Here is a 56,731-nt window from a genome sequence, read left to right as displayed (position 1 = left end):
CTTGGAACCTGTTTCGGTGGAAGACTCTGCTGGCCCAGCTGAGCTGGGTGTTGCCGACGCCATTATCCTGCCGGCAGTTGCGGCCGACCCCGCAACCGGGATGCGGTTAGGGCGTGGCGCTGGTTACTACGATCGCAGCTTGGTTTTCGCTCGACGCGACAGTGATACGGATGGGGTGAGAGCTGCGGCCATCGCTGTTGCAGTTTTCAACACCGAATTGCGCACGGAGCTTGCCTACGATGAGCACGACATTCCTGCCGATTATGTGATCACGCCAGCGGGGATTTCACAGATTTAATGGAACCGATTCCGGGATTTTCGCGCCTAACTTAATATGAGCCCAAAATATTCGTCCCGGTTTCCGCGTCCATTCCGAAAGCTCCGCCCCACAACTATTCGGCGGATGGTTGCCCTCACTGTTTTCCTATGCGCAGTCGGCCTGGCGGCGGTGGAGTCATTGACACCCCGCAGCGGCCATATTCGGGTAGTGGTTAGCGCCAAATCCATTGCCGCTGGCGCATCGGTGGCAGAACAAGATGTGGCTTTCAAGGACATTCCCCGGGAGCTCGTTCCCGGTGGAGCCGTAACGGACATCGCCTCTGTGCGGGGACGCACCCTGGCCACCGGCATGTCACCGAGAGAGATAATTACAGAGCAGCGAATGGTCGGCCCGTCACTTGCCAAGTCGCTGACGGGGACGTCGGAAAGCAAAATTATTGCCATCACGTTGACTGATGCGGGCATTGTGTCCGCTCTTCGCACTGGTGACAGCGTGGATATTGTGTCGACAGCGGATGAGCGCGGGGTGGCGGCGCCGCTTGCACACGGGGCAAGGGTGGTCAACATCGTCGACGATGAGGTGGTCTTGGTCGCTCTGCCCACCGGCGCCGCGGAGGTGGTGGCTGCGACATCGCTAGCATCTCCGCTCACACTGTTACTCGCGGGTTAGTGACCAAAATCTCACTGGTTCAAAGATTTTATGGTCCTGAACAGTGTTTTTCGCAGAAAGTTGACTTGTCCCACAACTTAGTGCGGGGATACAATGGCCAGGCAATTCAAAACTACGATTAGAGCGAAGAAGAGTGGCACTGCCTGATATCGCACTGCCCCGTTTCTCAAAATCGTATGGGCCTGCCATGAGCAACACGATGACTCACAGGTCTCGTTTGGTTTGTTCCGTTTCTACAGAAGGAAATTTCCTATGCTTAAGGGCTTTAAAGAGTTCATCATGCGCGGCAACGTCATCGACCTGGCGGTCGGTGTTGTCATCGGTGCTGCGTTCACCGCAATCGTCACTGCTTTCACCGACAGCCTGCTCGAGCCGCTGCTGAACACCATCGGTGGCGCTGAGGTCACTGGCCTCGGCTTCGAAATCATCAAGGGCAACCCGTCGACCTACCTTGACTTCGCAGCTGTCATCACCGCAGTCATCAACTTCCTGCTGGTCGCAGCGGTTGTCTACTTCGTCATCGTTGCTCCGATGAACAAGTTCAACGCGATGCGTGAGGCTCGTCTGGAGACCTCCGCTGAGCCAGAGGTCACCGAGGCTGACCTGCTGACTGAGATTCGTGACCTGCTGGCAGAGCAGAACGGCAAGCCGAAGACGGAGCTGAACTAGCCTCTAGCTGCTAGTTGCAGGCTTCCGATAAGAAGCGAACTAACGCTTTTACACAGCGCTCATCCCCAATGGGGTGGGCGCTGTTTTATCCAATAGTCCACATCAAAATCACGAGCATCCTCCGGGGATTCATCGTGATAGTGCACTGTGCGCGCGGTTTTCGCACTGCGTGACTGGGCAAAGTTTTTCGCCGGTGCACCTGCGCGGCGGCGCTGCCTACGGCTTCCACTGCGCGGCGCAGCTTGCTCGGGCTGATTGGGCTGCTTAGCGTCGCCCATTCCTAAACGCTCCAGCGGCAGAGATCATCAAGCACATGAGAGACCAGCGGGAGAATTGTCGCCATGCCATCGCGCACTGCAGCGCGAGACTCCGCGAGATTGATAATCACTGTCTGACCGGACACACCGGCCAAACCGCGGGACAGACCGGCATCCAATGCGCCAGCTCCCATACCGGAGTTACGAATAGCCTGCTCGATGCCCTGCAGTCGCACATCGAGAACCTTGCGAGTGGCATCCGGGGTCTTCGCACGAGGCCCAACACCAACACCGCCCACCGTAACGACCAAATCTGCGCCACCGACAACAGCGGTATCTAGGGCCTTCCGGATCTCACGCTTCACTGCACCCGTACTGACCACAGCATCGACCGAGTAGCCGTCTTCTTCCAACAGCTCAACCATGAGCGAAGCCGCACCATCCGGGTTCTCAAAATGGTCGCCCACGAGGACAACAAACGCATTTCGAACCTGGCCGTCGTCGTTGATAAGACGCTCCATCTCAGCGAGGTTGACGTCACTTGGCTCAGTACTCACGGTTTCACTCATCTGCTCTATCTCGCTTTCTCCCACAGCTTTTCACTCGAAGTTTCACTCGAAAACTCTTCTACAGATGGTGAGGTACTAACTCCACCACGCTGCCTATCAATCCTGGGCTTCTACCAAGGTGACATCGACCGTTCGCTCGTTGCCGCCTCGCTCATCTGTAACTGTAAGTGTGACAGAATCCCCAATCCGATGCGACCGAATAGCCGCAATTAGTGCAACGCCGTTGTCAAGTGTGCGGTCATCAACCTTGGTAATCAGGTCACCATCTTTCAGTCCCGCCTTATCAGCTGGGCCGTCTGGCGTTACCTCTCGCACCAGTGCACCACGTGCAATCGGACGCGAATCAATCTGGGCACCAATGACAGGCATCCGCGCCTTACCGGAATCAATCAGGTCTTCCGCTATGCGACGAGCCTGATTAACCGGAATTGCGAAACCAAGGCCAATGCTGCCCGCCTGTTCCGATGCCTCACTGTTAGAGGCAATCACGCTGGGCACACCGATGAGGTTGCCTTCCATATCCACTAGCGCTCCGCCGGAGTTACCCGGATTAATCGCCGCGTCGGTCTGGATTGCATCAATGACCGAGGACTGACCGTCTTCACCAGCGGCGGTCACTGGACGGTTTTTAGCGGAGACAATGCCCTGCGTAACAGTGGAGGTCAGTCCCAGTGGCGAACCAACGGCCACCACTTCCTGGCCAACCTGGACCTGCGAGGAGTTACCCAGAGAGATTGGGCGCAGCCCGTTAACACCTTCAATTCGAATAACGGCAATATCAGTCGCTGCATCCCCTGCAACCAGAGTTGCCGGGTGCGTGGTGCCGTCGGAAAGCAGGACTTCCATATGTGCGTCCGGACCTGCGCCTGCGACGACGTGATTATTCGTCAGCACCAGGCCGTCGGACGACAGAATGGAACCTGAGCCCGACGCCGTGCCCCGCTCCGAGACAGTGGTGATGGAGACGACACTGGGAAGGACCTTCTGCGCGACCTTCTCCACGGACCCCTCAGCTGCTGCTACCTGACGGGTTTCCGCAGGCTTATCCAGCGCGTTGTCCGCGGGAGCCGACGACTGCGAGTTGTGAACTACCCATGCGCCGACACCGCCACCAATACCGGCCGAGCACAGCATCAGGGCAGCGACTGCCAGCGCCCCCATGCCCTTAGCCCCCTGGGCACCCTTGGTCTTCTGCTGATTGGCCGCAACATCCCACTCTGAACCGCCTCCGTAAGCGCCGTTCGGCTGAGACGGGATGGTGTTGTAGTGGGAATTCTCCCAGCCGCGCTCGTCGGCAGAAAACTGGTTTGTCTCACCAGCATTCCCCATGGCACGGTTCTCGCTGAAGTTGTGAGACTGCGAGGAGTAGTGTCCCCGCTCATCTCCTCGCGAGGAATCGTTGAAAGAGTTGCTCATACGTAATACCTTGCACTGTCTGTCTAACAATTGGCTGAGAGCAGTCTGCAGTCTCGCCGAAAATTCCCCGAATGAAACACCGAATCCCCGCCACGCACTTCCTTAAAAGGCTGCGCGCAGCGAGGATTACATCAGCTTTGACGTGGGGTTATGCGTTTCTAGCTAGGCTCTTGAGCGGAATCGGAGTCGTCACCTTTTCCGCTGTGCGGACTGCCCGGCAGCGTTACTCTCATCAAGGCACCGCCATCATCGGACTCATCGGCAGTAATCGTACCCCCGTGGCGGACGATGACCGACTTCACAATGGCCAAGCCCAGGCCGGATCCAGGCATCGACCGCGACTGAATGGAACGGTAGAAACGCTCGAAGACCTTGTCTCGATCTTCCTTCGGGATACCTGGCCCCGAGTCCGCCACCGTGAATTCAGCAACAACCTCGCTGAGCGGCGTCAGACGAACCCGCACGGTGCCATTTTCTGGCGACCACTTTGCAGCATTGTCCATCAAGTTCAAAACTGCGCGACCAAGACCCGCCGAATCCCCGTAGACATACCACGGAGCTGTCTGCACATCGAAAGTAATGTCCGGACGACGACGCTCAACACGCGCCAGCGACGTGGAAATGATTTCGTCGACATCGACATGCTCAATAACCTGTTGCGGGCCATCTTCGCGTGCCAGATCAACCAGGTCACCGACCAGCGTCGACAGCTCTTCCAGCTGTGCGATGACGTCAGCTTCCAGATCCGCGCGATCCTCATCCGAGATTGCCGCTCCCGAACGGGAGGCCATCATCAGCAGTTCAATATTTGTGCGTAACGACGTCAGCGGAGTCTTCAACTCATGACCAGCATCTGCAACCAGCTCCGCCTGCTTAATGCGCGACGCTTGAAGTGCAGCCAACATCTCATTGAAGCTGCGGGTGAAGCGCGCAAGCTCATCGTCGCCCTCCACAGGGATTGGGCGCAGCTCGTCGGTTTCCGTCACCCGCTCCGCAGCAATGCGCAGCCGAGTGACCGGGCGCAGACCCGTTGTTGCCACCGTAATACCTGATCCGATTGCGAAGAGGATTCCGATAGCAGAGATACTCAGCAGCACTGCACTGAGCGCTTTCAAGACCGACTGCGTCGAGCTCAGATCCTGCGAAAGGATCAGCGTCGCACCGTCTTCGGAGCGGACGGCGTATACACGACGGCCGTTGTACTCATCGGTGCGAATCGATTCCTGTCGATTCCCCCGCAACACCGCAAGTTCGGGGCCACCAATAGAGATTGAGCCACCGCCTTTGCCCGCCACACTGCCGTGGGCAAAGTACACCGCGTCCAAATCGGGGTTCAGAATCCTGTTCGAGTCCGCTTCAAAGGAGGGGCCAATGGCAAACTCCGAAGCGTACGGTGACATCAGCAGCTTTTCCGCCTGGCTACGGAGGTTACTGTCCACCTCGCGGTATAGCGCTGCCTGCACAGTAAAAAATGCAGCCAGCGTCATCAGCCCCACCGACATCGCCACAATGAGCGCTGTCAGAATAGTCAGCCGCCAACGCAGCGAAGGGATACGCGAGCTCCGCGGCAGGCCGGGAAGCGATTCCCCTGCCATCGTCTCAGTATTCGCGGACTTCTCTTGCTTACCGACGGTACCTTGCCCCGGATTGACCTCCGTGGCAGAACGCTGATTTGATTGCACGCCACCGCCGGTCGAACGACGACGGCGCAACATCACGGTGCGGTCTCCCGCATCACATAACCGACACCACGAACGGTGTGAATCAGACGCGGCTCTCCCTCTGCCTCAGTCTTACGACGCAGGTAACCAATGTAGACCTCCAGCGCATTGCCGGACGTCGGGAAGTCATAGCCCCAGACATCCTCCAAGATGGCGGTACGGGAGAGTACACGCCGCGGGTTGCTCATCAGCAATTCCAGCAGCGCAAATTCTGTACGAGTGAGGCTAATGCGGCGTTCACCGCGGAAGACCTCACGAGTTTCCGGGTCCAAGGAGAGATCCTCAAACTGCAGAGTTGCGGCATCCTCCATCGCAGGCACTTCCAAAGCAGAACGACGAAGTAGCGAACGGACACGAGCGAGCAGCTCTTCCAATGCGAACGGCTTGGGCAGGTAGTCATCTGCGCCGGCATCAAGACCAGCTACGCGCTCGGAGACCGAATCACGTGCAGTCAACATCATGACCGGCAGATCATCGCCTTCGCTGCGCAGCCGACGGCAAACATCCAGGCCGTCCAGCTTCGGCATCATGACATCCAAAATGGCCAAATCCGGACGATCCTTGGCAATCTTTTCCAAGGCCTCTGCGCCATCCTCGGCGAGCTCGACCGTGTAGCCATTAAAAGTCAACGATCGCCGCAACGCTTCGCGTACCGCTTGATCGTCATCAACTACCAAAATCTTCATACTGCCCATTGTGCCTTGAAAATATAAGGTGAGTGTAAATGTGACACAGATTCTTCGTGAGAGTGCTCCCATAAAACCTGGCCATAGAACTGAAAAACCTCACCCCATCGCCGAGTACAAGCGATGGGGTGAGGTTTAAAAAGCTCTTTATCAACTGTTCCTTACACACTGAACGCGCTCTGGGCGCTCGAAGCGCTCTTCGGTTCAGCGAGGAACGTTGTCAGCATCCTAAAAGATGCGCGTTAGAACTTCTCGACGTCAACCAGGCCGAGCTGAACAGCCTTGGCGATGCGACGAGGAACGTTGTAGACGCGACCGTTTACCTTGACTTCCTGGAGAGCGACGTTGTTGCTCTTCCACTGGGAACGGCGAGCGCGGGTGTTAGCACGCGACATGCGACGCTTTGGTACTGCCATTTTCTTATTCCCCTCCTATTCTTAGTTCTTCTTCGCGCGGCGAATGCGGTTACCGTAACGGCGCTGGAACTTCTCGACGCGACCAGCGGTGTCCATGACACGCTGAGCACCGGTCCAGAACGGGTGCGACTCGCTGGTGACGTCAACGACGATCAGCGGGTACTCGTTACCGTCTTCCCACTCGACAGTGCGGTCGGAGGTGGCGGTGGAACGGGTAAGGAAAGAGTGACCCGTGCCTGCGTCCTTGAAAACCACCGGGTGGTAATCAGGATGGATGTCCTTCTTCATTAATTCTCGTTTCCCTCAGGATTGAACTTCAGGTCGCTTTCCCCCAGCTAAGAGTGAGAGAATCGTGCCTGAGTTGGGTACGAACACGACTTACAATGACACGCACCGGGTCAATATTTCTATAAACCGGCATGTGACACTCGATGGAATATTACAGGCTCGAGCCCGAAAATTAAAAAAGGGCCCTGCACTAACGCCCGTCGACAAGCACGAACTCTATGACGACACTCGAGAGTCGCACCGAGAAAACCACAGTGGAACAGCGATTAGGTTATCCCGCAACTCGTGTGTAAACTGTTCTCTCGCTGTTGTCTAGTTATTCGTTTACGCGCTCAGCGTCGAGTGTCAGTGGGCAGCGCCCCGGAAAAGGCCAGGTGGATTCCTCGGTTATTCAATAGTCCGGCGTGGCGCACCAGTGATGTCGGCATTGGGCGGCAAGGAAGCAAAGGAATCCCTATGTCGGCGATTTGCCAGGTTACGGGACGCAAGCCGTCTTTCGGCAAGACCGTGTCCCACTCCCACCGGCGCACGTCGCGCCGTTGGAACCCCAACGTGCAGCGTAAGAAGTTCTACCTCGCCTCTGAGGGGCGTCACATCACTCTGAATGTGTCCCCGAAGGGTCTGAAGACCATCGACAAGTACGGTATCGAGGCTGTTGTTGCTCAGATTCGTGCACGTGGGGAGAAGATCTAAAAAATGGCACGTAATGACATTCGTCCAATCATCAAGCTGAAGTCCACTGCGGGCACCGGTTACACCTACGTGACCCGTAAGAACAAGCGCAATACCCCGGACCGTATCACCATTAAGAAGTACGATCCGGTTGTCCGCAAGCACGTCGAATTCCGCGAGGAGCGCTAATTCATGGCTAAGAAGTCCAAGATTGCCAAGAACGAGCAGCGCAAGGAAATCGTCGCTCGTTATGCAGAACGTCGCGCTGAACTGAAGCGCATCATCAAGTCCCCGCACTCCACTGACGAAGAGCGCATGGACGCACAGTACGAGCTGAACCGTCAGCCGCGTGACGCGTCCCCGATTCGCGTCCGCAACCGTGACGCTGCAGATGGTCGCCCGCGCGGCTACCTCCGCAAGTTCGGTCTGTCCCGTGTCCGCGTTCGTGAGATGGCCCACCGTGGCGAACTCCCGGGCGTCCGTAAGTCCAGCTGGTAAGTCGAGGAGCACCAATGAAGCGCAATCACTCTAACAAGAAGGCGCGGATGGAGCAGTCCCGCCGCCCGAAGAAGAACCCGCTCAAGGCCGCAGGCGTTGAGAAGGTTGATTACAAGGACATTAACCTGCTCCGCCAGTTCATCTCTGACCGTGGCAAGATTCGTTCCCGCCGCGTCACCGGTCTGACTCCGCAGCAGCAGCGCCAGGTCGCTACCGCTGTGAAGAACGCCCGCGAGATGGCACTCCTGCCGTTCACCAGCCGCTAAAGATGGCTGGTCGGCGGGAGCCGATCATTCGAATACCCGCCGAAAGGCCTTATTTACGCGCTGGCCGCATGACGATACATGCGATAACAGCGTAAAACGGACTCAGTCCTTCCCCACCAAGGGGATTGGATTGGGTCCGTTTTTTATTGTCTAAAATATGCACTTATGCCCGCTCTCACCGAAATATTCACCGGCTTTGGTTCCGTCGCAGTACTGATCATTGTTGGCTGGTTGTTTGGGCGCAGTGAGATCGTCGATAAGCGGGCATCTTTTACCCTGAATATGGTCGTGTTCTGGATTGCGATGCCGTGCATGCTCGCGCACACGCTCGCGACGGCGGATTCGGCGAGCATCTTCGGTTCGGCGTTTGGCGTCGCGGCACTGTCGGCGCTTGGCACGGCGGCGTTTTACCGGATCTTTGTGGCACCCATGTTCAAACAGCGCGGCGCCGATGCTGTGGTCGGCGCGATGTCGTCGAGTTACAACAACGTCGCTAATCTCGGCGTGCCCATCGCTGTCGCAGTGCTTCACGACGCTACCGCCGTCGTCCCAGCCCTTATCTTTCAGATTGCCTTCTATGCGCCCGCTTCCATGACCGTGCTGGAAATCCTCACTAACCGCGGCCATTTCCGACCGCGCAATGTCATCATGGCACCGCTGAAGAACCCGATCTTTCTGGCGGCGATGGTGGGACTTGCGGTTAATGCGTTTGCTATCAAACTACCTCAGTTCGTAGCGCATCCAGTGGGGCTATTGGGGCAGGCCGCGGTGCCAATGGCACTTTTGGCCTTCGGTATTAGTTTGCATGGCATGCCGTTTATGGAAGCCGGCCGCTCCCCTCGTCGCGCCGTCGTGGTGGCGTCTACGCTGAAGCTTTTCCTGCACCCCGCGCTGGCTCTCCTGTTCGGCCATTTTGTCTTTGGTCTCAGCGGGCATGCGCTGCTGGCAGCTGTGATTATCGCCGGCCTGCCGACAGCCCAGAACGTCTACACCTTCGCCTCCCGTTTCGGCCGGAACCTTGAACAGGCGCGCGATTGTGGCGTGATTACGACAATCGCCTGCTTGCCGACGGTCCTTTTGTTCACCCTGCTGTTGAGTTAGGGGACTCTTCCCGACGGCCTGGAGAGAATCTCGTTACCCTTGGAGGCGTGGAGATTCTGAAGACACTTCTCGAGGCCGACCCGTCCGTGCCTCGTTTGACCTGTTATGACGAAACTACCGGCGGTCGTACTGATCTATCGGCCCAAACTCTGGACAACTGGGCCAGCAAGATCGCCAACATGCTGCACGATGAGTTCGACCTCGTCGCCGGAGACCAAGTATGGATTGACTTGCCGTTGATTTGGCAGTCCGCCTGCATCATCCTGGGCTGCGAGCGTGCTGGCGTCACCGTTAGCGATGAGGAGCCGCTGGTCGTATTCACCACTGTCAGCAACGTCAGCACGTGGGAAGAGAAGTTCCCAGATGCCTACCTCGCAGTGCTTACCGACGATCCCTTTGGCCGCGGTGTCGTGGAATGCGGTGATGATATTCCACCGGGAGTCATTGACTTTGGTCCGGAAGTTCGTTTCCACCCAGACGCATATCTAGGCGCAGGCCCGGACTCCGACCAAACCCCCGTTATTGGGGAAAAGTCGGCTGCAGAACTGCTTTCATCTGCTGGCGATTATGCGGACGAGATGCAGCTCACGCCCGGTTCCCGCGTCGTTTCCGACGGCTGGCTGGTGCCTGATTCTTCACAGGTCACCGCAGATAAATGGGCATGTAATGTGCTGTCGGCTTGGGTTCGTGGAGGTGCTGCCGTCGTCGTGCGCGGTGGCGATAGCGAGCGTGTCACTGCTATTTCTACGGCCGAAAAAGCCCGTGTGATTTAGTCGCAGCTGTCCCGTCGAGAAGCGCTCTAAGTAGTCGCGATAACCTGGAAACCGTGATTACCCGACCATATATTCTTGCGATTCTCGCCCTCATCAACGTCTTGGGCGCACTGGCTGTATGGGATCTGAGCCCATGGTGGTGGATTCTGATGGCCTTCATCCTCTTCCTGGATGTTGTGGCTATCTATGACATGCTTCAGAGGAAGCACTCCATCTTGCGGAACTTCCCGGTCATCGGCCATCTGCGCTACATGGGTGAGACCATTCGCCCTGAGATGCAGCAGTACTTCATCGAACGCAACTTCGACGGCGCTCCATTCGACCGCGATACCCGTACCGTGGTCTACGAGCGTGCGAAGGGGCTGTCCTCGAAGAAGTCATTCGGTACTGAGCGAAAGATTAATGCGCCCGGCTACGAGTACGTCCGCCACTCGATGGCGCCGAGCCAGCACGTCATCGAGGATCCGCGCGTAGATATTGGCGGTCCGGACTGCGCCCAGCCGTACTCAGCGTCTATCTTCAACATCTCAGCCATGAGTTTCGGCTCTCTGTCCCCTAACGCTGTCATGGCAATGAATAAGGGCGCGAAGCTGGGCAACTTCGTACAGGACACCGGCGAGGGCGCTATCAGCCCTTACCATTTGAAGTATGGTGCCGACCTCTATTGGCAGCTGGGTTCCGGTTACTTCGGTGCGCGTACCGAGGATGGCGACTTCGATCCGGAGCTCTTCCGCGAAAAGGCTAAGATTCCGCAGGTCAAGGCAACCTATCTGAAGGTTAGCCAGGGCGCAAAGCCTGGACTCGGCGGCATGCTGCCAGGTCACAAGGTCAATGAGGAAATCGCGGCTACTCGCCACGTACCAGTTGGCAAGGGTGTGATGAGCCCGCCGTACCACCGCGTCTACTCCACCCCGCGTGAACTTGTTCGGTTTATGGGCACCATGCGCGAGCTCAACGGTGGCAAGCCGGTCGGTTTCAAGCTGTGTGTTGGCTCCCAGCTTGAGTTCCTCGCCGTGTGCAAGGCCATGCTGGAAGAGAACATCACCCCGGACTTCATCATCGTCGACGGCGCTGAAGGCGGCACCGGTGCTGCACCGCTGGAATACTCCGACCGCGTTGGCCTGCCGCTTACCGACGGCCTGATTCTCGTCCATAACGCGCTCGTAGGTGCCGGTCTGCGAGATCGCATTAAGCTCGGTGCGTCCGGCAAGGTCATTACTGGCTTCGATATTGTGAAGCGCATGTGCATCGGTGCTGACTTTGTGAACTCGGCTCGCGGCATGATGATGGCCACCGGCTGTATCCAATCTCAGCTATGTCATACAAACACCTGCCCGGTGGGTGTGGCTACCCAGGATCCGAGCCTGTGGAAGGCCCTGGATGTCGACGACAAGGGTCAGCGTGTGGCCAACTATCACAATGCCACGGTCGCGGAAGCAGCTAGCCTGTTGGCATCGATGGGCCTGAATAGCTTCTCTGAGCTGGGGCCGTCCCACCTGCTGCGGCGCACCAATGAGCAGGTCGGTGAGACCTACGCGGAGCTCTACAACTGGCTGCAGCCAGGCGAGCTGCTGAGCGGAACTCGCTTCCACAACTGGGCCGAAGCCTGGGAGACCGCCGACCCGGACACGTTCCACTACCCCGCAGTTCATATGCGCGGGTAGTTCGGGGCTGGTTGCGCGCCCTACTCACCCATCAGCTTCTTGCGCAGACGCTCGTCCTTTTCCAGGACCTGATCGCGCATGTTGGCCTGGTAGTTCTCCATCGCCACAATGAGCTCCGGGTAACCGGCCGAGAGAATACGCACAGCCAGCAGGCCAGCGTTCTTAGCGCCGCCCACACCGACGGTTGCCACCGGAACGCCGCCCGGCATCTGAACGATTGACAGCAGGGAATCGACGCCCTCCAGGTTCTCCAACGCGCGTGGCACGCCGATAACCGGCAGCGGAGTGGCCGACGCAACCATGCCCGGCAGGTGTGCTGCACCACCGGCGCCAGCGATAATGCAGCGCAGCCCCTTGTCAGCGGCGGACTTTGCGTAGTCAATCATGCGTTCCGGAGTGCGGTGTGCAGAGACCACACCTACCTCAAAGGGAATTCCGAACTCAGCCAAGACCTCCGCTGCGGGCTCCATGGTCGGCCAATCCGAGTCCGACCCCATAATCAGACCGACCAGCGGACCGGTTACGTTGGCCAACTTCGGGCTTGCCACCTGGTTTGCTTCAGCCAATGTTGTCTCCTTGAGATAGCAATCTAATTCTTATACAGCGCCAGCCACCTATGCGGTGTAGCCGTCTGCCCACACGCCATCGACGATGTAGCCAGCAGCGAGGTTGGCAACCCGCCGGGTCTCCGCGATGCCTTCCGGGCTTGCGTCGTAGCCGCACAGGTTGACGTGCCCCAGCTTACGTCCAGGGCGCCAATCCTTCCCGTACCAGTGAATCTTCGCTGATGGGAAACGACGCCATACCTCAGCAAAACGCTGTGAAATAGGTACATCCGAGGCCTCATCGCCACCGAGCGTATTGACCATTACCGTCACCGGCGCAGTCGGGCGAGTGGAACCCAGTGGCATGTCAGCAACTGCACGCAGGTGCTGCTCAAACTGGCTGGTCTCACAGCCGTCCTGCGACCAGTGACCAGTGTTGTGTGGCCGCATGGCCAACTCGTTGACAAAAATCTCCGGATTGCCGTCAGCATCGACGGTTTCGAACAGCTCAACTGCCAGCGCGCCGGTTACTCCCAGCTCGGAAGCGATGGTCACACTGAGCTTTTCGGCCGCTCTCGCAAGGTCGTCGGCAAGCCCTGGCGCCGGGCAGATTGCCTCAACACAGATGCCGTCACGCTGCACGGACTCGAGGACCGGCCAGGCCTTGACCTCGCCCGACGGCGTGCGCGCACACATGGCCGACAACTCACGAACCAGCGCGACCTTCCGCTCGGCCATCAGCGGCACATCTTTGCCCAACAGCTCGTCGACAAGCGTGCGCAGATTCTCGCGGTCCTTCGGGAACCACACGCCGTGACCGTCGTAACCGCCGCGGCGAGCCTTCAGGCAGACGGCACCGTCAACGCGGTCGAAGAATGCTTCGGCATCCTCGGCGGACTCAATTGCAGCGTAGGCAGGTACTGGAGCGCCCAGTTCCTCCAGGCGCTGGCGCATCAGCAGCTTATCCTGCGCGTACAGCAACGCCGACGGCTGAGGCTGAACCGAGTAGCCCATCTCGGTCAGCTTGTTGAGGAATTCGGTGGGAACGTGCTCATGGTCGAAAGTCACGGCCTGCGCACCGGCGACAGCGCGCTCAACATCTTCCCAGACGTGGTAGTCGCCGATGATAACGTCCGCACACACCTGCGCTGCGGAAGCATCCGGCGAACCGGCGAGCAAACGGATGGACTGTCCCAGCTCAATGGCCTCAGTCTGCATCATACGAGCCAGCTGACCGTCACCAATCACCGCCACAACCGGCACGCCATCAGCATGCGCGGGATGCTGCGCAGCAGTTAGCGCTGCAGCGGAATTAGAAGTGGAATTAGTGGAGTTTTCAGGGGTATCCGAAGCAATCACACCCCTGATTGTAGGTTATGACCCAAAATTCTAAGTCAACCGGGAGACCAACTTAGCCACCTTACGAGAGCTGGGAATATCTTCCACAGCCAGCGGCGGGCCGAAACTGCGGGTGTGCAGATACAGCACGCCGCCCTTGCGATTGACCGCACGTACCGAACGCAGATCAATCGAGACCACCTGCGGGCGCAGAATGCCACGGCGCAGAATAATTCGCCTATCAGTTAGTACGAACCGCTCCCCCAACCAACTTAGTACCGGACGAACGACGCGCCAGAGAATAAGCCCCAGCCACGCGAAGAGCAGCAGCTGACGCACACCTTGCAGATCTCCCGGAGCAATCGCAGGGCCGTCGATAAAACCAATCAGCAACCAGCAGACGCCCGTGATAACCATGAGTTCCAAGAGCGGCCACACCAGCCGACCAAAAGTTGGATTGGTGTCCAGCAGAATTGCCTCGCGCGTGTCCAACTCATCATCGGGAAAGGTCATACAGCACTACCCCCGCTCCGAATCAGCCTGCGGGGACGCATAGCCGCCGTCAGTGGCACGAACATGGAACACGTCACCGGCCGCAACAAAGTGACTTGTGCCAGCTTCATCGGTGACGATCAATTCGCCGTCGGCACGCACGCCAACCGCCTTGCCCACCAGCACGCGATCCCCCGGCAACTCCACGCGCACGTTCGAACCGATGGTCGCGCACACCGCCTCGTAGTCCCGCAGCAGCTCCGCATCGCCCTTTCGCCACTGCGCTTGACGACGTCCCAGCGCACGCAGCACACCAGCGGAGATGTCGTCGCGGTCGAGGTTTTCCGCTCCCGCCAGGTATAGCGAAATGGCGTGTGGCACCGGCAGCTCATCTTCCTGCAGGGAAACGTTGACGCCGATTCCCGGAATGAGAATTGGCGGTGTCAGCGACGCGGCCTCCACCAGAATTCCGCAGAGCTTACGACCGTCAACCAGGACATCGTTCGGCCACTTCAGGGAAACGCGTTCAGGCGCAAGACCCGCAACTTCCACAACAGCATCGACAACTGCGAGGCCCGCGACTAACGGCAACAGACCCAGTTGCTCGGGTGCGAGCCCTTCCGGGCGCAGCAGCGCGCTGAGTGCAATGGACGCACCCTTCGGGGCCGTCCAACTACGACTCAGTCGACCGCGACCTGCGGTCTGCTCCGAGGCGATAAGCGCACTGAGATCTGCCACCTGCCCCAGTGCCGCCTGTTTCCGAAGATCAGCGTTGGTCGAACCAGTGGTTTCGACAACCTCAATGGAATTCCAGCCCGGCGCGGCTGCGCGCACACGCGTGGCGTCAAGAGGCTTGCGGGAAGCAACAATCCTGGGGTTGGTCATGCACAGCAGTCTAGCGCCATGGCCGGATTCACTGAGTCGTGACCTTTCTCAAGAGCTCTACAGCGTGAGAATCATCACAGCTCGCCTGCTTTACTATTTTCCTTCCCAAACACTACATTCCATAACATGACTATTTCCTCACGTTTGGCGGCGGAGCAACACACCACCGCTTTCCTCAATGAAGACCTTCTACGCCGACGCACTGCTGCACTGACTCCGATGGGGTCGCGGGGCTACGACAAGCTCAAACTGACTGAGCGCATGAATGCCCGCGAGCGCATTGACTACCTGCTGGACGAAGGATCTTTTGTCGAATTTGATGCGCTAGCCCGCCACCGCACTACCGCATTTGGGATGGAAGCCAAACGCCCCGCGACCGACGGAATCATCACCGGCTGGGGAACCATAGACGGCCGTGAGGTCTGCATCTTCTCTCAGGACGGCACAATCTTCGGTGGTGCACTCGGAGAGGTCTACGGCGAAAAGATGGTCAAGATTCAGGAACTTGCCATCACTACCGGCCGCCCCCTTATTGGCATGTACGAAGGTGCCGGCGCCCGCATCCAAGATGGCGCAGTCTCACTGGACTTTATTGCCCAGACGTTCCACCACAACGTTCGCGCCAGCGGCGTCATTCCGCAGATTTCAGTCATTTTTGGCGCCTGCGCGGGCGGAAATGCCTACTCCCCAGCACTGACGGACTTCGTTGTCATGGTGGAGGAAAACTCCCGTATGTTCGTCACCGGCCCTGACGTAATCGAAACAGTCACAGGCGAAAAAATCAGCCAGCACGAGCTCGGCGGCGCCGACACCCATATGGAGATCGCCGGAAACTCCCACTACACCGCCGCTAGCGAGCAGGATGGACTCGACTGGGTCTGCGATTTGCTCGACTACCTCCCCAACAACACAACCTCCCCCGCGCCCAGCTGGGATTCCGATGCCAGTGACGAAATCACCGACACCGATCGCACCCTCGACAGTCTCATTCCCGACAGCCCATCCACGCCGTACGACGTGCACGAAGTCATCTACGCGCTTTGCGACGATGCGGAGTTCCTGGAAATCCAGGAAAACCGAGCAGCCAATGTCGTGATTGGCCTTGGCCGTCTCAACGGTCAATCTGTTGGGTTTGTCGCTAATCAGCCCATGGAATTCGCGGGCTGCCTAGATATCGATGCAGCGGAGAAGGCCGCGCGATTCGTCCGAACCTGCGATTGTTTCAACATTCCACTCGTCTTTCTCGTAGACGTACCCGGCTTTCTCCCCGGTTCAAATCAAGAACACCAGGGAATTCTGCGCCGTGGCGCTAAATTGCTCTATGCGTATGCAGAAGCAACCGTTCCTAAAATCACCGTCACCATGCGCAAAGCCTATGGCGGCGCGTATTGCGTGATGGGATCAAAGGGGCTCGGCGCGGATGTAAATCTGGCTTGGCCGACGGCACAGATCGCCGTGATGGGCGCCTCAGGCGCAGTACGCTTCCTCCATCGTGCCGAGATTCGAACCGCCACCGAAGCAGCTCTCGCAGCAGACCCAGCGGCCGATAGATTTGGCACTCCCGAGAGTGTGAAAGAACTCATTGCTGAACTGGAAATGGGATACGAGCAACACATGCTCACGCCTTATCGTGCCGCCGAACGGGGGTTAATTGATGAAGTCATCCTCCCCTCCGAGACACGAACTCGAGTGATAAAAAATCTGCGCCTTCTAACTTCAAAGAAAGTACCGTGGCCTGCGCGCAAGCACGGCAATATTCCACTGTAAGAGCAGGCTTTTTGCTGTACAACGAGCTAGTCATTACCCCTACTTTTGTTAACAGCGATTGCCCCCAACTACCTCCCCCCGTTTTCGAAACGTAAACTAGTTGGTATGACGACTGCCGCAAATACATCAACCGGTGAAACCCCGGATTTGACCACTACTGCTGGAAAGCTGGCCGATCTGCGAGCCCGTCTCGCAGAGACCCAGGCTCCAATGGGCCAGGCCAGCATTGACCGCGTCCACGACAAGGGCAAGATGACCGCTCGTGAGCGCATCGAGTTCCTCTTGGACGAGGGCTCGTTCGTGGAGGTTGACGCTCTCGCACGTCACCGCTCCAAGAACTTCGGCCTCGACGCCAAGCGCCCTGTCACTGACGGTGTTGTGACAGGCTACGGCACCATCGATGGCCGCCAGGTCTGTGTCTTCTCGCAGGACGGCGCCATCTTCGGTGGCGCGCTCGGTGAAGTCTACGGTGAAAAGATTGTCAAGATCATGGATTTGGCCATCAAGACCGGTGTCCCAATTATCGGCATCAACGAGGGTGCTGGTGCCCGCATCCAAGAGGGCGTTGTTTCCCTCGGCCTCTACTCCCAGATTTTCTTCCGAAACACCCAGGCTTCTGGTGTTATCCCACAGATCTCCCTGATCATGGGCGCCTGCGCTGGTGGCCACGTCTACTCCCCGGCTCTGACCGACTTCATTGTCATGGTCGATGGCACTTCCAAGATGTTCATCACCGGCCCGGACGTTATTAAGACCGTCACTGGCGAAGAGGTCACACAGGAAGAGCTGGGTGGCGCTGGTACTCACATGAGCACCTCCGGTACTTCGCACTACACCGCCGCTGATGACGAAGACGCTCTGACTTTCGTTCAGGAATTAGTCAGCTACCTGCCGTCCAACAACCGCGCTGAGGCTCCTCGCATGGAGGCTGAGCCGTTCGAGGGCTCCATCGCTGACAACATCACTGAGACTGACCTCGAGCTCGACACGCTGATTCCGGACTCCCCAAACCAGCCGTACGACATCAAGGACGTCATCACCCGTCTGGTCGACGACGAGGACTTCCTGGAAATTCAGGAGGACTACGCACAGAACGTGGTCATCGGCTTCGGTCGCGTGGAGGGTCGCTCGGTCGGTTTCGTCGCCAACCAGCCGATTCAGTTCGCTGGCTGCCTCGACATCAAGGCATCCGAGAAGGCGGCTCGCTTCGTCCGCACCTGTGACGCCTTCAACATTCCGATCATCATGCTGGTTGACGTTCCAGGCTTCCTGCCGGGCACCAACCAAGAGTTCGACGGCATCATCCGCCGTGGCGCCAAGCTGCTGTACGCATATGCTGAGGCCACCGTCCCGAAGATTACCGTCATCACCCGTAAGGCCTACGGCGGAGCTTACTGTGTGATGGGCTCCAAGGACATGGGCGCTGACATCAACCTGGCATGGCCGACCGCTCAGATTGCGGTCATGGGTGCTTCCGGCGCTGTCGGCTTCATCTACCGCAAGGAGCTCAAGGCTGCTGCGGCCGAGGGCAAGGATGTCGTCGCACTGCAGAAGGAGTACGAGGCAGAGTACGAGGCCACCCTGGTCAACCCGTACATGGCTGCTGAGCGCGGCTTCATCGACGCCGTTATCCCGCCGAGCGAGACCCGCGGCCAGATCATCGAGGGTCTGCGTCTGCTGGATCGCAAGGTTGTTAACGTACCCGCCAAGAAGCATGGGAACATTCCGCTGTGACCGATTCCAAAAACACCCCAGCAACCGAAGACAAGGACGCCGCTACAGCCCCGGCTGCACCGTTCATGTCCGTCCTCAAGGGCAACCCGTCAGACGCTGAAACCGCCACGCTCGCGCTTTTGTTCGCAGGTATGGCAGCAGCCGGCGGTGCCCCAGAGGACCGCGGCCCGCGCAACAACTGGGGTCGGCTGGAAGAGGGTTTCCACCAGCCGCACCAGCACGTACCGGGCACGTTCCGCAACGTCCATTTCTACTAGTACAGCTACCGCTTACCGCGTAGTCGTTACCGCACGCTAGCTGCGTCGATTCGCTAGCACAAAGCGCCACCATCGGGTTTTCCGATGGTGGCGCTTTGGTTTTTGTTACTGCCTTAGCCTTGACCACTGCTTATTACTAGCGCTGTTCACCCAGCGACTCGCCATCAAACTCGTCATCGAGCTCCCGGTCCAGCCGACGCTGATCACGGTTGCGAGCTACCGGCCACACCACCTTGAACAGGAAATACACAAACGCCAGACCGATGGCAGCACCCACCACAGCGCCGGCAATGAATCCCCACGATTCCGATAGTGCCCCACCAGCGCTTGCCTCAGAGAGCATTTGCACTCTGATAAAACCAATCAGCCACAGCCCAATGACGGCTACGAGTGCTGCAATCTCGCCTTTTGTAAGACCATTAATCTTCGGCATTGGCACTTGACGTCGCAACCACCGCTGCGAAAACAGGAGTCCAACCAGCGGCATCAAGATGATTGCCACTGTCACGCCCACCATCTTTGGCTCTGGAATGAGCCAAATCAGTACCGTTGCAAGCACGTAATTAGCCCACATCATCATTGTGAACCCGTACGTGTAGGACTTATGCAGCAACATCTGCTGATACTCATCGTCCACCGTGGCGCTGTTGCGTTCAATTACGACATCCGCATAGGACATTGTCAGTATCCTTCCTCACCAAAAATTTCTTCGACTGTTTTTCCCAGTACCTTGCAGATACGCAACGCCAAATACACCGAAGGCGAGTAATTTCCCCGCTCGATATTTGCAATGGTTTGCCGCGAGACCTCCACCTTCGCGGCTAAATCCGCTTGGCTCAGCTCCAACCAGCGTCGGTATCTCCTGACCTGGTTCGAACGTTCTTCCCCACTCATCTGTGTACTTTCTTTAACTTGATGTCCACTTTACTTTACATCACTAGAAGGCAGCTGCCATCTAAAAAAATCTGCCTGTTCTTACAATCGGGCCAACCCCACGCATGTTTGCCACAAAAATTAGGCTTTACGATTCCGCCCTCACTAAAATCACTAACTATGAGCAGCCCCCGAATCGTCTTGGCTTCCACTTCCCCTTCGCGACTGCACATTCTGCGCTCTGCAGGCATCGAGCCCATCACAGTAGCGCCCAACGTCGACGAGGATGCCGTGATTACAGCCCTTCCGGACGCATCGCCGGTACGCATCGTCGAGGAACTCGCACAGGCCAAGGCACACGCTGTCTCTCCGGCCTACCCCAATGACATTGTCATTGGCGGGGATTCAATGCTGCTTCTCGACGGAAAGTTGCAGGGCAAGCCCCACACGGAAGAAAAGACCATTGAGCGCTGGCACCAACAGAGCGGCCGGACGGCTGAGCTGATTACTGGTCACTGTGTCGTGACACCAAAGGGCGAGCACCTTGAGGTGGCGATTACTTCCCTCGATTTCGCTGAAGTCCCAGAAGAGGACATCCACGCCTACGCTGCGACGGGCGAGCCACTGAAGTGCGCTGGCGCGTTTACATTGGAGGCTCTAGGCGGCTGGTTTGTCGATGGCATCAATGGCGACTCATCCAGTGTGATCGGACTGTCGCTACCTGTCGTGCGCCGAGCTCTGTATCGCTACGGCTATTCGGTCTCCCAGTTCTGGAATAGGTAGGCATCGCAAGGACGTCGTAAAGCAAAAACCGCACCAAATTGGTGCGGCTTTCTTAGCTGTGGAGACTACTTGTTAGCAGCCTCAACGCGCTTGATGGCCTCCTGAGCAACGAGCTCCTGGATACCCATATCCAGCTCGGAGGTGAAGCCAACACAGGAACAGTTGATCTCGCCGAGAACGTAAGTGTCCTCGCCGTCCTCGCCGTCTGCCAGCATGAAATCAGCTGTCCAGATCAACGGGATATTGTCACCACCGAGGTTCTCAGCAATGACGGGGCGAGCCTCAGCAAACATATCGATGAGGTCCTGCCATTCTTCCGGCTTGTTGTAGGTGTACTTCGCGCCAGAGAACAAGGTTGCGGAGAAAGCGTCGCCGCCCTCGGCCGGCTTCTTGTGAACCACGAAGACCGGGTGCGGACCGACCAGCAGAATGCGAATTTCGCCTTCGGTGATGCGCGGCATGAAGCGCATGTCCACGAGCATGCCGTTATCGCCGATGATGTACTGGTCACAGAAATCCATGAACTCGCCAAGCTCGCGAGTCTCGGTGTGGTTGTCCACGGCCTCGGTGCACTTCAGCTTGGTGCCCAGCGGCAGCGGGGTGCCCGGCTCAACGTTCTTAGCAACCTCTTCGTCAGCGATGCGCACACGCCAGATGCCGGACCCGGTGGAGCCACGGTTCTGCTTGAGGACGCGCTCGCCGTAGGACAGGGAGGTCGGGAAAGTGCTGTGGAATGCCTCGACGTCGTAGTAAGCAGCGGTGTCAGACGGAACCAGGTCAGTATCCTTGAGCTTGACCAGTGCGTCCTTTGCGCCGTAAGCCATCATCTCGCCCGGGGTGGACATACCGACCAAACCAGCGACCGAGAGGCTGGTCAGAAGCTCGAAGTAGCCCCTCTCACCACCCGGGATGTTGCCCGGGTTAACGCGGGAGATGTAGCCGTCGAAGTTCTGAGAGACGTAGTCGTACAGGTCGTCCTTCCACTCTGGTCGGTAGTAGACGACCTCAGCGGACCAACCGGCTTCGCGGATAGCGTTGACGATTGGCATGGTGTCCTTGCGGTGTCCGTCGAAATACTTGTCCGAGCCGCCCTCGATCTCGAATACAACAATGTTCTTGTGCACAGGCACTCCTTTTAAGAAAAGACATGGACTTCCGGCACTCAATTGTCTCCGTAACGCAGCGAATACCCAGGCAGATAGCCCATTTCAGCCCATTTTCCAGTGATACGAATCAACACAGTTTTTGCGCTAACTCTCAGCTAAATTTTAGGGCACTACCTGGACTCCAAGCGCGCTGAAAACACTCCTTTTACCCCCAACTGTGAGGCGTATCCCAGGGGGTGGCCGCGGACGCAATTGTTGCCGTTGGAAAGCGCTCACACCGGGGACTATTCCGCCGTTCGCCACGCGACCCGTAAACTAGATATGCAATTGACGATAAACGTCAGAAAGTCCCACCCACCCAACTTGCGCCAAGGGAGTATCCGATGGCTGTTCCGCACGACCCGCACCCCCAGTTCCAGCAGTACGCCCACCCTGAGCGCCTCGTCTCTAGCTCCTGGCTTGCTGCCCGACTGGGCTCTCCCGGTCTGCGCGTTGTTGAATCCGACGAGGACTCACTGCTCTACGACATTGGACACATTCCGGGCGCGGTTCGCATTGACTGGCATCACGACCTCAACGACCCCGTGCGCCGCGACTATATCGACGCCGAAGGCTTTGCCGAGCTCATGCGCGAGAAGGGTATCTCGCGCGACGACACCGTCGTAATCTACGGTGACAAGTCCAACTGGTGGGCCGCCTACACACTCTGGGTCTTCGAGCTTTTTGGACATCCCGACGTGCGCCTTCTCAACGGTGGCCGCGACGCCTGGATGACTGAAGAACGAGACACCAGCTTCGAGGTCCCTAACTACCCACGCACTGACTACCCTGTCGTCGAGCGCGACGACAGGACACTGCGCGCCTACTTCAGCGATACACGTGAGCTCATTGAAAAGGCTCCGATTATCGACGTACGCACTCCGGAGGAATATGCCGGTGCGCGAACCCATATGGTCGATTACCCACAGGAAGGCGTCCTGCGAGGTGGCCACATTCCAACCGCGGTAAACATTCCATGGAATCAGTCCGTTCACCCGAACTCGCGTTTCCTCGACCGCGAAGAGCTTGAGCAGATTTACGCGCACGTCCAATTCGAAGATGAGGCGATTGTCTACTGCCGCATCGGCGAGCGCTCCGCGCACACCTGGTTTGTACTGCACCACCTGCTCGGCCACGAGAATGTTCGCAACTACGACGGCTCGTGGGTTGAGTGGGGAAACATGATTGGCATGCCCATCGCCCACGGTTCGGAGCCGGGAAGCCTGTAGACGATTGACGCAACCGGTGGGCACTTCTCCCCACCGTTTTCCCGGCGTCAGCGACTGGCACTACAGCGGAGAATTAATTCCCCCTGCCGCCCCCAATCAAGGGGGCGGCAGTTGCACTCTTAGGTGGTAATTTTAGCCGCAAACTTAGATTTTTGGGCGGAAAATAGCCACTTCAGCTGCCCCCACACCCACTTGAACGCTGCTCAAGGTCACAATCCCTACCCCCTTATGTAGCGAGCAAAAAGAGGTTGCTTACCGCACCTGTGACACAATGGAGGCATTGGGTCACACGCTGTTAGCTACCGCGTGGTTAACCGCATTGCGGTTCACCGCTCAGTTAATTGCAGTGCTGCTTGTGATTCCTACAAATGACTGTCGCAACCTTGCCCCGAGGGCCAATTCTCGGGGTGCCCACGAAAAATGGAGGATTTCGTGTCCGAGCAGACCACTGAAAAAATCACGAAGGTTCTCGTCGCCAACCGTGGCGAGATTGCCGTTCGCGTTATTCGCGCTGCGAAAGACGCAGGCATTCCTTCCGTCGCCGTTTACGCTGAGCCGGATGCGGACGCTCCATTCGTGACTATGGCGGATGAGGCTTTTGCTCTCGGTGGCACCACTTCCGCTGAGTCTTACCTAGTCTTCGATAAGATTCTGGATGCCGCAAAGAAGTCCGGCGCTAATGCCATCCACCCGGGCTACGGCTTCCTGTCGGAGAACGGCGACTTCGCAGAGGCCGTTGAGAACGCTGGCCTGATCTGGATCGGCCCGTCGCCAGAGTCCATCCGCGCCCTGGGCGACAAGGTCACCGCTCGCCACATTGCGCTGAAGGCTGACGCTCCGATGGCTCCAGGCACCAAGGAACCGGTTAAGGATGCAGACGAGGTCGTCGCGTTCGCTAAGGAGCACGGTCTGCCAATCGCCATTAAGGCTGCTTTCGGTGGCGGTGGCCGCGGCATGAAGGTCGCACACGAGATGGAAGAGGTCGCTGACCTCTACGAGTCCGCTACTCGCGAGGCCGTTGCCGCCTTCGGTCGCGGTGAGTGCTTCGTAGAGCGCTACCTGGACAAGGCACGCCACGTCGAGTGCCAGGTTCTCGCTGATAAGCACGGCAACGTCGTTGTCGCCTCCACCCGTGACTGCTCTCTACAGCGTCGTTTCCAGAAGCTCGTCGAGGAAGCACCTGCTCCGTTCCTGACCCCGGAGCAGGATGAGCGCCTGCGCCAGTCCGCTAAGGACATCTGCCGCGAGGCTGGCTACTACGGTGCTGGCACCGTTGAGTACCTGGTCGGCGCTGACGGCCTGATCAACTTCCTCGAGGTCAACACCCGCCTGCAGGTGGAGCACCCGGTCACCGAGGAAATTACCGGCCTCGATCTGGTCCGTGAGCAGTTCCGCATTGCCGAAGGCAAGGAACTGTCCATCAAGGAAGACCCGGAGATGCACGGTCACGCTTTCGAGTTCCGCATCAATGGCGAGGACGCCGGCAGCAACTTCATGCCGGCTCCGGGCACCATCACCAAGTACATCGAACCGTCCGGCCCGGGTGTCCGCATGGACACCGGCATCAAGCAGGGCGATGTCATCGGCGGCCAGTTCGACTCCATGCTGGCCAAGCTGATCGTCTGGGGCGAGAACCGTGAAGAGGCTCTGCGCCGCTCCGCTCGCGCCCTGTCCGAGTACCAGGTTGAGGGTCTGGCAACGGTCATTCCGTTCCACCGCCACATTGTTGAAAACCCAGCCTTCGTCGGCGACGGCGAGAAGTTCGACGTCTACACCAAGTGGATTGAAGAGGAATGGGACAACCCAATCGCTCCGTACGACGGTGACTCTGACGCTGACACCGACACCGTCCCGGCTCAGAAGGTTGTTGTCGAGATTGACGGCCGCCGCGTCGAGGTAGCCCTGCCAGGCGACCTGGCCCTGGGTGGCGGCAACGCTGGTGCCAAGAAGAAGAGCAAGAAGAAGCGCGCTGGCGGTTCCAAGAAGGCTGCTTCCGGTGACGCTGTGGTTGCTCCGATGCAGGGCACCGTCATTAAGGTCAACGTCGAAGAGGGCCAGGAAGTCTCCGAGGGTGACACCGTGGTTGTCCTTGAGGCCATGAAGATGGAAAACCCAGTCAAGGCTCACAAGGACGGCGTTGTCACTGGTCTGGCTACCGAGGCTGGCTCGGGTGTCGGCAAGGGCGATGTCCTGATGGAACTGAAGTAGTTCTAAAGCTCTAAGCGGGGCTGGTTGCGATGGGATTCGCAGCCAGCCCCGCTCGATTCTTTTCAGCCCCTCCCCCGACGCCCTTAAACACTGTTCAGGACGTCTAGAGTGGACGGTATGGAACCCATGGAAGTAAATGCCGGCCGCTTCTACTGCCGCCCCCTGCGCCACGATTCCCGCGTCGATGACGCCCCGGTCGCAACCCAATTACTTACAGAATTAGCCCCTGACTCCGTCGCCGAGTTCCTTCGCAACTCCACCACCGAGTGGGAAAACGACACCGCCTACCGCTTTGCAGTTGCCGAGCAGACGAACGTCGAGATGCTCGCATTAGCGACGGTCGAGGTCATCGACGCCGACCATGTCAGCATCACCGTTCGCCCTGCAGGCGACCCCACACGCGTGTTGCCTAACGACGATCAGGTCCTCACCAAGGTAACCGTCGCCGACGGCGTCGAAGCCGCCGAAAAAGCCCTCCACCGATGGGCAGAGGGCTTCTTGGGTAAGAAAGTCAGCTAGCCGAACTAGCGCGGCTGCGACTGCTCAGTCCTAGGCGCCGGAGCGCAGCAGGTAGATATCCATAATCCAACCGTGCTCCGCACGTAGCTCCTTTTTCAGCTCCGCAATCTCTTCGCCGACATCGCCAACACGACCACGGCGGAGCGTCTCCAGCTCCGTTCCCAGGAATGCACCCCAGAGAATCTCTTCCTCCGGGTCCGCGTGCTCGAGCCAGGCTGCCCCACCATCGAGCATTACCACCGCATCCGTACCAGGCGCGCGCTCCCCCAGGCGCCGACCAGTGGTAATCAACACCGGCTTACCAATCTGGTTCAGGCACTCTCCATGCGCTGCGGTCAGCGCGGAAATCGCTGTCACACTGGGGATAACTCGCGAGCGCACGTCCACCCCAAGGTCGCGGACGCGCTGCAAAATCCGCAACGTTGAGTCGTACAAGGAGGGGTCCCCCCAGACCAAGAACGCACCGCGGCGCTTGCCCTCTCGTCCGAGGTGAGCGACGAAGGCGTCGGCAAGCAGCTCTGCGCGGCGTTGGTGCCAGTCACGGACGACTGCGCCATAGTTGTCGGGCGTGCGGTCACGTGGCGGGTCGGGAACGGCGACGAGTTCGACGTGCGGCGCATGCTTATCGACGATTGCCTGTCGCGCGGCCAACAAGTCCGCTTTGGCATCGCCCTTGTCGAGAGCAAAAACTACGTCAACATCGGCAAGAGCGCCGATAGCCTCGAGCGTAATGTGGCTCGGACTACCGGCGCCGATTCCGATGACGTCTACATCGACATACCCGCTGTATACAGGGCTCTCAGCCTGAGTGCGGGCGGCGTCGTTTCGACTAGTGATTGGTCGGATCTCCCTCGTAACCGAACTGTTCAGCCATCTCATCCGGAGACAGGCCAGCCATCGAACCCTGAAGGTTAGCCGAAGCGGCCTGCTTCAGGTAGATCTCGCAAGCGTTGGCCATGTACTTGGAGTCGTACACGTTCATCTCCAGAATCGGAGTCAAAGAGCCATCATCTTCCATGCGCGAAACCAGAAGGTGCGGCTTGTCTGAGTCCGTGGTCATGGAGCACTTAATCTTGACACCGTTGACATCCGTGAAAGTTGGCTTAATCATTTTGTCATCCTCCTCCAAAACAGCGACCGGAAAATAAGTAGCGCTGTTGCGACCGCAAGCGCAAGAAAGTCGCTCGTTATAAACCATGTTAGCCGGATTTTCGACGGCACCGCCGGGCGCAAAAACACTTGGGGGTAATGGCAAACTTCCTGCATGTTTGCGCGTCTGGCCGAGGACCCAATTGCCACTAGAGCTCGCAGATGCGTTAAGGTTATGAGGTAATTTTTCCGGGAGCTGTTGATAGGATTTTGCCGCTACTTCCCCGGAAGATGACTGCCCTAGTAGCTCAGTGGATAGAGCACGGCTCTCCTAAAGCCGGTGTCGGAGGTTCGATTCCTCTCTGGGGCACAAATACCCTCGTGACCTTTTACTTATAGGGCGCGAGGGGTCTTTGTTTTTCTGACGCCCGGCCACTACGCCCCCTCTCCTGAGAACGCATCACCCAACAGTTTCCAGCAACACTTGTGTTAGGCTTACCTAATCGTATGGCGTGTAGACTTCCGGCAGTACATAACAGCCCAAAAACTTGTTGAAGGACAGTGACAACTATGGCTGACCTAGCTAAAGCAGCACCGAAGCGTAAGCCCCGTAAGGCACACGAGGCAACAGTTATTGGACGTCGCCAGATCTCTCCAGACCTTGTTCGTTTGAGCATGAACTCGCCTGCATTTGTGGGCAAGGAGCTGGAGTTTACCGACCATTACATCAAGTTACTGTTTGTGCCAAAGGAAGCTGATTACTCCTGGCCGTTCGATATTGCGCAAATTCGCGCCGAAAAGGCGTGAAAATCCATTGGGTTCTCCGCAACGGCGCAACCCACGGCACAGAGCTATCCCGCACGGTGCGCGAGGCGGGTATTCCAGAGGGTAAGAAAACTAGCTGGTTCATCCACGGTGTCGCCGAGATGATTAAGGAACTGCGTCGCTTCCTCTTCGTTGAATCTGAGGTCCCGAAGAAGGACGTTTCAATCTCTGGCTATTGGCGTATCGGCATGACTGAAGACCAGTGGCAGTCCTCTAAACGAGAATTCAACGCTGAGGTTGAGGCCGAAGAGGAACAAGCCAGGGCCTGACGCTTGCTCGAACGCTAGCGCTCGCTACGCCCTTTTTTCAACAACGACGCGTTTTCCTGCCAACCAGTCGAATGGGTGCCAGCGGCAAACAGCAACCCAAATCATCAGGACACCAAAAAACAGTCTAACGATTGGCTCCAAATCCGTAAGCAAGAAAATCATCAACAATAGGTAGCAATTACGTATCGCCGCCTGCCAACCTCCGCGCCAAGAATCGTCTCCTGACTCGAGCTCCGATGTTCCCTCTGGCTGAGCGGCTTCGAACGGAGTCGCCCCAGAGTCTACTTTCCACGCTGGCTCAACGTGTAGCAAAAATGAGCTTTTCCCAAACGTCTGTTCACCGCGTGCCTCTGCAACCACGCGCACAATGAAAAAGACAACTGGGAAAATGGCACCATACAAAATTCTGAACTCTGGCGGGCTCGGCAGCGCCCAGCTCGCCGTGGCTGCTTCCCACGCAAGTTTGCCAAGTGCCACAATGATGGCAACAAAGATTCCTACAAGGAACGAATCCAGCATCCACGCACCACTGCGCCGAGCGAACAGATCCGCATTACTCTTTACGGAGAATCGATTCGAGATGCGCTGTTTCATCGGGCACATGCTATCAAAAATCACTTATAGCTTCGCAGACGAATTCTCGATTCTGGCCGCACCCAATCTGCCACGGTTAGAAGCATCTAGTATGCAAATCGAAAAGTCGACTGTATAGTTGCCGGTTGAATCAACCTATCTATTGGATGCCAGCTCCTTCCATGCCAGTAACTCGGCAAGTAAACCTACAGCTGGCGCCCCCAGTGGTTTTTCAGGAGACGCCGCCCCAGAAAGCCGAGAATTAAACCACGCAACGCAGGCCCGAGAAGCCCAGAAAGTGAGATGGATGTGAATACGCGAACTCAGCTGTCAGCCGTACAGCACCCTCAACTCACTACTAGCCGGCGCAATCACCGCCGGCACCTGGCGCTGGCCTGCTGCTTCCTCACCTTCGCAGCCGCGGCCACCAGCTGCGCCAACAACGAAGGCGAGGAGGTTGCCGCTACGCAAACCTCGTCGTCAAGCTCGCTTACCACGGCGTCGTCGTCAAGCTCGCCGACGACGACGGGACCAAAGGTTCGAGAAGGCGGTACGCCGCGCATCGGGCAGCTGTGCCCGAACCAGACCGGCGAAATACGAATGAGCGCCAACGGCCAGAATCTTGAATGCGCACAAGTCGGCGAGCAGGAGGTGTGGACGGTGCTGCAGCAAACCCCCGCGAACCCGACATCGCAGCAAATGTGGATCTCCACTACTTCGACGACCTCTGAGCCACAGCCTCAGGAACCTGAGCCGACGACTCCGAGCGAGAGCACAACGGAGACTAGTGAGACGGAGAGCTCGACGACCTCTGATTCTTCCACGCCGCCCGATACTTCAACGACTCCGACTACCTCCGGCGAGCCGACGGAATCGGAATCGGAGCAAGACGAGCAGCCAAGCGAAGATAATCAAGGGCTCACCGGCCTGTTCCGCTAGGTTCGTCTCGGACGGCGAGGTTCGTCGGCTCGGGACTTAGTTAGGTGAGGTGCGCTAGCTCGCCCTAAAACACCAAAATCCGCTGCAAAAATTCTGCAGCGGATTTTTTTATTTACCCAACAGATACGAAGAGACGAGCCTGAACAGATCTGAGCCCGCCACAATGCGGCGGAGCACCCGGGCGAAGCACCCGGGCTCCCCTACTTGCGGTGACGGCGGTTGTAGAACGGCGTCGGCACGACGGTGGCGGTAATGTCGGTGCCTTCGACGGTCAGCTCAGTGCCAGTGGAGGACTGCCAACGCTGAACATATGCAAAACCGATGGGGTGGCCCAAAGTCGGCGACACCTTGGCGGAAGTCAGCACACCAACCTCGTTACCTTCCGCATCAATGAGCTTGGTGCCACGCTTCGGAGCTTCATCACCGGAGAAACGCAGACCAACGAGCAGCTCCTTCGACTGCGGACGATTAATAAGTGCATTGCGACCAATAAACTGCCCCTTGGTCGGCCCCATAATGGACTTCAGGCCGGCCTCCAGCGGAGTACGGTCTCGAGTCAGCTCGTAACCATAGAGCGGCATACCGGCCTCAAGACGCAGGGTGTCGCGGCAAGCCAGACCACACGGCAGCAGGCCGAGGTCAGCGCCGTTGTCAGCCGGATCCTCCGGATTTTCCACCTTGCCACCTGCTGCAATGATTGCACGCCAGACCTCGACGGCGCGGTCAGCCGGCGGGAAGATCTCGAAGCCGTCCTCACCAGTGTAGCCGGTTCGGGCAACAATCATTTCCACACCTGCGACCTCGAGCAGAGTGCAAGAGTAGTAGTTCATGCCATCGAGAGTCGCGTGCAGATCCTGCGGCAGCAGACGGCGCAGAAGCTTCGCAGCCTTCGGCCCCTGAATGGCCAGGAGCACATTCTTATCATTCATGCGCTCAACCTCGACGTTGTAGCCACCAACGCGCTCGCGCAGCGTCGAGTACACATCTTCAGCGGCTGCGGCATTCTGCACCAGCATGAATTCGTGACTACCGAGACGGTAAATGATGAGGTCATCAATAATGCCGCCGTCTTCCTGCACAATCATGGTGTACTTGGCACGGCCCAACGCCAGCGGCTTGATTGCCGAGATCAGGGAGTGTGCAAGAAACGCCGCCGCATCCTCACCAGTGACGCGGATAATACCCATCAGCGACAGGTCGAAAACACCAACGGCCTCACGCACTGCGTTGTGCTCTGCAATTTCCGAAGAGTAGCGGAACGGCACTTCGTAGCCACCAACATTGCGCATTTCTGCGCCAAGGCTTACGTGCTCATCATGCAGGGCGCTACGGAAAGAATTGTTGTTCTCAGAAGCGCCAGAATTGTCAGTCATACACACTCCAATTATTGCGGTGGGGCAAACCAGATTGTTACTTTCCCACCTTATATCTAAGACTCCGCGCCCGCTTCCGCGAGCCCCTGCGGAGCTAGGGCAACAGCCCCCGTCCATTAACTATCATGCACTGATTCGCACACGCTTGACGACGACCCCGCGCCCACTACAAAGGCCCCGCTACCAGTGACGATAGCGGGGCCTTTGCATTTGTCAATTCAGTTAATTGAGATTGGCTGAGCTGTTCGGGCAGCGTTGCCAGCCAAGGACTCAGTAGTTATTAGTGATCAACCGCAGCCTCGGTACCGACACCGGTCAGGGAGCGAACTTCCATCTCAGCTGCCAGGTCATCGAAGTTATCCGGCTTACCCATGAAGGTGGCGATGATGCCCGCCAAGAACGCCAGCGGGATTGCGAGCAGACCCGGCGAGGTCAGCGGGAACCAGGAGAAGTCAACAGACGGAATCATCGAGGACTCGCTGCCAGAAACTGCCGGGGAGAAGATAATCAGAACCAGCGAGGCGATGACACCGGTGTACATGGAGGCAACTGCGCCTGCGGTGTTGAAGCGCTTCCAGAACAGGGACATCAGGATGGTCGGAACGTTTGCGGATGCGGCCACTGCGAAGGCCAGTGACACCAGGAAGGCGACGTTCTGCCCCATGGCCAGGATGCCGAGGATAATGGCGACAACACCCAGCACGATAACGGTGATGCGGGAGACGCGAACCTGCTCGGCTTCCGTTGCCTGTCCCTTGCGGATCACGGCCTGGTAGAGGTCCTGACCAACAGAAGCGGAAGCGGTAATTGCCAGACCAGCGACCACTGCTAGCACGGTAGCGAACGCCACTGCGGAGACCACTGCCATGAAGATGGAGCCACCGATTTCGAAGGCCAGCAGCGGAGCGGCAGCGTTGGCTCCGCCCGGCGCGGCCATGATGCGGTCCGGACCGACGAGTGCAGCTGCACCGTAGCCGAGCACCAGGGTCAGCAGGTAGAAACCACCGATGAGGATGATTGCCCAAGTCACGGACTTACGAGCTTCCTTTGCGGTCGGCACCGTGTAGAAGCGCATGAGCACGTGTGGCAGACCAGCGACACCGAGCACCAGCGCCAGGCCCAGAGAGATGAAGTCGAGCTGCTGAACGAAGGAGCCACCGTACTTCAGACCCGGTTCAAGAATGGCGGAGGCTTCGTAGCCCTTTTCGGCGATGGAGTCGGAGCTCGCGTGCATGTCCACTGCGTCCTGCAGTAGCTGGGAGAAGTTGCCCTTAACACCCACCAGAATGATCAGGGTCATGATGATGACAGCACCGACCAGCAGGACGGCCTTAATCATCTGCACGTAAGTGGTGCCCTTCATGCCACCGATGAGAACGTAGGCAACCATGATGATGCCGACGACTGCGACAACGATGGACTGCTGAGTGGAGTCGTGAATGTTGAGCAGCACGGCGACCAGGGAACCTGCACCGGCCATCTGCGCGATGAGGTAGAACAGGGTCACTGCGAGAGTGGAGATAGCAGCTGCGGTACGGACCGGACGCTGCTTAAGACGGAAGGACAGCACGTCGGCCATGGTGAACTTACCGACGTTACGCAGTGGCTCTGCAACCAACAGCAGCGCAACCAGCCAGGCTACGAAGAAGCCGATGGAGTAAAGGAATCCGTCGTAACCAGTCAGCGCAATGGCGCCGACGATACCGAGGAAGGAAGCCGCCGAGAGGTAGTCACCTGCGATGGCAAGACCGTTTTGGGTACCGGAGAACTGTGCACCACCGGTGTAGAAGTCCGATGCTCCCTTGTTTCCGCCCTTGCCCACGCGAGTAACGATGAACATGGTCGCAACAATGAAGGCGACGAAGACCGCGATGTTGAGAATCGGGTTACCTGCTGCTGCAGTGTCATCTGCAGCAAAGAAACTGGTCAGCATGTCTATGCCTCCTTCTTTGCGACGATTTCAGCGATTTCTCCGCTTTCCAGTGCCTCGCGCAGCTCTGCCTGCATCGGCTCAAGCTTCTTGTTGGCGAAGTTGATGTACACCCAAGTGATGGCGAAGGTGGTCACGAACTGGAGCAGACCAAGGACAATGCCCAGGTTGATGTTGCCCAGTACGGGAGTTGCCATGAGGTCCGGCGCAAACGTCGCAAACAGAACGAATGCGATGTACCACACCAGACCTGCAACGGTCATCGGGATGGCGAATGAACGGAATGTAGAGCGGAGCTCTTGGAACTGCGCTGAGTTTTGCACGTAGCGGTACTCAGCCGCCTGTGGCTTATGCCGGCCTGCCGGCATGGGAGTTGCGGACACGGGCTAATCCTTTCCAGGAAGTTATGCAGGTGTTCGTAATGAGGTTCAGCACAGCCACCCTACTGGTGTGCCATGCACCACACTTTTCATTAGGTGTTGAAACAAAGTTACCTGGAACACAGTTAGCAAAGAAGTTAAATGCGACTAACTACTTCTCAGCGAGCCTTAAGGCACCCCCAAAAACGCCATTACCTGCATACTTGAGGAGACCTTTTACTACCCCCATTTACGCTGTTGTGCTCGTATTCTCCACTTCTTCCGGCAATGGCCTACTCTGACGCCACCACCACAGCGCCTCGATAATGGCCGCACCGATGGCGCCTACAATCAGCGCGGGAATCAACAGCTCCTGCCCCACCCAGTACAGATTAAGCACCGAAGCCACTGATCGAACCGAGAAGATGAACAGGTACGCACCTGCCGACACCGCCAGCAACAACACCTTCCACCAGGTGTATGGCCTAGCCACGACCACCAAAACCCAAAATGCTGAAACAATCAGCACGATGAGTGTCGCAGTCGATGCCTCCCCTCGTGCCACATCGCTGGCGTCGACTCCCGGGTTTACCCACAGCCAAAACATAAAGGTCAACAGGCCTACCGTAATGCCGGCCGGTATCGCTAGACGCAATACGCGCCGCACAAAACCATCGCGCGCACGCTCCCAGTTAGGAGCCAACGACAGAACGAAGGCCGGGATTCCAATCGTGAACCAGCCCGTAATAGTTACGTGGATTGGCTCGAAGGGGTAATCCATCCCCCACAGCCCCACAGCCAGCGCCAATACCACCGAGTAGATGGTCTTCGTCAAAAAGAGGTTGGCCACGCGCTCGATATTGCCAATGACGCGACGGCCCTCGGCCACAATCATCGGCATCACGGCGAAGCGATTATCCAACAGCACCAACTGCGCAACCGAACGTGTTGCCGGCGCCCCATCACCCATGGCCACGCCCAGATTTGCCGCTTTCAGTGCCAGCACATCATTGACGCCATCACCGGTCATCGCCACATGATGTCCGCGCGACTGCAGCGCATGGACCATATCGCGCTTGTTCTCCGCCGTGACACGGCCGAAGATCTGCCGCGACTCCACAATGTCTGCAAACTCGTTGCGGATCTCGGTGGGCTTGGCTTCGCTATTCTCATCGCGGCTCGCCGGAAGCTCAGAGGCATCGACAGGATTGTCAGCGCCCTCCATTTTCAGCTCACGTGCAACAGCCCCCACAGAGCGGTCATTGTCACCAGAAATGACCTTGACCTCAACACCTTCTTCATAGAAGTAGGCCACCGTGTCCGCCGCATCTGAACGCACCTTCTGCCCTAGCACGACAAGTGCGACCGGCTCCAACTCCACCTCGCCACTCTTCCGCAGCGCACCGCCGGGCAGGCCATCTGCCCCAACTGAGGTCCGCGCGAGCAGGAGCACACGAAGTCCTTCCTCCATAAGCTGCCGAGCTTTCTGCATGCCGACCGCGGAGTCGTCGACAAGCACATCGGGCGCGCCGAAAACCCACGTCGCACCGCCGTGATACGTCAGCGCCGACCACTTATTCGCTGAAGTGAAGGGGCGGGTTTCGGTCTGCTCATGCTTTACGACGTCCCCTGCGTCCGCAAGCCCATTGAGCAGTGCGCGAGCCGTTGCGTTGGGGCGATCGTCGAGCTTGCAAAGATTGATGAGCACAGAGTCGAGCTCATCGCGGGAAGTACCGTCACCCGATACGATATCGACTTCCACCAGCTGCATCGCGTTTTCGGTGAGTGTGCCGGTTTTGTCGACGCACACGGTGTCAACGCGCGCGAGACCTTCGATGGCGGGCAACTCATTAACCAGCACTCGATGTCGCCCCAAGCGCACCACGCCGAGGGCAAATGCGATGGTGGTCATGAGAACAAGCCCCTCAGGAACCATGGGCACCAGCGTGGCGACCATCCCCAGTAGCGCATCATTGAGATCATCGCCGGCGACAAAGAGCTGCGTATAGATTGCCAGAGCGCCGACGGGAATGAGAATCCAGGAAATGTAGGTCAGAATCTTGTTGATGCCGCGGAAGAGCTGGGAATCAGCAAGCGTGAACTTGTTGGCCTCAGCTGCGAGCTTGGCGGCGTAAGCCTCCTTGCCCACTTTGGTGGCCTGATATCGCGCTGACCCCACCACGACCGAGGAACCCGAGTAGACCATGTCCCCAACGCTCTTATCGACGGCATCGGATTCACCGGTGAGAGAGGATTCATCGACGGCCACGTCAGAGGCGTAGCGGAGAATACCGTCAACGACGATTTGGTCGCCGGGGCCGACCTCGATGAGATCGTCGAGGACGACGGACTCGCGGTCGATCTCGCGAGCCGGCTCTCCGTCGCGAATGACCATGGGCTTTGCACGTCCGACAATGGAGAGCTTGTCCAGTGTGCGCTTAGCACGCAGTTCTTGGATGATGCCGACGATAGAATTGGCGATAATCAGCAGACCAAAGGCACCGTTGACGATTGAGCCGGTATAGAGCACGACTGCAAATAACACAGCGAGAATACCGTTAATCCGGGTAAACACATTGGCACGGATGATGTCCCACACACTGCGCCCGGATGTTGGTGGCAGCTCGTTGACGTGCCCCAACTCGATGCGTTGCTGGACCTGCTGTTGAGTAAGACCGCTGTCGGGAGTTTTCCACGAGCCCATGACTGCCTACCCTATTCGCCTAGTTGCTGAACCTATTCGACCTATTTGCCAACGAAATTCGGTTCGCGCTTTTCAGCTCGCGCCTTCGATGCCTCCGCAGCATCCTCGGAAGCCCAAACTGTGTCGTAGAGCTCCTGCTGGTAGTCCTTCAACGGGCTATGTGTCTCATCGTCGTTGAGCACTGCCTTGTGGTAGGCCAGTGACAGTGGCGCGTAGGTGGCGATACGGAGCGCTACCTCCTCCGCCGTGTCCGGACCACCGAGGTAGGAAGCCAGACCGCAACCGCGGGCGGCTTCCTGATCCATGCGCTCGGCCGCCAACAAAATAGTGCGGGCACGGGCACCGCCGACGAGTACACGTACGCGGCGAATAGTCCAGGCATCGACAGCGATACCGAGCTTGACCGGCGGAATCATAAACCAACCGCGCTCGCCAACGACGCGTAAATCAGCTGCCATCGCCAGCTGCATGCCAGCGCCGACGGCCGGTCCCTGCACATCCGCAATAACCACCAGACGGCTGGCCTCAATTGTGCGCAGCATCCGACGTAGCTGCTCATGGAAGGAATTTTCGTGGTGCTGACCGCTCAAATCGGCACCAGCGCAGAAAGCGCGGCCTTCGCCGCGCAGCAGGATAACGCGCTGCTCTGGAACCTCAGCGGCAGCTTCCACCGCATCGGCAATCTCACGGCACACGTCGGCAGTCAGGGAGTTGCGCTTATGATCTCGATCAATGGTGATAGTGACAATCGCGCCGTCAGCTTCGACGCGGATTTCAGATGCTGGGTTCGTCATAGCATTTAGGCTACCCGCGAAACACCAATAGCGATGGAGCTATAAGCAAATCTAAATTCGCTCATTCGTTGCCGAATACCCGCGGATCACCACTCAGGCGCCCGTCGGCACGCGCCATCGACGCAATCGTTTCCATATCCTCGTCGGTGAGCTCAAAGTCGGTGACCTGAAAGTTCTCCTTGATGCGCGACGGCGTGCCCGACTTCGGGATAGCAACGATGCCACGCTGGAGGTGCCAGCGGATAGCAACTTGGGCGGGAGTTTTACCCAGGCGGTCTGCGATTTCAGCAATCGGCGAGCCCTCAAAGTACTTCGCGCGCCCCAGTGGCGACCACGCCTGCGTAACGATGCCGCGACGGCGATCGTCTGCAATCTGCTCGTCCTGCGGGAACTGCGGATGCAGCTCAATTTGGTTAACCACCGGAGTCTCCGAGAGCTGGTCGAGCACCTCTGGATAGAAGTTCGCCACACCAACCGAGCGAATCAGCCCCTCACGCTTGAGCTCTAGCAGCGCGTCGAAGCACTGCCCAAACGTCCCCTGCTTCTCCACCGGCCAGTGCACAAGCACCAGATCAACATAGTCAAGGCCGAGCCGATCCAAAGATGCCTGCACGGATTCGCGCGTCGCCGCCGTCTCCTGCGCATCGTTCCAGACCTTCGTGGTCACGAAGATATCTTCACGCTTTACGACGTTCGCAGCGACCACATCAGCAATACCCTGCCCCACCCCTCGCTCATTGCCATAGAGCGATGCGGTGTCGATGTGGCGGTAGCCGAGCTCCAGGGCGTAGCGCACGGATTCGCGCGCTTGCTCATCGTCGAGCTTGTAGGTACCAAACCCCAGAATCGGGATGGCGTTGCCATCAACCATTTCCACGTTGGCAATTCCGGTTGTCGCTGCATCGTACTTCAGATCGAGTGTGGTCATGCCAACCGAGTGTACGGACTGAAAATTTTTTAGATTTTTTCTGCCCCGCTGACCTGCGATTTAAAAAAGTGATTGCCATTCATTTTATTGCAAACAGTTGACGGAGTGTTGTGTTTATACAACACTTTGAGGTGTGTCCCCAAAGATTAAACCCAAAGAACCGATATTCAACAGAATCTCAGTGCTGCGGGCAGAACACGGACTCAGCCGAGCAGAACTAGCCAAACAAGTAGAGGTCAATCCTCAAACGATTGGCGCGTTGGAGCGAGGTGACCACTACCCCAGCCTGGATCTGGCATTTCGTATCTGCGCGGTGTTCGATCTCCCCGTTGAGGCGGTGTTCTCTCGCGAGGAATTCAAGCCCATGTCCTCTGCCCTATACCGAAAGGAAAGCTAACGATGCCAACTATTCGGACTGAAAACGCAACACCGAACTTTTTCGAGAAGCTAGAAGCCCGGCGCGAGGCGAAGTACACAAAGCGTGTCGAGCAGATGTCGGGCTGGCTGACTAAGTGGCGCAACCAGGCGGCGCGGCGGAAGCTGGTCATCGCATTCGAGGTATGCCTTGTGCTGATGCTGCTGAGCGGCATCGCGCTTCTCGGCACTCTGACCGATATTTTCCCGGGCTGGCTTTCTCTGCTCTGGCCAGTGATTTCCCTCATTACGATTGCCGTCTGGACCAGCCTCAACATCACAGTCGACATGGTTGACAGTGCGCCCATCTCACTGCTGGACGAGTACCAGCAAGAACAAATTTTGAACCTGCGCGGACTCACTTACCGCTGCTTCCTCTACTTCGGCCTAGTGTCCTTCCTCGCTCTAGTTCTGGTGGGCACCTATGTTCTGAACGCACAACCTGACTGGGGACACTACATTCCGTACAGCTTTGGGATCTTCGGAATTATCGCTTTCCTTTACATTTCCTCGCTTCCCACCGTCGTCTATGCCTGGAACCTACGGGACGACTAGTACGGGTTCAAAAACTCACATCCCTCCCCTGCCCTTTACTCCTCAATCTAAGGATCACTATGAACAGCCTCATTATTGACGGGCTTGAGAAGTCCTACGGAGACCTGCAGGTTCTCCGTGGCATGAGCTTCCAAGTTCACCCTGGAGAAATCTACGGCTTCGTCGGCTCCAACGGTGCCGGCAAGACCACCACCATGCGCATTGCCCTCGGCGTGCTGGCCACCGATAAAGGCGAAGTGCGCATCGGCGATACCCCGATGAATGACTCGCTACGCCGCACGATTGGCTACATGCCAGAAGAACGCGGTCTATACCCCAAGACTGAGGTCCGCAAGCAGCTGATTTACTTTGCTCGCTTACACGGTGTGCCCACCAAGCGCGCGGAGTCCAACGCCGATAACTTGTTGGCGCGCCTCGGTCTCACCGAACGCGCCAACGACAAGGTCGACACGCTCTCGCTCGGCAATCAGCAGCGCGTGCAGCTGGCAGCCTCCCTCGTCCACGACCCAGAGATACTCGTCCTCGACGAGCCCTTCTCCGGCCTCGACCCAGTGGCGGTCAAGGTGATGAGCTCCGTGCTCAAGGAGTACGCCGACCGCGGCACTCCGATTGTGTTCTCTTCCCACCAGCTCGACCTCGTCGAGCGCATGTGTGACCGCGTCGGCATCATCCGCGACGGCCGCATGCTCGTGGAAGGCACCGTTGATGAGCTGCGAGCACGTGGCCCACGGGCTTTCGTCGTCAAGCTCGATGGTGCGTCCCAGGATTGGGCTACCACCGTCGAGGGCGTGACAAGCGTGGAACGCGATGCCCACGGCTCCACCGTCGTTCACCTCGATTCCAACGCCCCAGTCGACACCGACCAGAAGCTACTGCACAGCGCAATGGCAGCGGGAACGGTCCGTTCGTTTGGGCCTCTGCAAATTCCACTTACCGAGCTCTACCAGGAGGCCGTACAGCAATGAGCACCAACACCTACAACGCCTCAACAGCCATCAAGACTGTTTTCGCCCGCGAACTCCGCGAGCATCTGCTGAAGAAGAGCTCGCTAATCACGCTCATCATCATGGCGGTGGCGGCTGTCGGCGGCATCTTCGTTGCCGACTACATGACTTCCAAGTCCGATAATGACGCTGTCAAGATCGCGGTCGTCGGAGAAGCGCCGTTCGCGGACTCTCTCGCCGACGCCACCGCCGAAATGAAGGGCGCTGAAGGTGCGGATGCCGCAGCCGGCGCATTTGCCACGGCATCGCTGTCACCGTTGGAGATTACGTCCGCGGCAGACGACAAGGCTGCTCGCGCTGCCGTCACCGACGGCGATGCCGACGCCGCTCTCGTCCCCGACACCGCAGAAGGCAAGGAGGGCTCGTGGAAGCTGCTTGCCGACGACGCCCCATCCTGGCTGGCCCCAATGCTGCAGGAGTCGCTGCAGAAACAGAACGAAGCCATGCTGCTCAGCGAAAACGGAATCAACCCCGGCGAGTTTTTCTCCAAGACTCAAAGCGCGGCCGTGTCGGTGGAATCCCTGGATGAAGCAAAAGACGAGAAGATGCCTGCGATGCTCATCACTCTAATCGGTGTGATGGTAATGATGACCGCCATCCTCGTCTTCGGTGGCGCAGTGGCCACCAGCGTCATCGAGGAGAAGTCCTCCCGCGTCATCGAGATCATTCTCTCGACAGTCCGCCCGGCGCATCTGCTGGCCGGCAAGATCCTCGGAGCCGGCCTGGCCGGCATCATCATGATGAGCGTGCTGACCGCCAGCGCCGCAGTTGCCCTCATGATTACCGGATTGGCGGAGAGCTTCGATGTCCCGTGGTCCGCAGTCTGGCTGCTGGTCCCGTGCTTCATCCTCGGTTACTTCTTCTTCGCCGCGCTGTATGCAGCCTCCGCATCACTGGTCAGCCGTATGGAAGATTTCCAGGGCGCACAGATGCCAGTACTGGTGTTCTCGCTGATTACGATGTATGTTCCGCTGTTTGGCTGGAGCAAGCTAGACTCCACCGTCATGCAGATTGCCTCGTGGATTCCGCCAGTTTCCATCACCACCGCTCCGTTGCAGTATGCCGTTGGCAACTTCTCCGCACTCCAGTTGGTTGCCTCACTGCTAATCATGGTTGTGGCGGTAGCCGCAGTCATCGCACTCGCAGCCTGGATCTACCCGCGCAATGTCCTGCGCACCGGTGCCGCGGTCAGCTGGAAGAAAGCCCTAACGGCCAAGAGCTAGCCCCAGCCCTGCCAAAAAAGGAGCGTGGCCCCTTCGGCCACAGTCACCTAAAACCGAATATTCGTCAATCGCGTAGTTTGCTCAGCGCACCTTATAGCCCATGGTCCGCCGCAAACTGCGCGATTTTTCCTGTCTCGCCATAGGAGGTCTGCGCCCCCACGCCTGTCGCCGCATGAGCCGAGACCACCCCCGCAAGACGAGCTGCCGTCACCACATCATCGCCCGCGGCCAACGCGGTGAGGACCGTGCCCATGTACGCGTCACCGCAGCCCGTGGTATCCACGACCTCGATGGGCAGCGCCGGAATGCGTGTGACTGACACCTCGCTTTCCGACGTCCTCAGGACCGCAGACCCCTCCCCACCAAGTGTGACAATGGCCGTGGAAATCCCGTGTTCGTCGGCAAGCGCGCGACCAACCGCGTCCCACTGACCGTGCTCGCAACCGGCGACCGCGCGCTCGCAGCCGATTATGGCTGCGAGTTCGTGCTCATTGACAATGAGGACATCGACCAGCGCGAGCAGATCCTCACTGACCGCCCGAATCGGCGACAGGTTGAACACCACCGGCACGCCCGCATCGTGGGCAATCTGCGCGGCGGCCAGGACCGCCTCATCACAAATCTCCAGACACAGACCGAGGCACCCCGCCCGCTGAATCTTGTCCGCATGACTGCGCACCGTCTCAGCATCGACTTCACCATTGGCGCCAGCGGAGATGACAATGAAATTCTCCGCCGCATCATCAACAACAATCATGGCTGTGCCAGTGGCAGAGTCGACGGTCTCAACTGCGGAGATGTCCACGTGAGCGTCGGTAAGCGCGTCGCGCAGCAACTGTGCGTTGGGATCCGAACCGACCGCGCCGACCAGTTCCACGGCCGCGCCCAGCCTGCCAGCCGTCGCCGCCTGATTCGCCGACTTACCGCCCGGCAGAATACGCAAGGGACTCCCCTCGATAGTCTCACCACCATGCGGCAGGCGCTTCACAGTGACAGTCAGGTCTGCGTTGATGGAACCGACGACACATACGTTTGGCCGCTGATTAGCCAGCTCGGTGAGGCGCTCAGTAATCGGCATTGGTTCGACTCCTCGGTAGTGCGGACATGTTTTTTCCGACAATAGCGCTACCCCTTTCCGCCCACCATCAACTAAGCCGGTTTACCCCTTGTTTACTACCGTGGAGGTATGGCTAGAATCAGCGCCCAACAAGTAATAGATACCGTCCTCGACCACGGAAGTTTCACATCCTGGGACGGCGCGCCCGAGCACGGTGACATCGACGAGGCCTACCGCGGCACACTGTCCCGCGCCTCTGATAAAACAGGTCTCGATGAGGCCGTTATCACCGGCGAAGGCACCGTCGGCGGCAAGCGCGTCGCCGTCATCTGTTCTGAGTTCGGCTTCCTCGGCGGTTCTATCGGCACCGCTACCGCTCGCCGGATTATCCGCAGCATCGAGCGCGCGACCGCGGAGCAGCTGCCGCTGTTGCTCTCACCAACCTCGGGCGGCACTCGCATGCAGGAGGGCACCGCGGCGTTCGCGCTCATGATCTCTATTACCACCGCAGTGGCGCGCCACAAGGATTCTCACTTGCCCTTCCTGGTGTACCTGCGCAATCCCACCACCGGCGGTGTCATGGCGTCGTGGGGGTCGGCAGGTCACTTCACTTTCGCAGAGCCCGGCGCGCTTCTCGGCTTCCTCGGCCCGCGCGTCGTCGAGCTCGCTACCGGCGAACCCATGCCCGAAGGCGTTCAGACCTCCGAGAACCTGTTCAAGCAGGGCATTATCGACGGCATCATTCCGCTCGAAGGTCTGCGCGGCGCTGTCCGCCGCACCATCGACGTGCTTGCCGACGGAGACCCCAGCGAACCCACCCCACCGCCAGCAGCAGACATTGATGGTCGCGATACCTGGGAAGCTATCCTGCGCACCCGCGATACTTCTCGTCCAGGTGGCGGCGATATTATCGATGCCCTTGTCGACTGCTCCGTGCCAATCTCCGGCACTGGCGATGGCCACAAATCGCTGTCGGTCCGGGCTCGCCTAGCGCGGATTGGTGAGCGGCCGGTGATTTTGGTCGCCCAGGACCGGCATAACCAGCCGCCGCTGGGCACACACCCAATGGGGCCGGGTTCGCTGCGTTTTGCCCGCCGCGCGATGCGCATTGCGGAGAGCCTGAACATTCCGCTGGTCACGGTCATTGATACCCCCGGCGCTGAGTTGACCAAAGATGCCGAGGAAAATGCCATGGCCGGCGAGATTGCCCGCACCTTGACCACGCTGGTGAACTTGAAGGTCCCGACCGTGTCTCTCATTCTCGGCCAGGGCTGCGGTGGTGGCGCGCTGGCCATGCTGCCCTCTGACCGCGTGCTGGCAATGCACGATGCCTGGATGTCTCCGTTGCCTCCGGAGGGTGCTTCGGCGATTATCTACCGAGACACCGAGCATGCTCCAGAAATGATGGAGGAACAGGGCGTTGGCGCCGAGGCCATGCTGAAGACCGGGGTCATCGACGAGATCGTGGCCGAACCTGCGGATCCGGCCGAACTGCCCCGCCGTGCCCTGAGCGCTATCGAGCACGCCCTCTGGGAACTGGAGAAGAACCCGGCTCGCGTTGGCCGTGAGCAACGTTTCGACCACTACCGTCGCTTCGCACTGGGTGAGTAGGGGGCCGGGGGCTGGTTTGGGCCTGGTTCAGGCCTTCAGCCCCACCCCAATCTCAGAAAGCAAGAAAGTGACTGGGTTTATGGCACTTTTGGGCAAATTTTCACGCCTGAAGCGTCATAAACGCAGTCACTTTCTCCGCTGGAGATCCGGGGCCTTACTATCGGGGAGAAGTTTTACTTAACGTCCAACAGATCGATGACAAAGACCAGGGTCTTACCAGACAGGAAGTGTCCTGCACCAGCCGGGCCGTAAGCCTTCTCCGGCGGGCAAATCAGCTCGCGGCGACCGCCGACCTTCATGCCCGGAATGCCTTCCTGCCAACCGGCAATCAGACCGTTCAGCGGGAACTCGATGGACTGGCCGCGGTTCCAGGAAGAGTCGAACTCTTCACCGGTCTCGTAGTCAACACCCACGTAGTGGACCTCGACGCGAGCACCCGGGGTGGCCTCCTTGCCGTCACCGACAGTGAGGTCGTTGATGACGAGTTCCGTCGGAGCCGGACCGGACTTAGCAGTGAGTTCTGGCTTGGACAAGACAATCTCCTATCACAGTTGGCATTTATCAAAGCTGGCAATTATTCCAACTTAAATGGACCCAACTCAAATGGGGTTTCTTAAAATTCTAGGAAAAATAAAAGGCGCGTACCAACCTTTCGAAGGCTAGTACGCGCCTTTTCGCGTTTTCAACGCTGGACTTTCTATGCTGAGCTACCCGCGAGGAACCCCTACGCGGTAATCGCTAAAACCTTAGCGCTGGTCGCGCGGAACGAAGTCACGCTCGGTCTCGCCGGTGTAAATCTGGCGAGGACGGTTGATCTTCGATGCCGGGTCAGTGACCTGCTCGTTGAACTGAGCAATCCAGCCCGGGAGGCGGCCGATGGCAAACAGGACGGTGAAGAAGTCCGTCGGGAAGCCCATGGCGCGGTAAATCAGGCCGGTGTAGAAGTCAACGTTCGGGTAGAGCTTGCGGGAGACGAAGTAGTCATCAGCCAGTGCAATCTCTTCCAGCTTCATGGCCAGATCCAGCAGCTCGTCGCCACCGAGGTGCTCGAGCACGTCGTGAGCGGTCTTCTTAGCGATAGCTGCACGCGGGTCGTAGGACTTGTAGACGCGGTGACCGAAGCCCATCAGGCGGACGCCCGGCTCCTTGTTCTTTACGCGGTTCATGAACTCGGTAGCGTCGCCACCGTGGTTCTGCTGGATGTCCTCGAGCATCTCCAGAACAGCCTGGTTAGCACCACCGTGCAGCGGGCCAGACAGAGCGTTGATACCAGCAGCGATGGAGACGAACATGGAAGCGCCGGAGGAAGCGACCATGCGGACGGTGGAGGTGGAGCAGTTCTGCTCGTGGTCAGCGTGCAGGATGAGCAGCTTGTCCAGAGCGTCAACCACAACCGGGTCAACCTCGTAGTCAGCGGTCGGGTAACCGAACATCATGCGCAGGAAGTTCTCGCGAGCGTTCAGGTTGTTGTCCGGGTACATGTACGGCTCACCCTTGGATGCGCGGTAAGCGTATGCAGCCAGCATCGGAACCTTAGCCATCAGGCGAACTGCAGCCAGGTTACGCTGCTCTTCGTTCAGCGGATCCAGCTCGTCCTGGTAGTAGGAAGCCAGAATGTTGACCGAAGAAGCCAGGGTCTGCATCGGGTGTGCGCCACGCGGGAAGATGCTGAATGCGCGACGGAAGTCCTCGTCCAGCAGGGTGTGGTGACGAATGTCGTGGTTGAACTGTGCGATCTCTTCCTCAGATGGGAGGTGACCGTGAATCAACAGGTAGGAAACCTCGTTGAAGGTGGCCTTCTCAGCCAGCTGCTCAATCGGGTAACCGCGGTAGCGCAGGATGCCGTTACCGCCGTCGATGTAAGTGATCTTGGACTCGGTAGAACCGGTGGCGGTGTAGCCCGGGTCGAAGGTGGTCAGTCCAGTTTCCTGGAGCATCTTGCCCAGAGCAATACCGTCGTTACCCTCGGTTGCCTTGACGATGTCCATCTCGAACTCGCCGCCCGGGTAGTGGAGTACAGCCTTGCCGTCTTTAGTAGCCACAACTTCCCTTTCACAGAAAAATTCTTCTTAACGACTCCAGAGTGCGGGGGAAGCAGGCACAGCGGAAAACAGCATGCTGCCTCCCAACTCCACGCCACCCCTTCGGGGTCGCATTGTTTCCAATGATTCAATTATGCGCGACATTTGCGTTCCATTGCATCTTGTCCAGTGAAAAAGTTTGCTTAGTTCACATCGACCGTGTCGTAACCATAAAGAACCGACACCTGCAGTGGATTAGAACACACAATATCAAAGAGTGTGAGCAGCGCAACACCCTCTACCCCATTCGGGCAGCCTGGGCTTACCCAATCTTGACCCCTCTTCACCCTGAAATGCAAATGAAAAAACGGGTTTATTACGTTGTCACTGCTCATTTACTAACCAGGAGCCCATTCAACAGCCGATGTCTTTAAAAGTTCAAAAGTCATCGAACCAACGCCCGAAAACACATCGACTAAATCCACAATAATCCACCCCTCCCTGCCCACCAGAGGCCCCACATCGCTAAGTTTTCAACGCCAACAAAACTGGAAAAAATTCTTCGCAAACTTTGCAAATACGTCAATCCACCCTGTTTTGTTATGCAAAGTACGGAAGCGGGGGCAATTGAACCCCACCCTTTTGCGATAAGTACCCCCGATTACCGCTAGAGTTTGAAGACAACGGCTGTATATCAAGCTTCACTTTGAATACACTTTGAAAGGTTGCGCCTCATATGAGCGATCAATTCCCAGTCCTCCCTGAAGAGTTCCAGCCCGGCGACGGCCGCTTTGGCTGCGGTCCGTCGAAGGTTCGCCCGGCGCAGATTCAGGCAATCGTTGACGGCGGTACCTCTATCATGGGTACTTCCCACCGTCAGCCGGCAGTGAAGAACGTTGTTGGTGACGTTCGCGAGGGTCTGGCTGAGCTCTTCCAGCTTCCGGAAGGCTACGAGATTGTCCTGTCCCTCGGCGGCGCAACCGCTTTCTGGGATGCTGCCACCTTTGGGCTCATCGAGAAGAAGTCCGCTCACCTGACTTACGGTGAGTTCTCCTCCAAGTTCGCCAAGGCCTCCAAGATGGCTCCGTGGCTCGACGCTCCGCAGATTATCGAAGCAGAGCCGGGTTCCGCACCTGAGGTTGTCGCTGGTGAAGAGGGCGTTGACCTTATTGGTTGGGCTCACAACGAGACCTCCACCGGCACCATGGTTCCGGTCACCCGCCCGGCAGGCTCCGAGGGCCAGCTCGTGGCTATCGACGCCACCTCCGGCGCCGGCGGCCTCCCGGTCGACATGTCCCAGGCTGACGTCTACTACTTCTCCCCGCAGAAGTGCTTCGCTTCTGACGGCGGTATCTGGTTGGCTGCAATGTCTCCGGCTGCCATCGAGCGTATTGAGAAGATCAATTCTTCCGACCGTTTCATCCCGGCTTTCCTGAACCTGCAAACTGCCGTTGATAACTCCCGCAAGAACCAGACCTACAACACCCCGGCCGTCGGTACTTTGCTGATGCTGGCTGATCAGGTCAAGTGGATGAACGCCAACGGCGGCCTCGACGGCATGGTCGCTCGCACCACCGAGTCCTCCTCCCACCTCTACAACTGGGCTGAGAACCGCGCGGAGGCAACTCCGTTCGTCACCGATGCTGCGAAGCGCTCGCTGGTCGTCGGCACCATCGACTTCGAGGACAACATCGACGCCGCACAGATCGCCAAGGTTCTGCGCGCCAACGGCATCCTCGATATCGAGCCGTACCGCAAGCTGGGCCGCAACCAGCTACGCATCGGTATGTTCCCGGCCATCGACCCGGAGGACATCCGTCGTCTGACTGGCGCTATCGACTGGGTTCTGGACAACGGCTACGCTGCCAAGTAATAGCAGAGCAGCTAGCAGCATGGCAGCTGCCAAGTAGCGGCATGGCCACTGCAAAGTAACGCCAAATTAGTCGCAAAGCAGCCGCCTTTTACCGGCCTCAGCCGCTTAACTCCCGCGCCACGCGCAAGGGCATTGCCCCAATTGTCCGTGACGCGGGAGTTTTGTCGTTTACCATGATTAGTGAGCATTACTTATGACGTCGACCAACAAGGAGGTTCTCGCATGAGGGAGCTGAAGCCAGTTCTGGACGGCGATGTGACCGATTCACTGATTCTCGTTCCCGCTGATATCACCGAGCAGGAACGGCAGGAGGGACTTCGCTTCACGCTGCCTCTCGACGAGAACCTGCGCACTTTCCTGGTCGAGCACTTCGAGCTCGCCGATGCCACCGGTTCCCCTGCTGCAGCTGATTCCGCATCGCTTGCCGACGGATCAAGCACCACCACCGCCACTGCCAGCGGTAGCTCTGGGGAGAGTGCTACCGCAGAGAGCGGTTCCACCGACGAAAGTTCCACTGGTGGCAGCACAGCGGACGCCACCACTGCAAGCGGCGGCTCGGCCGAAGGCAGCGAGGTGGCTGACAACTCCGGTGCGTCAGGCGGGGCACCGAAAAAGACTCCAACGGCGCCGAAGCCAGTTCTGGAAGAGCCTCGTGTCGTTTTGTCGCCGCGCGAGATTCAGGATCGCATTCGCAGCGGCCAGACGGTCGAGGAGCTCATTGAGTACAGCGGCATGCAGCCGCGCAAGATTGAGTCCTTCGCCTACCCGGTGCTTGCGGAGCGCGCACGTATTGCGGAGCTCGGCAAGCAGTCAAAGCCACGTCGCATTGATGGCCCGGCCAAGTTGTCCTTGTGGGAGATTCTCGCCACCGCTTTCGCCGCCCGTGGTCAGGAACTCGCCGATGCCTCGTGGGATGCCTACCGCGACCCGAGCGGACAGTGGATTGTGACGGTTACTTGGAATGTCGGCCACACCACCAACGTGGCCGAGTGGAGTTACCAGGCGGAGGGACTTTCCGCGCTCACCATTGCTCGCAATGAGCTGGCAGCAGAGCTGATTGACCCCGACTTTGCCCGCCGCAACCGAGACTTGGCTCCGCAGGCCAATCGAGCTGCTGATACCGCGGATACCTCTGAGATGCCAGCCGCATGGCAGTCTTCGGCGGAGCCGCAGCGAGGCCACGGGGAGCAGGACGTTCCGTCGCAAAGCGACGCCGACGACGATGTTGACGAGGCGGAGTTCTTGCAGCACCCGGACGCGGAGCAGCCGAAGCGCAAGAAGAAGACTGTCATGCCGTCGTGGGAGGATGTGCTTCTCGGCGTACGTCCGAACGGCCCGAAGAAGTAGGAGTTTTCCTCGACAATGAGCTCCATGACCAGTGGCAACGCTTCTGATTTCGAATTCTCCGCGATTCGCCGCGGTGTAGTCACGATTTGGTTTATCAGCACCAATGACCCTGCTGCAACCCTGGAGACAGGTGTTCAGCATGACCGCGGTTTCGGGCGTCGTTTCCTAGCTCTCTATGATTCGACGCTGCCGGTAACACCGATTGGTGATTTCCCGCTCAACCGCTCGGCGGAAACCGGTGACGGCGAATACTACATCGGCGGCTTTGAAGGCGTTGCCGTACTGCAGACGGTTCTCGACGATGTCTCGCAGCTGTCCAAGCTGTCGCCTCGTCTGCGCCAGGAGATTGCCGCCACGGACGTCTACGCGAGTGTGTCGAATAAATCCACGGGCTTCGGTGCCTTTGCGCATTGGCACGATGGTGAGCTCAAGCGCGCTTTCTCCGCTACTCGCTACCGCACACTGGAAGACATCGGTCTTCCCTGCCCCGCAGAGGGCAGCTTCTGGGCGGGCAAGCACCGCCCAATACCCGACGCTTCCGAAGGTACGGCTTCACGTCCACGCGAAGGGGTCGGTTTGCCGTTCATTCCGACAGAGCTTGCCGACGCCGTCATCACCGACTGGCTTGGATTCGACCCGCATTCGCCCGCTACAGATATCCCTGTTAGTGGTTTTGCGGTCGATGGCCGTCGTGCGGCTCCCGGAACTTCGTATTCGACATCTCGTAGTCCGCGCGGGCTAATGAGTGAGCCGGGTTCCTCCGAGTCTGGCGCAGAGCTTGACCGCGCCTACGACGACTACGAAGTTCACAACGCAGAGCCGAACCGAGACTTTCTGGAGGAGCTCAGTCGCTTTGGTGCTAAGGCCAAGAACTTCGCTGGCCGCACCTGGCAGCGGGCGCGAGGCAAGTTCGGGAAATAGTTTCTACTGCCCTGCGCGCTGCGACTGAACGCGTAGTCGCTCGTAGAACGCAATCGCTGCGGAGGTAGCCACATTCAGGCTGTCAGTTCCCGGTGACATGGGAATGCGGGCACGCACATCGGTGGCTGCCATCGCGTGCTCGGTAAGTCCCTGCCCCTCAGCACCAACGAGAATCGCGACCTTGTCCGTGTCCATGGCATCCCACAGGTCCACCGTGCCCGCAGGGGTCATCGACACCACGCGGAAGCCCTGCTCTTTGAGCTGGTCCAGGCTTCGCTGCCAGGTGGTCGTAGTACCGGGCAGAGTCGCAAATGGGACTGTCAGCACATGCCCCATGGAAACACGCACGCTGCGGCGATACAGCGGATCGGCGCAGGCCGCGCCGAAGACAACCCCATCCACGCCCATGCCCGCCGCGTTACGGAACAGAGCCCCGATGTTCTCGTGGTCCCCAACACCCTCCATCACAGCCAAGGTGGTTGCTCCACTCAGAACTTGGTCCACCGAAAGCTCCGGCGCGCGGTCAGCGGTGGCCAGCAGGCCACGGTGAAGATCAAATCCGGCCGCTGCGGCCAGAACCTCGCGGTCGAGTTCAAACCAGGGCACAGCTTCCGCAATATCGGCCTCGCTCGCGGTCAGTCCGTCGGCAAGCAATGCGAGCTTCTGGCGAGTACCAAAGACTGCGCGGAGCGGAAAGCGTGAGCGCACTAACCGCGGCACAATGAGCGTGCCTTCGGCGATGACCAGGCCCTTCCCACCGGGCAAATCGGGGCGGGAATCGGACTTGTTGAGGTTGCGGATGTCATCGAGACGGCTGTCGGCGGGATCGTCGACGACGATGGGCGCAAAGCGTTCGAGGGATGTGGTGGTACTCATGGAAACTCTTTAGCCGCCCAGCAGAGCGGTGAACGGATCGGCAGCGAAGTAGATGACGAACAGGCCGGAGACAATCCACATCAGCGGGTGCACGGACTTGGCACGACCCGAGAAGATAGCCATCGCAGCAAAGGTGATGAAACCGATGCCGATACCATTTGCAATCGAGTAGGTAAATGGCATGGTGACAATAGTCAAAAATGCCGGCAGTGCGATGTCAAAACGGGTGAAATCAATCTCGGTGATCTGCCCAATCATCATGGCACCGACGATGACCAGCACAGGCGCGGCAGCCTCGATGGGCACGATTTCATAAAGCGGGGTGAAGAACATCGCCGCTAGAAAGAGGATGCCGGTGACAATGTTGGCAAGGCCAGTGCGTGCACCATCGGCGATGCCCGCTGCGGAGTCCACAAAGACAGTGTTCGACGAGGAGCTGACTGCACCGCCGACGATGGCACCGGTGCCTTCGACAACCAGTGCGCGCTTCATGTCCGGCAGCACACCGTCTTCATCGACAAGTGCGGCCTGCTTGCCCAGACCAGTCATCGTGCCCATGGCATCGAAGAAGTTAGCCAGGACCAAAGTGAACAGCAGCATGGTGGCGCTGAGGGCACCGACGCGGGCAAAGGAGCCGAAAAAATCCACAGCGCCAACGAGGGACAAGTCCGGCATACCACCTACACGGTCCGGCAGAGTCGGCACCGCGAGATTCCAACCGGTCGGCACTGGCTTGCCATCAGCGAAGGAGGGGCCCGCATCCGTCAAGGCCTCGACTGCGAGCGCAATGATGGTATTCAGCACGATGCCGATAAACAGGCCGCCTGGAATATTGCGGACAACCATGATGCCGCAGATAATCAGCCCGAGGACGAACACGGCGGTCGGCCACGAGGCAATCTGGCCATTGATGCCGAGCTGCACCGGAACAGTCGTGCCCGCGGCATCGGGAATACGGCGAACCAGGCCACCGTCGACCAGACCAATCATGGCGATGAATAGGCCGATGCCCACACTCATCGCGGCCTTCATATCGGACGGAATCGCGTGGAAGACAGCTGTTCGGAATCCGGTCAGCGCCAGCAGCACGATAATCACGCCGTCCAGCACGACCAGGCCCATCGCTTCTTCCCAGGCCAGCCCCTCGTTAGCAACGAATGTCACGGCAACCAGGGTGTTGATGCCCAGGCCCGTCGCAATGCCGAAGGGGTACTTGGCAAAGAGACCAAAAGTAATGGTCATGACGCCCGCGGCGAGCGCGGTGACAGCGGCGACCTGCGGTATCCCCAGGCTATTGCCGTTGACATCCTCGATATTGCCGAGGATCAGCGGGTTGAGCAGAATGATGTAGGCCATCGCGAAGAAGGTCACTACGCCACCGCGAATCTCGGTTACGGTCGTCGAACCGCGCTCCGTGATGTGAAAATAGCGGTCCACTGCTGAAAGATGGCTCCCCGACCGTGCAGGCTTGGAGTCCTTCGCCTCATCTGAGGATATTGCAGAGGTGGACGTACCTTTGTCCATTTTTTATGCCTCTCTAGAGTCTCTTTACTATCCGTGTCACGTGTTGATCCGTGTCAAAGCGGAATTTTTGTGCCGAAAGCCGTAACGGTGCAGTCTCTGGGGCCACGGTGGCGTCGAAGCTGCACCGTCTTCGTCATCGCGTTTGCCTAGGCGGGAAGCTACAGGTGCGAATCCTGGTAGGGTTCCGCCACCGGTGCGCCCTGCCCCGTTACTTCCGGGATAGCTGAGTGAGCACCGCAGCCGTGGTCAAAGCTTACGGCCGTGGCATCGAATGTCCATTCGTTGACACACACTCCCCAGTTCTTACCGAGCGGCCCGGTCAGCGGGACCATAAAGGCGCAGGTTCGGCAACGGTGCAATGCTTCCCGAGCAAAGTCACTCTCGGGGCCGGTATCGCCCTCTACCCAGCGCTGATCGGTATCTTCCACACCATGCGCCGACAACGTGCGGGTCTGCAAGTCATCGCCGTCGAGTCGCTCATCTCCCACTGCAGCCGGCAACAGATCGCGCGGACCGAGGTCACCGGGGCGCAACCGCTCCTCGTAAGGAACCCATTCGGGCGCCTGCAGCGCGGTTTCGCCAGGGACAAGAGCCACTTCACTGACCGTCGCCTGTTGAGTGCCTGGCGCGCACGCGACCACCACATGCCACTCCCAGCCCCTATATCCGGGCAGGTCAGCCGCAAAACGATGCACCGCAACGCCCTCGCCTACGACACTTACACCGGTGTGCGCGCCGGCAGGCCCCTCCCCGAGCTCTTCAATCGCGGTACGGGCGGTGTCGACCGCCTGGTGATTCATCACCTTCCCCCGTCGGCGGCTGTTTCGGGAACGTCGTCGATTTTCAGTCACGTTTCCTATCCTAGAGTGAAGCTATGGACAGATTCCCGTCGGGCGATGCAAAACCCGCCCGCTCTTTTCACGCATCACGCTTTACGACGGCCCGAGCTGCCATCCTCTCAGTAGCAACCGCCGCCCTGTTGGCCGGTTGTGCGGCTGAAACTGGTTCAGGTGGCAATCCCTCAGGCGAGGCCCCTTCTAGTGGAGCTAGTGCGGACTCGAACTCCGGCACCGCCCCGAGATCGACTTCGGCATCGGTTAATCCCTCCGAGCTGGTCGGTGCCGATAAGGTGCCGGGGCTCGGTGACGTTCCGACACTGAAACTGACCATCGAGCAGTCCCATCCTGTCTTGGCTCCGCCACTTCCCACGGAGAAGAATGTCGCTGCGCCTTTTGTCCAGGGACTTGAGTTCGAACCCGATGGTTCTTTGTTGATGGGCACCGGCCTCTACGGTGAGTCCCAGATTTACCGATTGCCGCAGTGGCTCGACAACTCTGCGGCCGAGCCGACCAACGTGGAAGATTTGCAGCCTGACCTCTTCGGCGAGGGCATCACCCGCCATGGAGATACTGTGTGGCAGCTGACGTGGAAGGAAGGACGCGCCATAGAACGTGACGCGGCTACTCTCAAGCAGCGTCGCGAGGTTCCCTTCGACACCGAGGGCTGGGGCGCGTGCTCCTTCGATGACACCATCGTGACCTCCGATGGCAGTGGCACCCTCACTTTCCGCTCCCCTGATGACCTCTCGCCCCTGCGTCAACTGCCCGTCACTGCGGCAGGCACGGAGACAACGTGGCTCAACGAACTCGAGTGCGTCGCTGTCGACACCGACGTAGATCCGGAGGGCTCGAGCGATTCACACGGAACGAACACCCCGCAATCGCACCGCGAGATTTGGGCCAACGTCTGGCAGAGTCCATTCATCTACCGCATCAACCCAGAAGACGGAAAGGTCACAGGCATCGTCGATGCCACCGAACTCTTCCGCGACCTGTACGCGCAGCTCTCTCCGGCAGAGCAACAGAGTGTTGATGTGCTCAACGGCATTGCGCTGATGCCGGATTCTTCGTCTACCTCGCCCAATGGAACCCGTCAGTTCCTGCTTACAGGGAAGAAATGGCCCACAGCCTACCGTGTTACCGTGAGTGAATAGCAGTATCTGGCCCGAGAACGGCTAGTGTGACTGAACGTAGCTTCAATTCCGTTACGAATGTCGGGAAGTGAGAGTTGATGGGATCGAGTAGGCGCCGCTGGCAACAGAATAGTAAGGCGTTCGTGGTTGTCGGCGCTATTGTCGTGGTGGGTCTTGTCGTCACCGGCATCGTCCTTGCTGTCAATAAGTGGACCAACCAGGCAATCGACGACCCACACGCGCTGTCCATCGAGGTCAACCAGGACGGCGAAACCACAGAGGTTCTTCCCTACCGCGTCTGCGACCTCTTTGAGAAGAATGCCTGCACCACGACTGAGGCCAACGCCGCCAAGATCTCCCTGGGCGAGCAGGAGACGGCTGAGGTTAACGTCGGCTCCACTGTTGGCTCTAACTCCTGGACTCTGCAGCGCTTCTTCTCCGACGATGCGGTCAACTCCACCTCTCGCAAGGATCCGGGCGAAGCCACGACCGAGACCATCGCCGGCTCCGCAGCTGTTGCCGGCAAACGCACCCCACTCGGGGTCGTGGAGGTTTCCACCGCGCTCATCGGAAAGAACTCCGAGGGCGAAGAGACCACCTACGGTATTACTTGGTCGATCGTCAACGAACCGTCGTAAAGCACAGCAAAACGCCCGCTCACTGAGGTTATCCACCTTCGTGAGCGGGCGTTTTTCACATCTTCTACCGACTTACGAGTCCAGCTCGCGCGCGACCGCACGCAGGACTTCAGCCATCTGGTGGCCGTCCTTACGCTCCGGGTAACGCCCGGCGCGCAGGTCACGCTGCACCGTCGACTCCAGCATGGAAATCATGTCCGAAATCATGCCGTTGAGATCGCTGGGGCTGTGCTTCTTTGCTTGACGACGGGCTCCTGCGCCCCCACCTGCCCCGCCACGGCGGTGACGGGCACCGCGCGGTCCCTCGTCGAGCACCTTGATCCGGAGAGCCTGCGGGCCTGGGCGGCCGTCAGCGTAGTCGTACTCCAGGCGCTGACCAGTTACGAGTTCTTCCACACCTTTCGGCAGCACGTTCTTGCCGATGTAGACATCTTCACCGTCCGGATTCGAAACGAAGCCAAAACCGCGATCCTTGTCGTACCACCTGACCTTACCGATGGGCACTTTCCACCTAACCTTCCCGTGCCCTGTGACTGGGGGCACTCAACCTCGTTCCCCCTTGTGCAGCGGTGACTGCCCTTCGGGGTCTTCGGATCGGAGATGCAATTCTTCCGCATTTGCCACCGTCCTCGCACGCACAAACGGCCAGAGTTAGAGGCTCGCTCGCGGCGAGCCTGGCCAGACAGGATCGCGAGGATATGCCGGGCCGGGCGCTGTCTTAATGGTGTTCCTTTAATTAAGGTGCGACCAAAACAGGACGCACTCCAACGGGGAACACATTATTTATTACTGCTTACTAGTGCGAAGTGGCGGCAGCGGTAGCGGCGTGCATGTGCACGTCACCTCCGATTACCTAAAGAACTCAATTATACCCATAGATGGAGACATAAAGGGAAGACGGATTTGAGTGAAGCGAGCACGCTCGCGGATTGACGCACCGAGACGGCAACTAACTGCCAGCGTTGGTTCTTTATGACTATCTCTTATGGCCTCTTTTCAAGTACCGGAGACGCGCCAAAACAGGAAAAATAACAAGACGATAACGTGAGCTTTATCACATTTTGAAGTTTTAACTTACACATCACCAATAACAGTCACGTCTCTTACCTGCAGTTTCACCTACTTTTATGCATATTTCCCACCTGCGCTCAAAATTAAGAATCCGGCGATTCGCGTGACTATTTCGTTATCAACCGCTACGGTGTGCAATCGACGCGTTTAACGGACGAAGTCGCATAGATCGCCTTCATCTCACTCCAGTGCGATGACATCGGCCCGTTATCAATAACGTGAAGAACTTTCCATAAGAGTGAGATGGGGTTGCATTAGCCCCACTGGCGCCACAAAGAAAATCGACGAAAAGGAAATTTTCATATGGCTCGCCACGCAGCTAAGACCAACACCTTCGCTTCCACTTCGGCAAAGGTTGCACTGACCGGCGCAATCCTCGGTGCCGGTGCCGCTATCTTCGCACCGACCGCTTCTGCAGCTCCGGACTCCGACTGGGACCGCCTGGCACAGTGTGAGTCCGGTGGCAACTGGCACATCAACACCGGAAACGGCTACTACGGCGGCCTGCAGTTCTCCGCAAGCACCTGGAACGCTTTCGGTGGTAACGAGTTCGCTTCGACCGCTGATCAGGCTTCCCGCGAGCAGCAGATTTACGTTGCTGAGAAGGTCCTGGCTCAGCAGGGTTGGGGCGCATGGCCGGCTTGCTCCGCAAGCCTGGGTCTCTCCTCCGGCCCGACCGATCGTCCGCACCCGAGCCAGGGCTCCGCTCCTGTTCGCGCACAGGCCGCTCCGGCAGCTGCTGCTTCCGACTCCAAGACTGACCTGGTTCAGCAGTTCGCTGACCGCCTGTCCAACGTCGACAGCCTGTCCGACGCTCAGGCACTCATCGCTGAGTTCCGTGCACTGACCGGCGAGGTTGAGCTCCCGCAGGAACTGGTCGCAGCCATTCCGTTCGACCTGTCGAAGCTGCAGGGTCTGATTTAAGACTTTCGAGCTAGCCAGCTCATCACAGTAGCCCCGAGGGTAATCCCCCTCGGGGCTACTTTTTGCCTTCCGCAGGTTGGCGGTGCCGACCCAATGTGAATTAGTGCCTGCGTGAGTTACGGGTTAAGTAGCAAAAAGTGTGTCTGACTTTCAGCATTACTGCTGATTAGGCTGGGTAAATCGGGCGGATATAAGCA

Annotated in this window: 58 protein-coding genes, 1 tRNA gene and 1 pseudogene (1 of these 60 cut by a window edge); 31 read left to right on the top strand and 29 right to left on the bottom strand. The window is 58.4% G+C overall.

Annotated features, from left to right (window positions below; translation table 11 throughout):
• The 3 genes from QP977_RS06725 to mscL all read left to right on the top strand — a co-directional run.
• On the top strand, positions 1–298 hold the 3' portion of the coding sequence (locus QP977_RS06725; RefSeq protein WP_049171297.1) for a 5-formyltetrahydrofolate cyclo-ligase. The gene continues 377 nt to the left of window position 1, outside the view; the window shows 298 of its 675 coding nt (coding positions 378–675); its start codon lies off the left edge, out of view; it ends in the stop codon at positions 296–298.
• 105 nt (positions 299–403) lie between these two features.
• Positions 404–949, top strand: a complete 546-nt coding sequence (locus tag QP977_RS06720) for an SAF domain-containing protein (protein WP_224433571.1) — start codon at positions 404–406, stop codon at positions 947–949.
• Positions 950–1,201: 252 nt separating this feature from the next.
• The gene (gene mscL, locus QP977_RS06715) at positions 1,202–1,618 is read left to right on the top strand and encodes a large-conductance mechanosensitive channel protein MscL (RefSeq protein WP_049189708.1); all 417 of its coding nucleotides are present in this window, start codon (positions 1,202–1,204) and stop codon (positions 1,616–1,618) included.
• Positions 1,619–1,898: 280 nt separating this feature from the next.
• On the opposite strand, the gene QP977_RS06710 is transcribed toward mscL, so the two are convergent.
• The 6 genes from QP977_RS06710 to QP977_RS06685 all read right to left on the bottom strand — a co-directional run bounded on the left by QP977_RS06710 (position 1,899) and on the right by QP977_RS06685 (position 6,971).
• A complete protein-coding gene (locus QP977_RS06710; protein WP_005511427.1) occupies positions 1,899–2,468 on the bottom strand; it encodes a MogA/MoaB family molybdenum cofactor biosynthesis protein in 570 nt (189 codons plus the stop codon).
• A 72-nt stretch (positions 2,469–2,540) separates the two neighbouring features.
• Complete coding sequence (locus QP977_RS06705; RefSeq protein WP_070549887.1) at positions 2,541–3,860, bottom strand: S1C family serine protease; 1,320 nt, start codon at positions 3,858–3,860, stop codon at positions 2,541–2,543.
• A gap of 158 nt (positions 3,861–4,018) precedes the next feature.
• Positions 4,019–5,575: a sensor histidine kinase gene (locus QP977_RS06700; RefSeq protein WP_049189711.1), complete on the bottom strand. Its 1,557-nt coding sequence runs from the start codon at positions 5,573–5,575 to the stop codon at positions 4,019–4,021.
• Entirely contained in the window at positions 5,575–6,267 is a 693-nt protein-coding gene (locus QP977_RS06695; RefSeq protein ID WP_005511429.1) for a response regulator transcription factor, read from the bottom strand. Before QP977_RS06695 ends, QP977_RS06700 begins: the two co-directional genes overlap by 1 nt.
• Before the next feature lie 242 nt (positions 6,268–6,509).
• Positions 6,510–6,683, bottom strand: coding sequence for a 50S ribosomal protein L32 (rpmF, locus tag QP977_RS06690; RefSeq protein WP_005511439.1), 174 nt, complete (start codon positions 6,681–6,683; stop codon positions 6,510–6,512).
• Positions 6,684–6,704: 21 nt separating this feature from the next.
• Complete coding sequence (locus tag QP977_RS06685) at positions 6,705–6,971, bottom strand: type B 50S ribosomal protein L31 (protein ID WP_005511390.1); 267 nt, start codon at positions 6,969–6,971, stop codon at positions 6,705–6,707.
• Between the two features lie 456 nt (positions 6,972–7,427).
• Here QP977_RS06685 and rpmB point away from each other — a divergent pair, with 456 nt between their 5' ends.
• From rpmB to QP977_RS06650, 7 genes are all read left to right on the top strand, one after another.
• Entirely contained in the window at positions 7,428–7,664 is a 237-nt protein-coding gene (gene rpmB, locus QP977_RS06680) for a 50S ribosomal protein L28 (protein ID WP_016423274.1), read from the top strand.
• 3 nt (positions 7,665–7,667) lie between these two features.
• Complete coding sequence (rpmG, locus tag QP977_RS06675) at positions 7,668–7,832, top strand: 50S ribosomal protein L33 (protein WP_005511413.1); 165 nt, start codon at positions 7,668–7,670, stop codon at positions 7,830–7,832.
• A gap of 3 nt (positions 7,833–7,835) precedes the next feature.
• Positions 7,836–8,141 (top strand): 30S ribosomal protein S14, encoded by a 306-nt coding sequence (rpsN, locus tag QP977_RS06670; RefSeq protein WP_005511414.1) that lies wholly within the window; start codon positions 7,836–7,838, stop codon positions 8,139–8,141.
• Positions 8,142–8,155: 14 nt separating this feature from the next.
• On the top strand, positions 8,156–8,407 hold the full coding sequence (gene rpsR / locus QP977_RS06665; RefSeq protein ID WP_005511410.1) for a 30S ribosomal protein S18: 252 nt from the start codon (positions 8,156–8,158) through the stop codon (positions 8,405–8,407).
• A gap of 165 nt (positions 8,408–8,572) precedes the next feature.
• Positions 8,573–9,508 carry an AEC family transporter gene (locus tag QP977_RS06660; protein WP_049189712.1) on the top strand — a complete coding sequence of 312 codons (936 nt, stop codon included), beginning with the start codon at positions 8,573–8,575 and terminating at the stop codon, positions 9,506–9,508.
• Positions 9,509–9,555: 47 nt separating this feature from the next.
• Positions 9,556–10,281, top strand: a complete 726-nt coding sequence (locus QP977_RS06655) for a TIGR03089 family protein (protein ID WP_049171307.1) — start codon at positions 9,556–9,558, stop codon at positions 10,279–10,281.
• Positions 10,282–10,334: 53 nt separating this feature from the next.
• The gene (locus tag QP977_RS06650) at positions 10,335–11,945 is read left to right on the top strand and encodes an FMN-binding glutamate synthase family protein (RefSeq protein WP_049171310.1); all 1,611 of its coding nucleotides are present in this window, start codon (positions 10,335–10,337) and stop codon (positions 11,943–11,945) included.
• A gap of 20 nt (positions 11,946–11,965) precedes the next feature.
• On the opposite strand, the gene purE is transcribed toward QP977_RS06650, so the two are convergent.
• From purE to QP977_RS06630, 4 genes are all read right to left on the bottom strand, one after another.
• The gene (gene purE / locus QP977_RS06645) at positions 11,966–12,442 is read right to left on the bottom strand and encodes a 5-(carboxyamino)imidazole ribonucleotide mutase (RefSeq protein WP_049171375.1); all 477 of its coding nucleotides are present in this window, start codon (positions 12,440–12,442) and stop codon (positions 11,966–11,968) included.
• Between the two features lie 117 nt (positions 12,443–12,559).
• Entirely contained in the window at positions 12,560–13,849 is a 1,290-nt protein-coding gene (locus tag QP977_RS06640) for a 5-(carboxyamino)imidazole ribonucleotide synthase (protein ID WP_080969567.1), read from the bottom strand.
• A 30-nt stretch (positions 13,850–13,879) separates the two neighbouring features.
• Positions 13,880–14,341, bottom strand: coding sequence for a PH domain-containing protein (locus tag QP977_RS06635; RefSeq protein WP_049171313.1), 462 nt, complete (start codon positions 14,339–14,341; stop codon positions 13,880–13,882).
• Between the two features lie 6 nt (positions 14,342–14,347).
• Complete coding sequence (locus QP977_RS06630) at positions 14,348–15,205, bottom strand: biotin--[acetyl-CoA-carboxylase] ligase (RefSeq protein ID WP_049171316.1); 858 nt, start codon at positions 15,203–15,205, stop codon at positions 14,348–14,350.
• A 126-nt stretch (positions 15,206–15,331) separates the two neighbouring features.
• On the opposite strand from QP977_RS06630, the gene QP977_RS06625 reads away from it, so the two are divergent.
• The 3 genes from QP977_RS06625 (at position 15,332) to QP977_RS06615 (ending at position 18,963) form a co-directional block, all read left to right on the top strand.
• Positions 15,332–16,972 (top strand): acyl-CoA carboxylase subunit beta, encoded by a 1,641-nt coding sequence (locus QP977_RS06625; RefSeq protein WP_049171320.1) that lies wholly within the window; start codon positions 15,332–15,334, stop codon positions 16,970–16,972.
• A 105-nt stretch (positions 16,973–17,077) separates the two neighbouring features.
• Positions 17,078–18,706 (top strand): acyl-CoA carboxylase subunit beta, encoded by a 1,629-nt coding sequence (locus tag QP977_RS06620; protein ID WP_016423283.1) that lies wholly within the window; start codon positions 17,078–17,080, stop codon positions 18,704–18,706.
• The gene (locus QP977_RS06615) at positions 18,703–18,963 is read left to right on the top strand and encodes an acyl-CoA carboxylase epsilon subunit (RefSeq protein ID WP_016423284.1); all 261 of its coding nucleotides are present in this window, start codon (positions 18,703–18,705) and stop codon (positions 18,961–18,963) included. The genes QP977_RS06620 and QP977_RS06615 overlap by 4 nt, the downstream gene beginning before the upstream one ends.
• A 136-nt stretch (positions 18,964–19,099) precedes the next feature.
• Here QP977_RS06615 and QP977_RS06610 read toward each other — a convergent pair whose 3' ends face one another.
• Positions 19,100–19,642: a hypothetical protein gene (locus tag QP977_RS06610; protein ID WP_049193052.1), complete on the bottom strand. Its 543-nt coding sequence runs from the start codon at positions 19,640–19,642 to the stop codon at positions 19,100–19,102.
• Positions 19,643–19,644: 2 nt separating this feature from the next.
• Positions 19,645–19,857 carry a helix-turn-helix transcriptional regulator gene (locus QP977_RS06605; RefSeq protein WP_048733637.1) on the bottom strand — a complete coding sequence of 71 codons (213 nt, stop codon included), beginning with the start codon at positions 19,855–19,857 and terminating at the stop codon, positions 19,645–19,647.
• A gap of 159 nt (positions 19,858–20,016) precedes the next feature.
• Between QP977_RS06605 and QP977_RS06600 the strand changes: the two genes are divergently transcribed.
• Complete coding sequence (locus QP977_RS06600; protein WP_070560152.1) at positions 20,017–20,619, top strand: Maf family protein; 603 nt, start codon at positions 20,017–20,019, stop codon at positions 20,617–20,619.
• Between the two features lie 65 nt (positions 20,620–20,684).
• On the opposite strand, the gene QP977_RS06595 is transcribed toward QP977_RS06600, so the two are convergent.
• The gene (locus QP977_RS06595; protein WP_040361922.1) at positions 20,685–21,743 is read right to left on the bottom strand and encodes a Cj0069 family protein; all 1,059 of its coding nucleotides are present in this window, start codon (positions 21,741–21,743) and stop codon (positions 20,685–20,687) included.
• Positions 21,744–22,108: 365 nt separating this feature from the next.
• Between QP977_RS06595 and QP977_RS06590 the strand changes: the two genes are divergently transcribed.
• The 3 genes from QP977_RS06590 (at position 22,109) to QP977_RS06580 (ending at position 25,720) form a co-directional block, all read left to right on the top strand.
• Positions 22,109–22,993, top strand: a complete 885-nt coding sequence (locus QP977_RS06590; RefSeq protein ID WP_070560154.1) for a sulfurtransferase — start codon at positions 22,109–22,111, stop codon at positions 22,991–22,993.
• A gap of 420 nt (positions 22,994–23,413) precedes the next feature.
• A complete protein-coding gene (locus tag QP977_RS06585) occupies positions 23,414–25,201 on the top strand; it encodes an acetyl/propionyl/methylcrotonyl-CoA carboxylase subunit alpha (RefSeq protein ID WP_070560157.1) in 1,788 nt (595 codons plus the stop codon).
• 117 nt (positions 25,202–25,318) lie between these two features.
• Entirely contained in the window at positions 25,319–25,720 is a 402-nt protein-coding gene (locus QP977_RS06580) for a hypothetical protein (protein WP_038626372.1), read from the top strand.
• Between the two features lie 30 nt (positions 25,721–25,750).
• On the opposite strand, the gene cobF is transcribed toward QP977_RS06580, so the two are convergent.
• The gene (cobF, locus tag QP977_RS06575) at positions 25,751–26,599 is read right to left on the bottom strand and encodes a precorrin-6A synthase (deacetylating) (protein WP_070560159.1); all 849 of its coding nucleotides are present in this window, start codon (positions 26,597–26,599) and stop codon (positions 25,751–25,753) included.
• Positions 26,550–26,831 carry a cg0963 family protein gene (locus QP977_RS06570; protein ID WP_016423292.1) on the bottom strand — a complete coding sequence of 94 codons (282 nt, stop codon included), beginning with the start codon at positions 26,829–26,831 and terminating at the stop codon, positions 26,550–26,552. Before QP977_RS06570 ends, cobF begins: the two co-directional genes overlap by 50 nt.
• 275 nt (positions 26,832–27,106) lie before the next feature.
• Here QP977_RS06570 and QP977_RS06565 point away from each other — a divergent pair.
• Positions 27,107–27,179: transfer RNA gene (locus QP977_RS06565), tRNA-Arg, on the top strand.
• Positions 27,180–27,379: 200 nt separating this feature from the next.
• Positions 27,380–27,903 (top strand): annotated as a pseudogene (locus QP977_RS06560) (SIP domain-containing protein).
• A gap of 24 nt (positions 27,904–27,927) precedes the next feature.
• On the opposite strand, the gene QP977_RS06555 reads toward QP977_RS06560, so the two are convergent.
• On the bottom strand, positions 27,928–28,497 hold the full coding sequence (locus tag QP977_RS06555) for an RDD family protein (RefSeq protein WP_070851979.1): 570 nt from the start codon (positions 28,495–28,497) through the stop codon (positions 27,928–27,930).
• Positions 28,498–28,779: 282 nt separating this feature from the next.
• Here QP977_RS06555 and QP977_RS06550 point away from each other — a divergent pair, with 282 nt between their 5' ends.
• Entirely contained in the window at positions 28,780–29,415 is a 636-nt protein-coding gene (locus QP977_RS06550; protein WP_070628820.1) for a hypothetical protein, read from the top strand.
• A gap of 200 nt (positions 29,416–29,615) precedes the next feature.
• On the opposite strand, the gene gcvT is transcribed toward QP977_RS06550, so the two are convergent.
• From gcvT to QP977_RS06520, 6 genes are all read right to left on the bottom strand, one after another.
• On the bottom strand, positions 29,616–30,788 hold the full coding sequence (gcvT, locus tag QP977_RS06545) for a glycine cleavage system aminomethyltransferase GcvT (RefSeq protein WP_070628819.1): 1,173 nt from the start codon (positions 30,786–30,788) through the stop codon (positions 29,616–29,618).
• A gap of 280 nt (positions 30,789–31,068) precedes the next feature.
• Complete coding sequence (locus QP977_RS06540) at positions 31,069–32,721, bottom strand: monocarboxylic acid transporter (protein ID WP_070628818.1); 1,653 nt, start codon at positions 32,719–32,721, stop codon at positions 31,069–31,071.
• 2 nt (positions 32,722–32,723) lie between these two features.
• Positions 32,724–33,101, bottom strand: a complete 378-nt coding sequence (locus tag QP977_RS06535; RefSeq protein WP_070628817.1) for a DUF485 domain-containing protein — start codon at positions 33,099–33,101, stop codon at positions 32,724–32,726.
• A 226-nt stretch (positions 33,102–33,327) separates the two neighbouring features.
• Complete coding sequence (locus tag QP977_RS06530) at positions 33,328–35,781, bottom strand: HAD-IC family P-type ATPase (protein ID WP_070628816.1); 2,454 nt, start codon at positions 35,779–35,781, stop codon at positions 33,328–33,330.
• Positions 35,782–35,822: 41 nt separating this feature from the next.
• Entirely contained in the window at positions 35,823–36,575 is a 753-nt protein-coding gene (locus QP977_RS06525) for an enoyl-CoA hydratase (RefSeq protein WP_070628815.1), read from the bottom strand.
• A 61-nt stretch (positions 36,576–36,636) separates the two neighbouring features.
• Positions 36,637–37,503, bottom strand: coding sequence for an aldo/keto reductase (locus tag QP977_RS06520; protein ID WP_070628814.1), 867 nt, complete (start codon positions 37,501–37,503; stop codon positions 36,637–36,639).
• Positions 37,504–37,636: 133 nt separating this feature from the next.
• On the opposite strand from QP977_RS06520, the gene QP977_RS06515 reads away from it, so the two are divergent.
• Genes QP977_RS06515 through QP977_RS06500 form a run of 4 tightly spaced genes read left to right on the top strand, consistent with a single transcriptional unit; the run spans position 37,637 to position 40,699 of the window.
• Positions 37,637–37,900, top strand: a complete 264-nt coding sequence (locus QP977_RS06515) for a helix-turn-helix transcriptional regulator (protein WP_042388879.1) — start codon at positions 37,637–37,639, stop codon at positions 37,898–37,900.
• A gap of 2 nt (positions 37,901–37,902) precedes the next feature.
• On the top strand, positions 37,903–38,472 hold the full coding sequence (locus tag QP977_RS06510) for a hypothetical protein (protein ID WP_070628813.1): 570 nt from the start codon (positions 37,903–37,905) through the stop codon (positions 38,470–38,472).
• A 59-nt stretch (positions 38,473–38,531) separates the two neighbouring features.
• Positions 38,532–39,437, top strand: coding sequence for an ABC transporter ATP-binding protein (locus tag QP977_RS06505; protein ID WP_070628812.1), 906 nt, complete (start codon positions 38,532–38,534; stop codon positions 39,435–39,437).
• Positions 39,434–40,699 (top strand): ABC transporter permease, encoded by a 1,266-nt coding sequence (locus QP977_RS06500; protein WP_070628811.1) that lies wholly within the window; start codon positions 39,434–39,436, stop codon positions 40,697–40,699. Before QP977_RS06505 ends, QP977_RS06500 begins: the two co-directional genes overlap by 4 nt.
• A gap of 91 nt (positions 40,700–40,790) precedes the next feature.
• Here QP977_RS06500 and QP977_RS06495 read toward each other — a convergent pair whose 3' ends face one another.
• Positions 40,791–41,777 (bottom strand): ribokinase, encoded by a 987-nt coding sequence (locus QP977_RS06495; RefSeq protein ID WP_070628810.1) that lies wholly within the window; start codon positions 41,775–41,777, stop codon positions 40,791–40,793.
• A 108-nt stretch (positions 41,778–41,885) separates the two neighbouring features.
• Between QP977_RS06495 and QP977_RS06490 the strand changes: the two genes are divergently transcribed.
• The gene (locus tag QP977_RS06490; RefSeq protein WP_049180908.1) at positions 41,886–43,367 is read left to right on the top strand and encodes a carboxyl transferase domain-containing protein; all 1,482 of its coding nucleotides are present in this window, start codon (positions 41,886–41,888) and stop codon (positions 43,365–43,367) included.
• A 173-nt stretch (positions 43,368–43,540) separates the two neighbouring features.
• Here QP977_RS06490 and QP977_RS06485 read toward each other — a convergent pair whose 3' ends face one another.
• Both QP977_RS06485 and QP977_RS06480 read right to left on the bottom strand, forming a co-directional pair.
• Complete coding sequence (locus QP977_RS06485) at positions 43,541–43,900, bottom strand: FKBP-type peptidyl-prolyl cis-trans isomerase (protein ID WP_005511805.1); 360 nt, start codon at positions 43,898–43,900, stop codon at positions 43,541–43,543.
• Between the two features lie 213 nt (positions 43,901–44,113).
• The gene (locus tag QP977_RS06480) at positions 44,114–45,409 is read right to left on the bottom strand and encodes a citrate synthase (protein WP_038626406.1); all 1,296 of its coding nucleotides are present in this window, start codon (positions 45,407–45,409) and stop codon (positions 44,114–44,116) included.
• A gap of 715 nt (positions 45,410–46,124) precedes the next feature.
• Between QP977_RS06480 and serC the strand changes: the two genes are divergently transcribed.
• The 3 genes from serC to QP977_RS06465 all read left to right on the top strand — a co-directional run bounded on the left by serC (position 46,125) and on the right by QP977_RS06465 (position 49,529).
• A complete protein-coding gene (gene serC / locus QP977_RS06475) occupies positions 46,125–47,261 on the top strand; it encodes a phosphoserine transaminase (protein WP_049180907.1) in 1,137 nt (378 codons plus the stop codon).
• Positions 47,262–47,483: 222 nt separating this feature from the next.
• The gene (gene sepH, locus QP977_RS06470; RefSeq protein WP_038626410.1) at positions 47,484–48,608 is read left to right on the top strand and encodes a septation protein SepH; all 1,125 of its coding nucleotides are present in this window, start codon (positions 47,484–47,486) and stop codon (positions 48,606–48,608) included.
• 24 nt (positions 48,609–48,632) lie between these two features.
• A complete protein-coding gene (locus QP977_RS06465) occupies positions 48,633–49,529 on the top strand; it encodes a DUF6928 family protein (RefSeq protein WP_284847218.1) in 897 nt (298 codons plus the stop codon).
• 3 nt (positions 49,530–49,532) lie between these two features.
• Here QP977_RS06465 and QP977_RS06460 read toward each other — a convergent pair whose 3' ends face one another.
• The 3 genes from QP977_RS06460 to QP977_RS06450 all read right to left on the bottom strand — a co-directional run bounded on the left by QP977_RS06460 (position 49,533) and on the right by QP977_RS06450 (position 52,780).
• Complete coding sequence (locus QP977_RS06460) at positions 49,533–50,405, bottom strand: TrmH family RNA methyltransferase (protein WP_049180904.1); 873 nt, start codon at positions 50,403–50,405, stop codon at positions 49,533–49,535.
• 9 nt (positions 50,406–50,414) lie between these two features.
• Complete coding sequence (locus QP977_RS06455; protein ID WP_070560173.1) at positions 50,415–51,929, bottom strand: NCS2 family permease; 1,515 nt, start codon at positions 51,927–51,929, stop codon at positions 50,415–50,417.
• Positions 51,930–52,087: 158 nt separating this feature from the next.
• Entirely contained in the window at positions 52,088–52,780 is a 693-nt protein-coding gene (locus QP977_RS06450; protein ID WP_239393054.1) for a DUF3027 domain-containing protein, read from the bottom strand.
• Positions 52,781–52,803: 23 nt separating this feature from the next.
• Between QP977_RS06450 and QP977_RS06445 the strand changes: the two genes are divergently transcribed.
• Both QP977_RS06445 and QP977_RS06440 read left to right on the top strand, forming a co-directional pair.
• Entirely contained in the window at positions 52,804–53,922 is a 1,119-nt protein-coding gene (locus QP977_RS06445) for a glutaminyl-peptide cyclotransferase (RefSeq protein ID WP_070560175.1), read from the top strand.
• A 122-nt stretch (positions 53,923–54,044) separates the two neighbouring features.
• Entirely contained in the window at positions 54,045–54,539 is a 495-nt protein-coding gene (locus QP977_RS06440; protein WP_070560178.1) for a DUF2771 family protein, read from the top strand.
• A 72-nt stretch (positions 54,540–54,611) separates the two neighbouring features.
• On the opposite strand, the gene QP977_RS06435 is transcribed toward QP977_RS06440, so the two are convergent.
• Positions 54,612–55,043, bottom strand: coding sequence for a cold-shock protein (locus tag QP977_RS06435; protein ID WP_005511873.1), 432 nt, complete (start codon positions 55,041–55,043; stop codon positions 54,612–54,614).
• A gap of 870 nt (positions 55,044–55,913) precedes the next feature.
• On the opposite strand from QP977_RS06435, the gene QP977_RS06430 reads away from it, so the two are divergent.
• A complete protein-coding gene (locus tag QP977_RS06430; RefSeq protein WP_016423316.1) occupies positions 55,914–56,534 on the top strand; it encodes a transglycosylase family protein in 621 nt (206 codons plus the stop codon).
• Positions 56,535–56,731: the final 197 nt, after the last annotated feature.

The sequence above is a fragment of the Corynebacterium sp. MSK012 genome (genome assembly GCF_030232435.1).
GTDB lineage: Bacteria > Actinomycetota > Actinomycetes > Mycobacteriales > Mycobacteriaceae > Corynebacterium > Corynebacterium jeikeium_D.
The sequence above is the reverse complement of the archived record's forward strand: the minus strand, read 5'-3'. Positions and strand labels throughout refer to the sequence as shown.

Excerpts from the sequence above, each read along its gene's own strand:
- QP977_RS06720 (WP_224433571.1), top strand. The coding sequence starts at position 404 with ATGGTTGCCCTCACTGTTTTCCTATGCGCAGTCGGCCTGGCGGCGGTG.
- mscL (WP_049189708.1), top strand. The coding sequence starts at position 1,202 with ATGCTTAAGGGCTTTAAAGAGTTCATCATGCGCGGCAACGTCATCGAC.
- QP977_RS06705 (WP_070549887.1), bottom strand. The coding sequence starts at position 3,860 with ATGAGCAACTCTTTCAACGATTCCTCGCGAGGAGATGAGCGGGGACAC.
- QP977_RS06700 (WP_049189711.1), bottom strand. The coding sequence starts at position 5,575 with ATGTTGCGCCGTCGTCGTTCGACCGGCGGTGGCGTGCAATCAAATCAG.
- QP977_RS06695 (WP_005511429.1), bottom strand. The coding sequence starts at position 6,267 with ATGAAGATTTTGGTAGTTGATGACGATCAAGCGGTACGCGAAGCGTTG.
- rpmF (WP_005511439.1), bottom strand. The coding sequence starts at position 6,683 with ATGGCAGTACCAAAGCGTCGCATGTCGCGTGCTAACACCCGCGCTCGC.
- QP977_RS06685 (WP_005511390.1), bottom strand. The coding sequence starts at position 6,971 with ATGAAGAAGGACATCCATCCTGATTACCACCCGGTGGTTTTCAAGGAC.
- rpmB (WP_016423274.1), top strand. The coding sequence starts at position 7,428 with ATGTCGGCGATTTGCCAGGTTACGGGACGCAAGCCGTCTTTCGGCAAG.
- rpmG (WP_005511413.1), top strand. The coding sequence starts at position 7,668 with ATGGCACGTAATGACATTCGTCCAATCATCAAGCTGAAGTCCACTGCG.
- rpsN (WP_005511414.1), top strand. The coding sequence starts at position 7,836 with ATGGCTAAGAAGTCCAAGATTGCCAAGAACGAGCAGCGCAAGGAAATC.
- rpsR (WP_005511410.1), top strand. The coding sequence starts at position 8,156 with ATGAAGCGCAATCACTCTAACAAGAAGGCGCGGATGGAGCAGTCCCGC.
- QP977_RS06660 (WP_049189712.1), top strand. The coding sequence starts at position 8,573 with ATGCCCGCTCTCACCGAAATATTCACCGGCTTTGGTTCCGTCGCAGTA.
- purE (WP_049171375.1), bottom strand. The coding sequence starts at position 12,442 with ATGGGGTCGGACTCGGATTGGCCGACCATGGAGCCCGCAGCGGAGGTC.
- QP977_RS06635 (WP_049171313.1), bottom strand. The coding sequence starts at position 14,341 with ATGACCTTTCCCGATGATGAGTTGGACACGCGCGAGGCAATTCTGCTG.
- QP977_RS06630 (WP_049171316.1), bottom strand. The coding sequence starts at position 15,205 with ATGACCAACCCCAGGATTGTTGCTTCCCGCAAGCCTCTTGACGCCACG.
- QP977_RS06625 (WP_049171320.1), top strand. The coding sequence starts at position 15,332 with ATGACTATTTCCTCACGTTTGGCGGCGGAGCAACACACCACCGCTTTC.
- QP977_RS06620 (WP_016423283.1), top strand. The coding sequence starts at position 17,078 with ATGACGACTGCCGCAAATACATCAACCGGTGAAACCCCGGATTTGACC.
- QP977_RS06610 (WP_049193052.1), bottom strand. The coding sequence starts at position 19,642 with ATGTCCTATGCGGATGTCGTAATTGAACGCAACAGCGCCACGGTGGAC.
- QP977_RS06605 (WP_048733637.1), bottom strand. The coding sequence starts at position 19,857 with ATGAGTGGGGAAGAACGTTCGAACCAGGTCAGGAGATACCGACGCTGG.
- QP977_RS06600 (WP_070560152.1), top strand. The coding sequence starts at position 20,017 with ATGAGCAGCCCCCGAATCGTCTTGGCTTCCACTTCCCCTTCGCGACTG.
- QP977_RS06590 (WP_070560154.1), top strand. The coding sequence starts at position 22,109 with ATGGCTGTTCCGCACGACCCGCACCCCCAGTTCCAGCAGTACGCCCAC.
- QP977_RS06585 (WP_070560157.1), top strand. The coding sequence starts at position 23,414 with ATGGAGGATTTCGTGTCCGAGCAGACCACTGAAAAAATCACGAAGGTT.
- QP977_RS06580 (WP_038626372.1), top strand. The coding sequence starts at position 25,319 with ATGGAACCCATGGAAGTAAATGCCGGCCGCTTCTACTGCCGCCCCCTG.
- cobF (WP_070560159.1), bottom strand. The coding sequence starts at position 26,599 with ATGAGATGGCTGAACAGTTCGGTTACGAGGGAGATCCGACCAATCACT.
- QP977_RS06570 (WP_016423292.1), bottom strand. The coding sequence starts at position 26,831 with ATGATTAAGCCAACTTTCACGGATGTCAACGGTGTCAAGATTAAGTGC.
- QP977_RS06555 (WP_070851979.1), bottom strand. The coding sequence starts at position 28,497 with ATGAAACAGCGCATCTCGAATCGATTCTCCGTAAAGAGTAATGCGGAT.
- QP977_RS06550 (WP_070628820.1), top strand. The coding sequence starts at position 28,780 with ATGGATGTGAATACGCGAACTCAGCTGTCAGCCGTACAGCACCCTCAA.
- gcvT (WP_070628819.1), bottom strand. The coding sequence starts at position 30,788 with ATGACTGACAATTCTGGCGCTTCTGAGAACAACAATTCTTTCCGTAGC.
- QP977_RS06540 (WP_070628818.1), bottom strand. The coding sequence starts at position 32,721 with ATGCTGACCAGTTTCTTTGCTGCAGATGACACTGCAGCAGCAGGTAAC.
- QP977_RS06530 (WP_070628816.1), bottom strand. The coding sequence starts at position 35,781 with ATGGGCTCGTGGAAAACTCCCGACAGCGGTCTTACTCAACAGCAGGTC.
- QP977_RS06525 (WP_070628815.1), bottom strand. The coding sequence starts at position 36,575 with ATGACGAACCCAGCATCTGAAATCCGCGTCGAAGCTGACGGCGCGATT.
- QP977_RS06520 (WP_070628814.1), bottom strand. The coding sequence starts at position 37,503 with ATGACCACACTCGATCTGAAGTACGATGCAGCGACAACCGGAATTGCC.
- QP977_RS06510 (WP_070628813.1), top strand. The coding sequence starts at position 37,903 with ATGCCAACTATTCGGACTGAAAACGCAACACCGAACTTTTTCGAGAAG.
- QP977_RS06505 (WP_070628812.1), top strand. The coding sequence starts at position 38,532 with ATGAACAGCCTCATTATTGACGGGCTTGAGAAGTCCTACGGAGACCTG.
- QP977_RS06500 (WP_070628811.1), top strand. The coding sequence starts at position 39,434 with ATGAGCACCAACACCTACAACGCCTCAACAGCCATCAAGACTGTTTTC.
- QP977_RS06495 (WP_070628810.1), bottom strand. The coding sequence starts at position 41,777 with ATGCCGATTACTGAGCGCCTCACCGAGCTGGCTAATCAGCGGCCAAAC.
- QP977_RS06490 (WP_049180908.1), top strand. The coding sequence starts at position 41,886 with ATGGCTAGAATCAGCGCCCAACAAGTAATAGATACCGTCCTCGACCAC.
- serC (WP_049180907.1), top strand. The coding sequence starts at position 46,125 with ATGAGCGATCAATTCCCAGTCCTCCCTGAAGAGTTCCAGCCCGGCGAC.
- sepH (WP_038626410.1), top strand. The coding sequence starts at position 47,484 with ATGAGGGAGCTGAAGCCAGTTCTGGACGGCGATGTGACCGATTCACTG.
- QP977_RS06465 (WP_284847218.1), top strand. The coding sequence starts at position 48,633 with ATGACCAGTGGCAACGCTTCTGATTTCGAATTCTCCGCGATTCGCCGC.
- QP977_RS06460 (WP_049180904.1), bottom strand. The coding sequence starts at position 50,405 with ATGAGTACCACCACATCCCTCGAACGCTTTGCGCCCATCGTCGTCGAC.
- QP977_RS06455 (WP_070560173.1), bottom strand. The coding sequence starts at position 51,929 with ATGGACAAAGGTACGTCCACCTCTGCAATATCCTCAGATGAGGCGAAG.
- QP977_RS06445 (WP_070560175.1), top strand. The coding sequence starts at position 52,804 with ATGGACAGATTCCCGTCGGGCGATGCAAAACCCGCCCGCTCTTTTCAC.
- QP977_RS06430 (WP_016423316.1), top strand. The coding sequence starts at position 55,914 with ATGGCTCGCCACGCAGCTAAGACCAACACCTTCGCTTCCACTTCGGCA.